Here is a 57671-nt window from a genome sequence, read left to right as displayed (position 1 = left end):
AAAGCGGTCGTGTCGACCAGCCAGGTTGATACCGCACAGAGATCAATCCAAGGAGGGGACCTTTTCCGAGGGGAGACCCGAAATGGTTGGACCGAGCGGAAACGATCGTCCGGCATCGGCATCCGATGGTGCCAAGGATCGACTGATTCGTCCTGGATCGGATGTGTTGGGGACGATGCGCGATCGAGTCAGCGAAGAGGGCCGGTCGGCGGCGAAACATTCGGCGCGTGGATTGTCCAGCTATCGCAATTGTCCGGCGTTCGGATTGTTGCAGCATGCGGCCGACCAGCTGCCCGATCGGTTGGCGCTCGTTTATGGCAGTTCGCGTTGGACGTATCGGGACTTGAATTCCGACGCGGTCCGCGCCGCAGCGATGTTACAACGTCTGGGCGTCCGCCCCGGCGACCGCGTCGGATTGTTGCTGCCCAACGTCCCTGAATACATCATCGCCGCCAACGCGATCTGGCGTGCCGGCGGGATTGTCTTGGCGATCAGCCCGCTGATGGTCCGCAGCGAAGTGGAGGCATTGTTGAGAAAAACCAAGTGTCGACACGTCGTCTGTTTGGATTTGTTGTCCAACCTGTTGCCCGACTCCAAGGGCGATGCATCGACGGGTCCATCACCGCTGCGGACGACGTTGTTGGTTTCGATTCGCAAACAATTGCCCGCCCATGAACAACTCGGGTACCTGATCAAACGCGGTTATCAGTGGTTACAGGCACGTCCGCAAGGTTCAAACAATCGCGTCGGATGGTTCTGGGAAGAGATCGCAACGATCGAACGTGCCTGGCAACCGATCACGATCGATCCGGCTTCGGACCCGGCCTACATTCTGCCGACCGGGGGAACGACCGGATCGCCCAAGGCGGTGACGTTAAGCCATCAGAACATGGTGGCTAACGCGTGGCAGCAGTATGTCTGGACACGACGTTCGTTCGGCGAAGAAACGATGTTGGGCGTGTTGCCGTTCTTCCACAGCTACGGCATGTCGGCGACCGTGATGGGCGGCGCGGCGATGGCCGCGACGTTGGTGTTGCATCATCGTTTCAACACCAACAAGACCATTCAATTGATCGAAACGCATCGGCCGAGTGTCTTTCATGCCGTCCCGGCGATGCTGGTGGCGATGAATGCACGGTTGCGCGAACACCCCAGCGACAAACTGGATTCGCTACGTTGGATCATTTCCGGTGGAGCGTCGCTGGAGGAATCGGTCGCTCGCGAGTTCACCGAACACTGTCGTTTCGGCCACGACGAAGACCAACATGCAGGGCCTCAAGTCGTCGAAGGCTTCGGGCTTAGCGAAGCTTCACCGGTGACCCACGTCGGTCATTTGTTCAAACAGCCGATTTACGGCCGGATCGGATTGCCATTGCCGATGACGGAATGTCGAATCATCGATCCCAACGCGGAGCCCGGCCAGGGGGAACGAATCCTTGCCGACGGCGAAGTCGGCGAGCTGTGCGTGCGTGGCCCACAAGTCATGTTGGGTTATTGGGGGGATCACGAAGCGACGCGGATGGCGATTCGCGACGGTTGGTTACACACCGGTGACTTGGCGATTCGTCATGAAGACGGTTGGTACAGCATCGTGGGCCGCAAAAAGGACTTGATCATCACCTCGGGATTCAACGTTTACCCGAGTGAGGTCGAGACGGTGTTGTGTGAAGCAGAGAACGTCAAAGACGCCGCCGTGGTCGCGATGCCGGATGAAGTCCGTGGCGAATCCGTCCATGCCTACATCGTCACCGTCGATGGCTCCCCACCGGACATCGAGGCGTTGGAAGAGCACTGCCGCAATCATCTTTCGGCGCACAAACGGCCGCGGGCCTACACGCATTGCCCCGACGATCTGCCCCGGAATTTCTTGGGCAAAGTCATTCGGCGTGAGTTGCGTGAGATGCAGGCGATTGACCAAGATAGGAGCACCTGATGAGTTCATCAAGATCTACAACCCAACCGATTGCCGTGATTGCCGGCGCACGCACACCGCTATCCAAGGCGTTCACCGATTTGGCCGCGATCAGTGCCGTCGATCTCGGCACGCACGTGGTCACCGACGTGGTCGCCCGCGCGGCCGCCAAATCGGAATCGATGGACATCAGCCAGATCGACGAACTGGTGATGGGGAACGTGGCCGGTCCGCCCGATGCGGCCAACCTGGCTCGCGTGATCGCGCTTTCGGCCGGGTTGCCCAAAGAGCGGATCGCACACACCGTCAACCGCAACTGTGCCTCCGGGATGGAGTCGATCATCGCGGCCTGGGACTCGATCCACGCCGGGCGAGCGTCGCTGGTGATCGGCGGCGGTACCGAGTCGATGTCGCAGATCCCGATGCTGTTTCGGCGTGATGCGGCAAAGAATTGGATGCGGTTGGCGCGCAGCAAAACGCTATGGCAAAAACTCCGGGCCCTCGCCGCGTTTCGACCACGACACTTTAAACCCGTCGCCGGAATCCAGCTCGGCCTGACCGACCCGGTTTCGGGAATGAACATGGGTGAAACGGCCGAGGTGTTGGCCCGCGAGTTCGGGATCTCACGCAGCGAGCAAGACGAGTTCGCGCTGTTGAGTCACGAGCGGGCGGCGGCGGCCCGCGAGAAGTGTTTCCTGTCGGGCGAAATTGCTCCGATCACCACCGAGCGCGGTCGCGTGGTGGAGAAAGACAACGGACCGCGAGACGGCCAGTCGTTAGAGCAATTGGCGCGGCTGAAACCGCTGTTCGATTCTGCCGGAAGCGTTACCGCGGGCAACAGTTGCCCCCTGACCGACGGCGCCGCGGCATTGGTACTCAGCGACGTGGCGACGGCGGAGCGTTTCGACCGACCGCTGGGCTACATCACCGACTATTGCGTCGCCGGTTGCGATCCCCATCGCATGGGACTCGGCCCCGTCTACGCAACCGCAAAGCTGTTGGAAAAGACCGGGATGTCGCTCCGCGATTTTGACCTGATCGAACTGAACGAAGCCTTCGCGGCACAAGTGATCGCCTGTGAGATCGCCGCCGCGTCAAAAACGTTTGCGTCAGAGGAACTGGGGCGTTCTCGACCTTTGGGGCAGCTCTCTCGCGATGTGATGAACATTCACGGCGGATCGATTGCATTGGGGCACCCCGTCGGAATGACAGGAACGCGACTTGTGTTGACGCTCCTGCGCGCCCTGGCCGAACGCGGCAAACGAATCGGCCTGGCGACGTTGTGCGTCGGTGGGGGCCAGGGTGTAGCTATGATCGTCCGAACCCAACTGGAGGATTGATACGATGACCCGTCAACAACTATCCAACCTCACGCTGTCCCTGGACGATTCCGGCATCTACCGCGTCGCACTGGACGTTCCCGGCCGACCGATGAACGTGTTGAACGCATCGGTGATGGCCGAACTGGAACAGGCCGTCAACGAGCTGGAAACCCGCAGCGACGTCAAAATGGTCGTGTTCAAAAGCACCAAAGAAAGTGGTTTTTTGGCCGGAGCCGACGTCGAGGCGATTGAGGCGATCGAATCGGCCGACCATGCCGATCGATTGATGAAGCAGGGGCAACAGCTGTTTGATCGCATTGAAAACCTGCCGATGCCCACCTTGGCGGTCTTGCACGGACCGTGCCTGGGTGGCGGATTGGAGCTGGCGCTGGCTTGCGATTATCGCGTCGCCCGCGACAACAGCAGCACCAAGATCGGTTTGCCGGAAATCAAGCTCGGCTTGATCCCCGGTTGGGGCGGCACGCAACGATTGCCCAAACTGATCGGATTGAAAGAAAGCCTTTCGATGATCCTGTCGGGCAAGCACCTCTCGGCGCGTGACGCGACGAAGATCGGCCTGGTCGACCTGGCGATCCAGCCGGATCTATGGCGCGACGAAATCGTGCGTGTCATCGACTCGCTTGCCGGGGGCGGTTCGTTGCGGCGAAAGCTGCCCGACGCCGCTTCCCTGTGGCGGTTGATCGAGCGGATCCCCGCGGTGCATCGCCGGATCCTTTCGCTGACCCAAAAACGATTGGCGGGCAAGTCGAAACACTATCCGGCACTCGCTGCGGCGATCCGTGCGATCATTGACGGATACGATCCTCGCGCGGACGGATTTGCAACCGAACGTCGGGAGTTCTGCGACTTGATCGAGACGCCGACCTGTCGCCAACTGTTGCGGTTGTTCTTTTCAAGAGAGCGCGCACGAAACCTGAAGACCTGGACGCCGCATTCATTGGAGATGATTCACGGCGATCCGATCCGCACACTGGGCGTGATCGGCGGTGGCGCGATGGGGGCAGGGATCGCACAGGCCGCCGCGATTCGCGGCTACGGCGTCCACGTCAAAGAAGTCGATGCCGACGCGGCGAGTCAGTGTTCGGCGCGAATCGATCGGTTGATTGACGACTACGGGCGACACAAAAAGCTCGATGCCGACCAGTTGCGTCAGCTGCGTGATCGCATCGACGTCGGGACCGATTTCAGTGCGTTGGAGGATGCGGATTGCATCGTCGAAGCCGTCGTCGAACGCATGGGGGTCAAACAAAGCGTGTTGGCCGAAGCCGAAAAAGCGGCCAGCAAGTCGGCAATTCTGGCGACCAACACGTCGTCGTTGTCCGTCACCGAGATGGCCGGGTCGCTCAGCCGGCCGGCTCATTTCGCAGGCTTGCACTTCTTCAATCCCGTGCACCGGATGGAATTGGTGGAAGTCGTCCGCGGCGACGAAACCAGCGATGCGACGATCGCCCAACTGGTCTCGTTCGTGCGGGCGCTCGGCAAGACGCCGATCGTGACAACCGATTCACCGGGATTCCTGGTCAATCGAATTCTGTTCCCGTACCTTGGCGAGGCCATCATGATGGTCCGCGAAGGCCAATCGATCGCGGCGATCGATCGCGAGATGCGAGAGTTCGGTATGCCGATGGGACCGCTGCAATTGCTCGACCATGTCGGGCTGGACGTCGCGCTGCATGTCGCGCGGTCGCTCGGGGCGGTGATGCGTGACGTCGATGACGTGATCGAAGTGCTGTCACCACTGGCGCGACGCAATCAAATCGGACTCAAGTCCAAACGCGGATTTTATGACTACCACGGCAAGAAACCGCAACCGCGCGAAACGGCTGAAGTCGTGGACTTCATCGTCCAGCCTGCGGCTTCGGAACGCTTTCTCGCCGACGGCCTGTCGGAGATTCAACGCAGACTGGTGTACCTGATGATGGCCGAAGCCATTCGATGTGAGGAACGTCGCGTCGTCGAGCACGCCTGGGCGATCGACCTGGCGATGGTGCTCGGCACCGGGTTCGCCCTCCATCGCGGCGGACCGCTGGCGGTGGTCGATCAAATCGGGACGCAGACCGTGCTGGAAAACATGGAACGTCTGCATTCGCAGTACGGCGACCGATTCACACCACCGGCATCACTTCAACTGGGAGCCAAACAATGAGTTTAGATACCGATCCGACCACAACCAATGCGACCGGTCCGGTGGTGACATCAACCCAGGCAGCCGGCAAAGCCACGTCGAGCCCCGCAGGACACTCGACAGACGCAGGACAAACGACTCCTTCATCGCCGTCGACGAAGGAATCGTTTGCCGAGATCGCGCTGCGGCTCGGAGGTGCGTCGGCGGACGAAGCCCAACGGACCGGCGTGATCGACACCGCCGACGATCAGGTCGAAGACCTGTTCGCCGAGCAGTACAAGACGTCCAACAGCCCGATCCACCGGGCGGTCTGGGATCGTCATGTACCGACCGAGTTGTTCGGCCCCGAATTGTCGTTGCCCACGGAAGAAGTCGCTCAGGTCGTCGATCGTTCGCTAAGCGTCGCCGCCCGGCACCGCAAACGCGGATCCCTGATCGATGAAGATGGCAAGATCAGTGATGAAGTGCTGCGAGATCTCGGTGACGCCGGCTATTGGGGGTTGCTGGTCGGACGCAACTACGGCGGTGCCGGTGCGAGCATGCGTGATTTCACACGGATGATCACGCAGATGGCGACGATCGACCCGACCGTCGCCGGATTGGCGTCGGTTCATGGCTGCATCGGCGCCGTCGACCCGCTGCGTGCGTTCGGCAGCGACGAACAGAAACGTCGCTTTTTACCGGGGCTGGCTGACGGAACCCGCCTGTCCGCATTCGCGCTGACCGAACCGGGAGCCGGCAGCGATTTGACCGCCTTGCGAACGACCGCGGTGAGAAACGGAGACGACTACGTGGTCAACGGCGAAAAGCTGTTCATCACCAACGCCACCTTCGGCCGAACGATCGGGTTGGTCTGCAAAATCGATGGGGCTGCGAGCGTCTTGATCGCAGAGCTGCCGAAGCAGGAAACCGAGTCGTTTCGAATCAACCGCTACGGCATCTTTGCGCTCAAAAGGGCGCAGAATAACGGGCTGGTGTTCAAGGATTTTCGTGTCCCGGCCGCCAACCGTTTGATTCCGCCCCACGGTGATGGATTGACGATCGCCTACCACGGTTTGAACCTGGGAAGGGTCTCGTTGTGCGCCAACGCGGCCGGAGCGATGCGTTGGATGCTGGCGGAGATGTTGCCGTGGTCGGGTTACCGGGAAACGTATGGACAGGCGATCGAGAAACGCGAATTGGTCCGACGTCGCGTCGGGCACTTGGCCGGCCTGATCGTCGCCTGCGATGCATTGACGCATTGGTGTGCCAACCTGTTGGACCAGGGGTACCGCGGCGAAATGGAATGCATCGTCGCCAAGATCTTCGGAAGCGAAGCGCAAAAGGAAGCGGCGATCGAATTGTTCATGAAGACCCACGGCGGGCGGTCGTTCTTACAGGGCCACTTGTTCGGCGACAACGTCCATGATTTCCTGGCCCCATGCATTTACGAAGGTGAAGGCGAGATGTTGGGGATGGCATTCTTCAAGTCGCTGGTCAAACAGCACGGAAAAGAACACTTCGAACCGATCGGCAAGACGCTTCACCAGCTGGGAATCAAAGCCCCCAACTTGGCCGACCCGCGGCATCTGTGGGCGTTGCGTCGTCCGATGTTGGGGTACGCCAAGTGGTACGCCGGACGAACGTTGCGTCCGGCGCGCTGGACCAAGCCATCCGCCCCGCGCATCTCACATGAACTCGCTCGTCACGTCCGCTTCGCACAGCGTTATCTGTCCGCGAGCGGCATGGTCATCAGCGGCACGATGCGCCGTCATCAATTGAAGCTGGCCGACCGTCAGTGTCGGATGTCGGCGTTATCGCTGCAGATCCAAAATGCGGTCACCATGCTGGTCACTGCGTTGTACGCGGCCGGCCAGAACGACGCGGTCACGCGGGCGGCCGCCGACACCGTCTGTAGCGAACTGCGGCGTCGCATCACCGGAGCGCACCCCAGCGATCTCGATTACCGCCAAGTCACTTCGTTGGGGGCAACGATCGCCGATAAAGGCTGGAATGAGCTGCGGGGCGTCGAATCGGGGGAAATCCTTCAGGGGTACAAGTAATGAAACTCGTGACAGTCCCGAGTCGGAGGACGCTTCATTGGACGATTCTGTGAATACCTTGCAAACGACCGAGGATCGCGAACCGTTGTCGCCGGAGATCGGCCGGCGGGGCGGAGGCAATCGGCGCGCCGTGATTGCACTCGGCGGCGGCGGGGCTCGTGGGCTTGCGCATTTAGGCGTCATGGAGGCGATCGGTGAATCGGGAGTTCGAACCGAGCGCATCGTTGGGGTCAGCATCGGCAGTTTGATGGGCGGCCTGTGTGCCGTCGATTCCGACATCAAACGGGTGCAGGCCAAAGCGATCGGACTCCTGCATTCGCCGGTCTTTTCCGAAAAATGCCGGCAGCTGATGGCAGCCGCTTCAAGGGTTTCGGCGCGCGACCGGCGGGAATCGCAACAGCTCGGGCCGGCCGATTGGTTCTCGTTGTGGTATCAACGCCTGGAACGGATCATGCGTCACGGACACCGGCTGACGAAAATCATCCGCAGCCCGTCGTTGCTGTCCGACCAGATCTTGCATGAAGCGATCGAGGCGCTCGTTCCCGACATCGATCTTGCCGAGACCAAAGTCCCGCTTAGCATCGTCGCGGCGGATCTGAAAAGCGGTCATCGCATCGTGTTGGAACGGGGATCACTGCGAAAAGCGATCCTGGCCTCCACCGCGATCCCCGGTTTTTTTCCACCGATCCAATGGGACGACATGTTGCTGTCGGACATCGGCGTGCTGGACGCGATCCCGCTGTCGATCGCGAAATCGTACGCTTCAGATCTAACCGTCGGCGTCGATGTCGGCAGCACCGTGCAGCGGATCGATACCTTTGGCACGGCAATCGATGTCGTGATGCGGATGGAAGAGATCGGCGAACGGCTTTGTCGACGCCATTCACTGCCACATGCCGATATTCTGATCCGTCCCGACGTCGGCTATCTGCCGTGGTACGACTTCACCGATCCATCGACGTTGATCGCATCCGGGTTGCGTGCAGCAAGAGCCGCCCTTCGGGGCCAAATCTCCCGTACAGCGGTCGTGGCGTGAGGCGTTCCGCAGTTTGGTTTTTGCCCAAAACGATAAATTCAGCATTTTTGTTGTAAGAATTCCTTTCCGAAACGGTTGTCTTTTAGAATCGGTTTCCTAGAAAGAACCGGCGTGATTGCGTCGGGACTTTGATTCGGAATGCGGAAGAAGGGATGACGACATGTCTGCAAATGCTGGTACAGACGGCGGCACCGACACGGTAGCGACTGGCGATCCGCAAGCCGTCGACCGGGTCGATGACGCGGCGGTTGCAGATCCGCACCACGACGTGTTGATGGAACGTTATGTTCGGACGCGGCGGTTTTCTGAACAGGTCGCACAGCCGCTGTCGGCTGAAGACTGCTCGATTCAATCGATGCAGGACGCCAGCCCGACGCGCTGGCATCTGGCACACACCACTTGGTTCTTCGAAACCTTTCTGCTGAAGCCGATCGGCGACTACCAGGTGTTCGATCCGAGTTTTGAGTATCTATTCAATTCCTATTACAACAGCGTGGGACAACAATACCCGCGCGGCAAACGTGGGCTGATCTCGCGTCCCGGTTTGGATCAGACGCTTCGCTATCGAGCGCATGTCGACCAGGCCATGCAGACGCACTTTGGCCGCGGCGAACTCACCGACGATCAACGCCAAGTATTGGAGATCGGAATCAATCACGAGCAACAGCATCAGGAATTGATGCTGACCGACTTGAAACACGCCCTGTCGTGCAACCCGCTCGATCCGGTTTACCGCGACGGAGAATGCGAGCAAGTCGACGCGATGGGGGCTCCGACGTGGATCGACGTCGACTCTTGTGTCGCCCGGATCGGTCATGACGGGGACTCGTTTTGCTTTGACAATGAATTGCCGCGACACCGAGTCTTTTTGGAGCCGTACCAAATCGCAAGTCGTTGTGTGACCAACCGCGAGTACCTGGAGTTTATGGAAGACGGCGGGTACCAGCGTCCGGAATTCTGGCTTTCGCTGGGATGGGCGACGGTCACGCAGAACCACTGGAAAGCGCCATTGTATTGGTCCAAACAGGGATCGCGATGGACCGAGTTCACGCTGTCCGGCCGCAAGGCGATTCGCTTGGATCAGCCCGTCTGTCATGTCAGCTACTTCGAAGCCGATGCCTACGCCCGCTGGGCAGGATGCCGATTGCCCACCGAAGCCGAATGGGAACATGCGGTCTGTCGCGGGCTCGACCGTCCGCTGGCGGCTAATCAACGCGGCAATTGGAGCGACGACCTGATCCGTTCCGGACGGTGCATTCATCCGTCGTCTTTCGGAGCGGCACAGCGTTTGGACACCACAGCAGGTGATGTCCCAAACGGTTCATGCGATCCGACCGAGACGCCGCTGGCCGATGCGATGGGGAACGTGTGGCAATGGACCAGCAGCCACTATTCGGCCTACCCGGGTTACCGTGCCCCCGCAGGCGCTCTTGGCGAATACAACGGAAAATTCATGTGCAACGTCTTTGTCCTGAAAGGCGGGTCCTGCGCGACGCCATCAGGGCATGTGCGTCCGACATACCGTAACTTCTTTGCTCCCGAGTCTCGTTGGCAATTCACCGGGATCCGACTGGCGAGGTCGTAAACGCTGCTCACTGATCGACAACTCCACCGGGCATTCACCTTGTTCAAAACTGCACGACCGCCAGCATCGTCACAGCGACGGGCCTTCAAGCACGACGTAATTGAGGGGCTGAGTGATTTCCCCAAACGTCTGCCATGCAAGTACTTCTACGACAAACGCGGTTCGGCGTTGTTCGACCAGATCTGTGAACTGGACGAGTATTATCTGACCCGCACCGAACAGGCGATCATGGATCGGTATGCAGCCGAAATGGGGGCACAGATCGGTGCCGGTGCGATGCTGGTGGAATACGGCAGCGGCAGCAGTGTGAAAACACGAATCTTGCTGGACCATTTAATCGACCCGGTGGCTTACGTTCCGGTCGACATCTCCCACCGTCACCTGCACCAGGTCGCCGATCAACTTCGCGACGACTACCCGCAGATCGAAATCCTACCGGTCACGGCCGATTTCACCCGCCCGTTTTCGTTGCCCCGCTCGCGCGTCGCCCCGACCCACAGTGCGGTTTATTTCCCCGGATCGACGATCGGCAATTTCGAGCCGCTCCACGCTGAGATTCTGTTGCAATCGATCACTGACTTGTGCGGCTGTGGCGGGGGGCTGCTGATCGGCATCGACTTGGTCAAAGACGTGCACGTCTTAGAACGAGCCTATGACGATGCCGCCGGCGTCACGGCGGCGTTCAACTTGAATTTGCTGCATCGAATCGCCAACGAACTGGATGCGGAAATCGACGTCGATGCGTTTGAACACGTCGCGTTTTTCAATCAAGACGCTTCACGGATCGAGATTTACATCCGATCGATGACCGAGCAAGTCATTCGGATCGATGGCGAGACGTTTCCGCTCCGGCGTGGCGAAATGATCCACACGGAATACTCGCACAAATACACGGTCGACGGATTTGCTCAACTGGCCGCCCGTGCGGGGTTGGAACTGCATCGCAGCTGGATCGACGACGATCGGTTGTTCGCCGTGCTGCACTTGGTGGTCGCTGAAGACGAGACTTTCGTCGCGCCTCAAGGTTCGGGTAAACGGTAGTGGACGACGCGAGGAGTCCGGGCGGCTGGCAATCCGTATGGACTCGTCGCCTCGTCCACGACCCGGAAACCAAGTTGACGTGGACTACTATTCTTGGGCATTCAAGTTGTCGGTTGCCCACAACACTCCGCGGCACAGCAGGTCCAGATAGCGGTCGTCGCCGACGGTTTCGTTATTGTGGCCGAGTGTGGTGCTGAAGATCTTCGTCTTGTTCGGCCCGTACAGATTAGTCCAAACCACGACCGCCATGGCGGACTTGGGTTTGGCATCCGGGTTCGCTTGCAAGTCTCGTTTTCGCGGGGCTTGCATTTGATCGCCGGTGGCCAACACTTCCGTGTTACCGAACACACGGATGTTGTTGTAAAGTTCCTCGTTGATCGTGGTCCAATCGACCAGCCCCTTGGTGATCGGGTGATTCGGTGCCGTGTAGTTGACCTCGATCGGTGATTGCGGACCATGGCCGGTGGATTGGACACCGATCATTTCGTACCAGCCGGCGTTTTCGGCCCCGATTTCGACGGGGTTGCGGAAATCGCCCCAGCGATAGCTATGCATCGCGCAGTGCAGGTTGACCGCGGGAACGCCGGCACGATGAGCCGCCAGGATCCGATTGACGTAGGGCCGCTCGGTGACCGAGGCCGAACACTCATCGTGCACGATCACGTCGTAACCTTCGGCCCAGTCGTCGGATTCATAGATCTCGAACCTCGTGCCGGTCGTCTTGCTGGGATTGAATTCCACCGTCACTTCGGCGTTGATCCGTTTCTCGATCCCTTCCTTCAGCAGCTTGGTTTGCGTCGCGTAATCGTGGCAACAGCCGCCGGCGACCAGCAGCACCTTCAGCGGCTTGTCTTGGCCTTGGACGTGGCTGGACGGAGCGGGGTTGAACAGGACGGCACAGGTCAGCAGGGCGCAGGCGGCGAGACGGTGGAGCGACTTCATGGTGCTGGTCTTCGGTGGAGGGCTGTCAGAGAGAGAACGAGCTTTAGAACTGATGGCCTTTGCGTGGGCCGTCATTGCATTGGGTCAGAATTTCCGGGCCGTCCTCGGTCATCAGCACGGTGTGTTCGAACTGAGCCGACGGACGCCCGTCTTTGGTGCGCACCGTCCAGCCGTCGGATTTGTCGCAGCGTGCGTAGCGTGTTCCGGCATTGATCATCGGTTCGACGGTGAAGCACATCCCCGGGAACAGTCGATCGATGCGGCTTTGTCGATTCGGGAAGTGCGGGATCGAGGGGTCCAGATGGAACTGTTTTCCCAGACCGTGTCCGACGTATTCGCGGACGACAGAGAACCCGCGACGGTGGGCTTCGGGGACGATCGTTTCCCCGATCTTGGAAACGGTGCAGCCGGGGGTCAACGCATCGATCGCCATGTGCATGCAATCGAACGCACATTGGGTGACCGCCCGGCGTTCCTCGGAAACTTCGCCGATCAAGAACGTTTCGCTTTGGTCCCCATGCCAGCCGTCGACGATGGTGGTCACGTCGATATTGACGATGTCGCCTTCTTGAAGTTCTTGCTCGTCAGGGATGCCATGGCAAATCACTTCGTTGATGCTCGTGCAACAGCTTTTGGGGTAGTTTTGATACCCCAGCGTCGCCGCGGTGTGACCGTTGTCCAGAGTCCACTGGGCGATCATCTCGTCGATTCGCCCCGTCGTGATTCCGGCCTTGATGTGGGGTCGGATGTAGTCCATCAAGCTGGCGTTGACGCGTCCGGCGTGACGCATCGCATCGCGTTGACGCTCGTTGAGGATCAGTTTTCGTTGCTTTTGCAGCATTCCTGTCATGTTCCCTTCGATTCGAGCGTTCGATCAGTTGCTCGTGGTGGTTTCCTGCGGCAAGCCGGCATCGCTTCCCTATCATGTAGTCGTTCGAATCCGCGTTCGATTCTCACGTCGGCCGAATGCGTATCGTACCAATAGAAAACTCGTGTTCGTAGAACCGAACGCAACGCTTGGTCAGTTTTTTTGACTCCCCGGTGCCTTTTTCAACCGCTGCGACGACCGGAATCGTTCCCCAGCCCCTACGACCGACATTTCAGCAGTCAAAAACCGCAGGACCTCCCTTTCGCAGGGCGAATCCGGCCCGACGCATCCATCAGGGCCTTTTGAGCAGGCCCCACTCGAACAGGCCCCACTCAAACAAGCCTCGATTGTCGCCCTCTTGCCATGAAAACCGCAGGAATCGAGCGAAATCGGCGATCGGGGGAGAAACCCTGACCGGGGCGCTTGGTTACAAAAGTAGACCGGTCGCGTGATTTCCAGCGCCGAATTCTGGCACGATTGGTGCCGGGAGATTCGATGGTGGGCGATTAGAATGGGCCGGTCCGCAGGCCCTTTCAGCCGGAATCTCTTCCACTTCTTCGAAAAACCGCCGCAATCAATGCATTTTCACCTTACATCGTGCTCGGACAGCCAAGCCCCCCGCGATGCGACCTCCTGCCGCCGGCCCCGGCAATCTGCCCGGCTGGCCGGATCGGTCCTCCGACTTCTGCTCGTTTCGATGCTGGCAGCGGCCGCGTCGATGTCCAGCGTTGCGGCACAGGAACAAAGACCATCAGGCGACGCATCAGGCGACGCCGAGCAGAACGCACGACCGACCGCCGCGGACCCCGATTCGGTTGATGCGGCCGGCGAACAGGCGGCCCCCTCGCCGTCGGATCAAACGGCCGGGCCCGGTTACACCTCCGACGCACGCGGGACGGACGTGACACCGGAAGAGGCCGCGCGGATCCTGCTGGAAGAGCTCGACCGTCCCCGCGAGAACCTGCTGCGATTCAATTTCACCGGAGCCAGTTGGAAAGATGTGCTGAACTGGATGGCGACCGAGGGCGATTTGTCGCTGCAGATCGATCGCTATCCCGAAGGTTCCATCTCCTTCATCGATCGCAACCGGATGTACACGGTCGCCGAATCGCTGGACCTGCTGAATCGATTGCTGTTGGACCGCGGATACGCGTTGGTGCGACGTGGACGGATGCTGTTCCTGGTCGATTTGGAAGTGGAAAACGCCGACAAGCTGATCAGCGAGTTGGCGGACCTGGTTCCGCTGGAGGAGCTGGAGTCGCGCGGCAAGAGCGACATCGTCACGGCGATCTTTCCGCTCGGCAGCATGACCCCCGACGAAGCGAAGACCCAGCTGCCCCAAATGGTCGGCCCGTGGGGGCGGGTGATCGTGTTGGACAGCGCCCGCCAAGCCAAGGTGACCGAACGGGCCGAGAAACTGGTCGCGATCCGCGAGGTCATCAAGCAGTCCGACCAGGAGGTGCATGAGATCAAGCTGCAGCACCGTAGCGCCGAGGAACTGTTGCAAACCGCTCGGCCGTTGTTGGGCTTGGAATCCGACGAAAATTCCAACGACGACATTCGAATCTCCGTCGGCCTTTACGGCGACCGCATCTACGCCACCGGACTGCGATCCAAAGTCAGCATCCTTGAAAACCTGATCGCCAAAGCCGACCAGCCGCTCGAAGGTGCCGCCGATGCGAGCGAAGCCGAAGTCGCTCGCCCCGTGTTCCAAACCCATTTCGTGCGAGTGGCGGATCCCGCGACCGTGTTTGAGGTGCTGCAAACGCTGCTGCAAGACGAACCGGGAACCCGCGTGGCGATCGATCCGGCCACCAACGCGATCATCGCCTTTGCCACCCCCAACACGCACAAACAGATCACCGAGGTGATCGCCAAGATGGAAGGCAGTGGCGAGAATTTCGAGGTGTTTCAACTCAAACGCATCGACCCCGCCCAAGCACTGCTGACGATCAACAAGTATTTCGGCGTCACCGAAGAAAACACCAACGGGCCGATCGTTGATGGCGATCCGGCCACCGGCAAGTTGTGGGTCCGTGGCTCCCAAGACGAAATCGAACAGGTCCGGCGGCTGCTCGAACAACTTGACGGCACCGGCAGTGACGGATTGCTAAGCGGAAAGGTCCGCCTGTTGCCGCTCAGCGGTCGACAAGCCGAAGACGCCTTGCGACAGCTGCAACTGTATTGGCGGATGACGGGACGCGACAACGCGATCCGTGTGCTTTCTCCCTCCGGCGGTATCGAATCCAACCGGATCCGCGAACGCAAGATCCAGCGGGCTCCCTCGGACTCGGACACGCAGACACCGCCATCAACACGCGAAGGAAGCAGCAACCTGGATGCCAGCCGATTCGATTCACGACGCTTCTATTACCTGACCCAAGCCCCGGCGGCAACGGCCGGAACTGAACCGGTCGGCGAGGATTCGGCCGCAAACACACAGCCGGTGGCGGTGTCACAGAGCCCGGACATCATGATCGAGTTGACGCCCAACGGAATTCGCATCGCATCGGACGACACCGAAGCGTTGGATGAACTCGAAGAGCTGTTGTCACAGCTGATCGGCCCGATGGGCGCCCAGAGCGAATTGCCGACGATCTATTGGCTGAAGTACCTCAAAGCCGATGTGGCGGCTGAAATGATCGCCAGCATTCTCGGCGGCGGCGATTCATCGAGCAGCCTGACCGACACGATCACCGGAGGACTCGGCGGCGGCATGCTGGGCGGATTGATGGGAATGGCCGGCGGCGGTGGCGGCGAGACATCCACGTCCAAGTCGATTTTGACATCGACCGGTTCGGTCAGCATCGTCCCCGACCTGCGACTGAACGCCTTGTTCGTCCAGGCCAACGAAGTCGATCTGCAGGTCATCGAAATGGTGCTCGAAAAACTGGACATCGAAGAGAGCCCCGAGGACATCGAATTGTCATCGACCCCACGGATGATTCCCGTGCTGTACCAGGATGCGACGGAAATCGCCAAGGTGGTCAAAGAGGTCTATGCCGATCGCATGGGCGGGGCCGATCAGGGCCGCAGCAACGGCGGTGGCGGCGGCGGTGGACGCGGCGGCGGCCAACCTTCGCCGGAAGATTTCATCGCGGCCCTGCGCGGTGGTCGCGGTGGTCGCGGCGGCGGCTCCGAAGCGGCCAAGAGCGAACGATCCAAAATCGTCGTGGCCGTCGACACACGAAGCAACTCCTTGGTGGTTACCGCGACGACGAAGGATTTCGAAGAGATTCAGATTCTGGTCGAGGCACTCGATCAAGGCGGTCGCGTCAACGAAGACGAAACCGTGGTCTACACGTTGCCCGGAACACTGAACGGAAACACGATCGTCCAAGCACTCGAAGCGATCCTGAGCGCGAAAGTGGAAACCAAGGAGAGCAGCTCCAGTTCATCGAGCACCCCGGGAACCCGCTCCGACGGTGACAACAACAACAGCTCCGATGCGGCCGACGCGATGCGACAACGGATCGAAGCGTTCCGAGCACGATTCGGTGGCGGAGGTGGCCGGCCCGGCGGATTCGGTGGATTCGGCGGCGGACGGCCCGGCGGCGGTGGGGGATCGCCGTTCGGCGGTGGCGGCGGTGGTCGACCCGGCGGCGGTGGCGGACGTCCCGGCGGCGGACGCTGATCCGGATCGCGAGAACGTTTCACGACGGCCGCGGGGACGGTTCATGATGCACCGTCCCCGGCCGACAACGTTTGCTCGCTTCACACGGTACAATCGAAGCATCATTCTTTGGAAGAACACCGGAAAAACCGATTCGATGATCATGCGAGCAGGTGAGATACTTCGACGACGCGGTCTGCTAAGCGACGCGCAGCTGGCCGATACACAAGCCAGCAACGCGCCCGATATCGTCCAGGCCGCTGTCGAAAAAGGATTCGTCGGCGAACGCGAGGCGCTGGAGGCACTTGCCGAAGAAGTCGGGCTGGATTTCGTCGACTTGCGGGACGCCGAGATCGACCTGTCCGCCTTGGAAGGTTTCCCCCAGCGGTTGATCTATCGACAGTCCCTGTTTCCGATCCGATTCCAAAACGGCTCGGTCGTCGTCGCAACGCCCAACCCGCTGGACTTGTACCCGCTGGATGAAGCCAGTGCGGCAACGGGCAAAAACATCATCCCGATCGTCGCCCAACGCGGCGAGATCGCACGGCTGATGAAGCGGCATTTGGGGGTCGGCAGCGAGACCGTCGAAGACTTGATGGCGGCCGTCTCGGATGATGAAGACGTCGAACTGCTGGAGGAACTGGAAACCGATGGCAGCGAACTGAGCGAGATGGCTCAGGAAGCGTCGGTCGTGCGTTTGGTCAACGAGATCTTGCTCGAAGCCATCGAAACGCGGGCCAGCGACATCCACATCGAATCCCAAGCCGATGGCTTATTGGTCCGCTATCGCATCGACGGGATCCTGCACCGCCAGCCCACGCCGCCGGAGATCAATCGGTTCCAGGCCGCCATCATCAGTCGTTTGAAAATCATGGCCCGGCTGAATATCGCCGAGAAACGATTGCCTCAAGACGGTCGCATCAAATTGCGTGTCCACGGCCGCGAGGTGGACATTCGTTTGAGTGTGATCCCGATGATCCACGGCGAAGGATTGGTCATGCGGGTGTTGGACAAATCCGCCATGGTCTTCGATCTGGGCAAGTTGGGGATGTCCAATGAAATCTATCAAACCTACAGCAAACTGATCGAGTTGCCGCACGGGATCATCCTGGTCACCGGTCCGACCGGTAGCGGTAAAACCACCACGCTGTACAGCAGTTTGCTGCAGATCCGCAGCGAAGAAACCAAGATCATCACCACCGAAGACCCGGTCGAATACCAGCTGGACGGAATCAATCAAATCCAAGTCCACTCTAAGATCGGATTCACCTTTGCCGCGTCGCTGCGAAGCATCTTGCGGCATGACCCCGACATCGTGCTGGTGGGGGAAATTCGCGACTTGGAAACCGCCGAAAACGCCATCCAGGCTTCGTTGACCGGGCACTTGGTGTTCAGCACCTTGCACACCAACGACGCCTCGGGGGCGTTCACCCGATTGGGCGACATGGGTGTCGAACCGTTCCTGGTCGCGGGAACCGTCGAAGGCGTGATGGCCCAGCGGCTGCTGCGTCGACTGTGTCCGCACTGTAAAGAAGCGTTCAAGCCGTCGCCGGACGAAGTGCCCCAGGATTTTCCTTGGGATCGCGCGGGAGACTTCACCTGGTACCGGCCCGTCGGTTGTCGTGAATGTCGCAACCTGGGCTATTCCGGGCGGATGGGTATTTACGAGTTGTTGGTCACAAACGACGAAATCCGTCAGCTGGCCCAAGATCGCGCCAGCAGCTGGGTGATTCGCAAAGCCGCGGTGGACGCCGGCATGCGGACGCTGCGGATGGATGCCTGGGACAAAGTGATCGCGGGCATGACCAGCATCGACGAAGTGCTCCGCGTTTCCAAGGGCGAGGCTCTCTAGAACCATGCCGACGTTTGCCTACACCGCTCGCGACATGGCGGGCAAGACTGTCAGTGGATCGATCGAAGCGGCCAATGAACGTGAGGTCGCGGCGCTGCTGAGCGAAAAGTCGCTGTTTCCGTCCAAGGTTGCCGCCACCGAGAACGCATCGGGCCGCTCCCTATTCGGCCGGCGGAAACACGTCAAAGGGCAGACGATGGCCACGTTCTACGGCCAGCTTGCTTCGTTGCTGCGCAGCGGTGTCCCGATGATGCGCTCGCTGACCGTGCTGGGCGAACAAGCCACCGACCCGGTGTTGGGCGAGATCGTCAAGGAGATCAAGTCGCGAGTGGAAGACGGCGAACCGATCGGCAATGCCATGGCCCGGTTCCCCAATGTGTTTTCCGACATGGCGATCAACATGGTGCGTGCCGGCACCGAGGGCGGATTCCTGGAAGACGCCCTGGAACGCGTCAGCACCTTCACCGAACTGCAGGAAGATTTGAAAGGGCGAACGATCAGCGCGCTGGCCTATCCGGTGTTCCTGTTCTCGGTCGGTTCTCTGGTGATCAGCGGTCTGCTGGTGTTCTTTGTGCCCAAGTTCGATGCGATGTTTGATCGCTTGCGGCAAAAGGACGAGATGCCGTGGTACACCGAGTCACTGCTCAGCTTCAGCACCGTGCTGCAACAATACGGCTGGGTGATCGTCCTGCTGGGAATCGTCTTGGTCGTGGTGATCAAAATTCAACTGGCCAGTGAAGCCGGCAAGCAGATGATGGACAAGATCAAGCTGCGGATCCCCGTGCTCGGCAACATCCTGATGAATCTGGCCGTTGCCCGCTTCTGCCGCGTGCTGGGAACGCTGTTGGGCAACGGCGTGCCGATCCTGAAGTCGCTGGAAATCAGCCGTTCCGCCGCCGCCAACCGGCTGCTCAGCCAATCCATCGCCGACGCGACCGAAAACATCCGTGGCGGTGAATCGTTGGCAACCCCGCTACGGGCCTCTGGCTATTTTCCGCCATCGGTCGTGGAAATGATCAGCGTGGGGGAAGAGAGTAACTCGCTCGAGAAAGTTCTTCCGGAAATCGCCGACTCACTGGAGAAGCGAACTTTTCGCCGACTGGACCTCTTTGTACGATTACTCGAACCGATGATGTTGCTGGTCATGGCGTTTTTGGTTCTGGCTGTTGTACTTGCGCTGCTCGTGCCGGTTCTCAAGAGTAGCACGAGTCTATAGTCGTCAATTTGGCTCCACTGTTAGACCGTTGAAGCCGATGGAACCGAAGGACCACGTTCCAGTCAGAACTTCTTTGGCCGTTTGCGTCACTCTGTCACTCGGAACCTTTGGTTCTCGCGTGGCGTAATCTAGTCTAGAGGCGGGCAAGTTCGGCGTACCAACCAGGGGCGGTGCGGAAATGAATTTCTTAATCATCTGGCTGATCATTTCAGTCGTCTGCACGGGCATCGTGCTGATCAGCATCCGGTACGCGCCGAGAATCGAAGATGAACCTTTGGACAGCTTCTACGAAGCCGAATCGCGGGACGAGCCGATCCGCGAATCGACCGATCGGCCGCTGAAATCGCCTGCCTGCGAGACGCGTGGCGAAATCCGCTCGATCCACCGCCCCACGCCGGGCAAGCGAGCCCCGCTGGCGCCGAAGCTGTCCCATTTCGTGATCAACCGCCCCGAAGAGACGCAGTCCTAGTGTGACGGCCGTCTCTCCTGACGTCGCGACGCTCGCCAGAGCGTGAAGCCGTTCGACGTCGCGCAACCTATCATTTTGCCCCGAATCGTTCGGCCCTCCTTTACCTGTTTTCCGGCGACGCGATCGATCACTGCCGCCGTGATGGAAAGGGTAAGAAGATTTTGGGGTAAGAAAATGTCGAAGTGCACAACCATTCGGATCAGCTAATTTTCCTACCTCCTTAATCTTCCTACCTCATTCCCGCAGCGGCGATCCGGTGACTGTCGGTCATGTTCGTCCGTTCAAACGAGCAGCTCGAAATCGATCCCTTTCAGACGGGTGCTTCCGTTGGAAATCAGCACGTCGATGACTTCTCCACTGTCGGCCAGTCGAATTTGGTAGTCACCGGTTTCTTCAAACGATCGGAACCGGTAGTTGCCACGGCTGTCGGTGACGGTCGTGTCGATCACTTCGCCGCTGTCGCCGAGTAGTTCCACGGTCGCCCCCTCGACGGCGGCCCGACCATCGGCAGACGTCCGCCCACGATCGGCGGCGCCGTCGCGTCCGGACGATCCTGCCGGTCGGTCACCGATGCTGGAGGCGACAGTGACTTGGCCGCGGACTTCAGCGAGCATAAAAAAGACGTTCTCCTGCAGCCCCTGGACCGTGGTGTTCCGCTCGATCACATCGGCGAGCGAGGTTCGCTGGATCGATCGCAGCTCTTGCCCCTGGAAGACGTTTTCATAGTAGAAGCGATCGCCGTCACGTAGCCGCTGGAATTGGTCGGTGATGATCGTACTGATCAGCTCGCCAACCGACGCACCGCGCAAGTGATCTTCAGCCATCAATCCGACCCACAGGTCGATGTTGTCGACATCACCGTAGAGTGTTTCCAGTTTTTCCTGCAATTCGATGTCGCTGGTGATGTCGGCAAAGGATTCGACCGCCTCCAGACCGTAGGCCTGGCGCGTGGTGTTGTAGTCGTTGAGCCCATGGTCGCGACCGCGTTGGATATTCAAAGCGACCAGATCGAAACCGCCGGCACCGGGCGCGCCGAACAAGAAGTTTCGCAAGCTATCGACGACTTCCAAGTCAATCTCTTGGGCTTGCGAAGAAGCGTCGTATTTGAGGACGGAGTCAATACCGGTTTCCTCCAGCAACGTCGGGTTGAAGAATACATCCCGCAGCTCGACCGCTTCATGAACCTCGCGGCCATCGTTGTCGAAGAATTCGATGTCGTCGTTCAATGTGCTGTGCCCGAACCGGAATGCGGCGGAGGAGAATTCGGTGGCGATGCCCGGGTCGACCGTTGAATCGTAGCCCTGATAGGCTGTGAGCGCTCGGTGACCGAGCAACGCCGGCAGGAACTCGTTGTAGGTGATCGATTGAATTTCAGCGATCACGATGGCGCGGGCACGTTGGTAAATCTGTTCATCGCTGAGAGTCGGGGCGGTTTCCGCGACCCGTGCGGCCAGCCGATTGTGTTCACGGACAAACAGCGTCTGAATGGCGGTCAACGAGATGTTTTCACTGGCCCGAATATCACCTGCGATCACACCGCCATCTTCTCCGATCGGCAACAGACCGTCCTCGGTCATCACCAGCATTCCCCCTTGAAAGGTCCGCAGCCGGTCGGCGGTTTGCTGATCACTTCCATAAACCTGGGAACCGTCCACAAACGCGGTGATCGAATTGACCTGTTGCCGTGGGTTGTCGACCGAGGTTCCGGTCGTCGGATCAAACTGCGATCTCGTCAGGGGAATCGTGACCTCGCCGGTGCCCGTCGGATCAAACAGCGGATCGCCGCTCGGCACCTCGATCGCAAACAACTCGCCATCGGTTTGCGTCTCGGTCAAGTCGATGTCGTGATCGAGAAACTGGCCCCAAACGTACAGGAACGCGGACAGCCCACGTTCGTTCGTGATCCCGTCGCCTTCGACGCCCGACAGCACGTTGCTGATTTCCCGGGCGCTCGGCCGATCGCCCCCGGCGGGGGTGGAGATTCCGTCTTCATAGTCCGCATCGGCGACGCGCAGCAGTGCTTGTCCTGTGCTTCCAAGCCCGGGGTTTTCAAGATTATTCCCTGTGCCGTCGACCGATCGAATTTCGTCGGGCAATTCGGGAATCACCGCCGACGCGTCGTCGCTTCGATCGCGGCGCGAGGAGTCGTCAACATTCCCGTCGCGATCCCCGCTTCGTTCTCGACCGATCCGGTTGATGACCCTCAGCGCGTCAAGCACGCTCCGACGGCCATCGTTATTGACGTCCGTGAAGCGCAGCGCGTCGTCACCGGCGTCGCGATTCATCGAATTGATAATGATCAACGCATCGACGGCGGAGACGACGCCATCGTCGTTGACGTCTTCGGCATCGAAGACGTTGTGGCGAAAACCACCGGCATCGGCCGCCAGAAGACGACGCCCTTCCAACGTTTCCGCCCGAAGTCGTCGCCGCTTGCGACGTGTCGTCGGTGCAGCGGCACGTCCAACCAGATGGCCTTGGACACGGGTTCTTAGTCGGGCGATCGAGTCAGCAGTCAGGTCGAAAAGACTCATGGGAATAGCGCTCACATTGGGGAAGAGAAGAGGGGGGCGTGTCGGAAACGTCGCCTGGATTCTTGGGGAACATCAGTCGCGATGATGTCACGCGCCCAAAACCATGTGTTGGGCCAAAGCAACCCAACACTCGTACCAGGCTCCGCCTGGGAACACGCATTCCCTTGATGAGCCGACGGCGCTAGCCGCGGGCCTTGGATTGGCCTTCAAGACTTGTACGGCCCGAGGCTAGCGCCTACGGCTCAGTTTGTGATCGAAAGAGCCTACGGCTTAGTTTGTGATCGAAAGTAGGTAGTATTGGCTGGCGCCAAACGGCTGATCCCAAGCGAGTTCAGCCGTCTGGTGTCTGCTTACGGGCATTTCATCATTCTGCCCCGAATCATTCTACCCTTCCCCTCTTGTTCGCCGTGGACGTATCAGCCGGAGAGGCAGGAAGATTTCCGAGACGGAATCGAGACTTACGAAATCCGCACCTCCGACACAGTGATTTGTTATAGTGATTGCTCCGCGTTTGCTTCCCGCCCTGCCGCAGTCCCACGCCACCGACGTCGTACTTTGATCGCCTGCTCGCGATTAGGGACGCCTTCAGACGCCCCACCTGCTGACGAACCCGCCCGCTGACGAAATCGATATGTTCCGCACGCTTGCCCTGCCGCTGCTTGCCACGATCGTCTCCACACTACCGGTCGGTCGCCTTCTTGCCGAACAAGTCCCCCCGGTTGGTGCCGTCCCGGAATTCACGACCGATGTCATGCCAGTGCTTTCCAAGGCCGGGTGCAACCTGGGAACCTGTCACGGCAACCTGAATGGCAAGGGCGGATTGAAGCTATCGCTGCGCGGCCAAGACCCCCAGTACGATTACCAGAGGTTGGTTCGCGCGGCCAAAGGGCGTCGCGTCAATGTCGCGGCACCGGAGCTGAGTTTGTTCTTGCAAAAGGCATCCGGCGGCGTACCCCACGGCGGTGGAACTCGCTTCACGACTGACTCCCCCGCGTACCAATTGCTTACGCGTTGGTTGCGCAGCGGTGCCAACGGTCCATCGTCTGAAGCGCCGACACTGGTGCGGTTGGAGGTGCAACCCGAACAAGCGATCGTTTCGGACCCCGAACGTGAGCTTCCGATTCACGTCAGCGCGACCTTTTCCGATGGCACGACGCGCGACGTCACCGACACGGCGTGTTACGAACTATCCAACCTACACGCGACCGTGGATGCCCACGGCGTGGTCTCCCGCCACCGTTATGGTGAAACGACGTTGATCGTGCGTTACTTGCAATTGCAACGTCCCGTTCCGATCGCGTTTATCGAGTCGCGGCCCGATTTCGTCTGGAGCGATCCGGATCCGCACAACGAAATTGATCGGCACGTCTTTGCGAAACTGCAGCGTTTGCGAATCAATCCGTCCGTGGTGTGTGACGACACGGTGTTTGTGCGTCGCGCCTATTTGGATGCCATCGGACGCATCCCGACGGCGGACGAAGCCCGGGCGTTCGTGGCCGATTCGACCGCCGACAAACGGGATCGACTGGTCGATCGGTTGCTCGCGCTACCGGAATTCGCCGACTTCTGGGCGTTGAAGTGGGCCGACGTGCTGCGTGCCGAAGAGAAGGTTCTTGATACCCAAGGCGTCAATGTCTTTCACAGTTGGATCCGGGACTCCATCGCCGCGGGACGTCCGCTGGATCAGTTTGTCCGCGAGCTGGTGACGGGAACCGGAAGCACATTTAATCAACCCTCGGCCAACTATTACCGTGCTAACCGAGATCCATCGACGCGCGGTGAAACCACCGCCAGATTGTTCCTGGGCACGCGTTTGCAATGCGCCAAATGCCACAATCATCCATTCGATCGCTGGACGCAAGACGATTATTACCAGTGGTCGGCGCTGTTTTCACAGATCGACTACGAGATCGGCGAAAACAAGCGGCAGGACAAGCTGGACAAAAACGAATTCGCCGGTGATCAAACTGTCCTGGTTGCCAAGATGGATGAAGTTCGCAACCCGACCACCGACCAGCTCGCTCCGCCAACCTTTCTCGGCGGCGACCGGCTTGGCGAGTCGGCGTTAAAAGACCGCTTGGCTGCAACAGCCGAGTGGTTAACCGCACGCGAGAACAAACTGTTTGTCCAATCCCAAACCAATTTCATTTGGTACCAGCTGATGGGGCTGGGGCTGGTGGACCCGATCGATGACTTTCGTCTGACCAACCCGCCCAGCAACCCACCGCTGATGCAGTGGCTGGCATCGCATTTCGCCGACAGCGGTTTTGACGTTCGCAGTTTGGTCGGCACGATCATGAAGTCCCGTACATATCAGCTCTCCTCGGAACCGAACGAAACGAACCGGAACGACAACACCTGTTACTCACGCGCCTACGTGCGGCGTTTGCCGGCGGAAGTCATCCTGGACATGCAAAGCGACGTGTTGGATTCGCCTGCCAGCTTCCTCGGCTATCCGGCGGGAATCCGGGCGGTGCAGATCCCGGGCGTGCAAAGCAAGTTGGCCCGCCGGAACTCGCCCGAAGCCGGAGACCGATTTTTGAAAACGTTCGGCAAACCCGATCGGATATTGGCGTGCGACTGTGAACGGTCCGATGAAACCACCCTCAAACAGGTCTTTGTTTTGATCGGCGAAGGGCTGAACGATCGCCTGGCGTCGCCGAATAATCGAATCGCCCGGCTGGCAATGTCCAAACGGACCGACGCGGAAGTCGTCGACGAACTTTATTGGGCAGCTTTGTCGCGGGCGCCGACCGAAGCCGAACAGGCGGCCGCACTCCGAATGATCAACGGTCCGAATCGCAATCCCGCGTCTTCTTGGAAAGATGTTGTGCGAGCGGTCGTGGCCAATCCGTCAGGTGACAAACGGGCCGACGCGTTGCAAGACATTGCCTGGGCGTTGATGAACGCGAAAGAGTTTTTGTTCCGTAAATAGAATCGGTGAACAGCATGGCAATTCCCCCACTCAATCGGCGTTCGGTCCTGCGTGTCGGCGGCGCAGGCATGCTCGGTTTGACAATGCCCAAACTGTTGCGGGCGGCCGAGCAAGCGACGTCGATCAAGCCGCGAGCCAAATCGGTGATCTTTCTGTTCCAGTGGGGCGGCCCCAGCCAGCTGGACACGTTCGACATGAAGCCCGATGCGCCCGAATCGGTCCGCAGCCCCTATCGACCGATCGCGTCGAGTGCCGACGGAATTCAGGTTTGTGAGTTGCTGCCCGAGACGGCCAAACGGATGCACCACGCGACGCTGATCCGCACGATGACGCACACGATGAAAAACCATGCATCGGCGGGCTACTATGCGCTCAGCGGTCACGAGCCCCCCAGCGACGACCAACGTTTGCGTGATTCGCTGGATTTGTATCCCGCCTACGGCAGTGTCGTCGACCATTTGAGCCCCAATCGAAACGGGATGCCGACCTCGGTGGCCTATCCCCATGTCATTCGCGACGGTTCGATCGTTCCTGCCCAACACGCCAGTTTTTTGGGAAAACGACATGACCCGCTATTGTTCTTGGAAGATCCGAATGATCGGAACTTCAAGCTTCCCGAGCTGAGTCTGCCACACGGGCTTTCCGTCGATCGACTGCAGCGGCGGCGTGAGATGCAGCGATTGGTCGACGCGCAAACGCGATTGCTGGAGTATTCCGACCAGGCGCGGGGATTCGACGACTATTACGAGCGCGCGATCTCGATGCTGACGTCCGACCGTGTTCGCAAGGCGTTCGACCTGTCGGCGGAGAAAGAATCGGTCCGCGACCGTTACGGCAGAACGACCTATGGGCAGAGCTGTTTGATGGCCCGGCGTTTGGTCGAGTCCGGCGTCAAGTTCGTGACCGTTTACTTTTCCGCCAGCATCGGCGGCCGCCGCGTCAACGACGGCGGTTGGGACACGCACGGATTCGACAACACGCGCATGTACAAGATCGTCGACAAATACCAGTTGCCGATCACCGATCAGACCTTACCGACATTGTTGGACGACCTTGAAGAACGCGGATTGCTTGACGAAACGCTGGTCGTTTGGATGGGCGAATTCGGACGCACGCCAAACATCAACAAGAACCTTAGCCGCGACCACTGGCCGCAGTGCTACACCACGCTGTTGGCCGGCGGCGGCGTCAAGGGCGGCTACGTGTACGGAAAATCCGACCAGCACGCCAGCCGACCTGCCGAGAACCCGGTCAAACCCGAGGACTTGGCCGCGACGATCTACTACCTGCTGGGCATCAACCCGACGACCGAAATCTACGACCGTAACAATCGGCCCTTGATCATCGGCGGCAACACCCTTCACGACGTGATCGCCTGAAGGGACCGTCTAGCTTGGGGCGATGCTTTTCTCGCGGTACGATGGCCCTTCCGGGCCGTCGCCCGTGGGGCTCAGCGCGACGACCTAGAAAGGACGTCGTACACCCATCCACCGACCACCTCTTGCCCAATCGGCCGGATCATTTGGGTTTTTCGCGTTTCGCCTCTGTCCTAAGCTGGACGGTCGCTAAAGGCTAGACACCCATCTGCGACGGTGGGGTAGACTGCTGGTTCCCACGTGCCCGCTTTCTTCCCCAGCCACTGAATCGGTCATGCCCACAAAACATTCCCGAAGAACCTTCGTCGCCGCCGGTGCGGCAGCGATCACCGCTCCGGCCATCCTGACGTCCAAACGATCTGCCGCCCAAGGCGTCATTGGCAACGGTGACTATCAGTTTCGATGCCAACACCATTGGCCGCAGCTGCCGGACCAGTATCACTGGCAAATCACGCACAACGTCACGATGGACGACGCGAATCGTTTGTATGTGATTCATGAGGGCGATGCGGGCAAACCCGATCACCCGTCGATCTTTGTTTTCGATGACGAAGGACGGTTCGTCAAAGCGTTCGGTCAACAGTTCCAGGGCGGTGGTCACGGACTGGACGTTCGGATCGAAGACGGCACTCCGTACTTGTACGTCAGCGGCTATCAACATCTGAAGACGATCGCAAAACTGACGCTCGATGGCGAAGTGGTTTGGCAAAAGTACGCGCCGATGAAATCAGACCGCTACGCCGAAGGTGAAGCCAGCGATCCCAAGAAAATCTGGGGCCGCGACCGGTTCATGCCGACGAACTTTGCCTTTCTGCCCGACGGAGACTTTCTGTTGGCCGACGGATACGGCGCGTACTGTATCCATCGCTACGATGCCGACGGGAATTGGAAAGGCCATTTCGGTGGCGCCGGTACAGGAGCAGGAACCTTCAACCTGCCGCACGGGATTTGGGTCGATGATCGCGAGGGAATCGATCCACGCATCGTCGTCGCCGACCGCGCCCATCACACGTTGCAGCTATTCGACATGGATCAGCAGTACACGCAAACCATCGAAGGGTTCGGCTTGCCCGCCAACGTGGACACGCACGGTGAATTGATGCTGGTTCCGGAGTTGGTCGCCAGGGTGTCGCTGTTGGACCAGAGTTACCGAACGGTGGCGACGCTGGGGGACGATCGACAGCGGGTGTCGGCTGATAAAAAGCGAACGATTCGCGCCGACGAGTCTCAATGGCAGGGCGGGAAATTCGTGCATCCGCACGACGCCTGTTTCGACCACAACGGCGACATCATCGTCGCCGAATGGGTCGCCACTGGACGTGTGACCAAGCTGACCCGCGTGTAGCCGGCAAGTAATCGGCGTCGGGGCCGTCAGCTTAGGACGATCGCCTCCCTGAGGACGATCGCTCTGGCGGGCCGTCGTCCTCGTCCAACTGTCGATCGTGAACGACGGGTCGTACCACCGTCTCGCACAGTCGCGCTGAATTCTTCGCCTATCTGTCGGAGCAGACACTCTCCCCCAGCCCGGCTGGCATCTTGCTCACATTGCTCAATGTGCGTGCAAGTGCTGCGCTGTTGGCGGCATTGCATTGGCGTTGCGGGGCTCGCCGAGACTCTCTAAAGGTGCTTCAATCGAAGCCCGTCCCGCGCGTCGCGGACAGAAGTTTCGAAAGTTATTTCCATGTCTTCCGGGGAAGCATGTGAGGCGAAGACTGGGTGCTAGTCAATTTGGTGGACGCCCCCAGAAGGAACGTGACGTAGAGTTTCCATCGGTTAGCCAATCGCTGCCGAATGCGCAACGCACGACGCGTTTCCTACACTTCTCCGCTCCTCCCCCCAACTGACCGGCACCTATCATGCGAACGCCTGACCGAAGCACCGCACGGAATCGACGAGTACGCGCATCTCTCCGACGCCGCCACGAGATTCAAGTGTTGGAGAAACGCATGGTGCTCAGTGCCATGTCGGTGGTCGAAAGCCACCACCACGAATCGGGCTATCACGAGGACGCCTTGGGAAACGCTTACCATGCGCTTCCGTTACCGGCTGGCGAGGTTGAAGCCGCGACGGGTGGTTCCGGCGAATCGCTGGGCGCTGCGGCGCCCCTGGAAGACACGTTCCGACTGCACAGCAACCCCGGTGCATCGCACACCATCTTTCTGGATTTTGATGGATACACGACCTCGGGGACTTCGTGGAACAGTTTCACCGGCGGCACGGACATTGTGACGCCCGCGTTTAGCTTTTCTGGCGACGCATCATTCGATGACACGGAACTGTCAAGGATCCACGCGATCTGGCAGCGCGTGGCGGAGGACTTTGTTCCGTTCGATGTCGACGTGACGACGGAAGAGCCTTCGATCGATCGTCTGATTCACAGCGGATCGGGCGATACGGCGTGGGGAGTCCGAGTCGTTGTCGGTGGCAACGGATCGTGGTACGGCAATGCAGGCGGCGTCGCCTATCTGGGTTCGTTCAATTGGAACAGCGACACACCCGTCTTCGCCTTTGAAGACGCCTTGGGCAACGGCAACGAGAAATACACCGCCGAAGCGATCACCCATGAAGCCGGTCACGCGCTCGGGTTGAACCATGACGGTCGCACGTCACCCTCGGAGGGCTATTACCAGGGACACGGAAGCGGTGCGACCGGATGGGCGCCGATCATGGGTGTTGGGTACTACAAGGAGTTGACCCAGTGGAGCCGAGGCGAATACGCGTACGCAAACAACACGCAAGACGACCTTGCGATCATCACGGGAAACAATGGCTTCGGTTATCGCGCCGATGACCATGGCGATACGCGGGCGACCGCATCGGTGCTGTCTTCCGATCAGGGCGCGGTGATTCAAGCGGGAATTGTCGAACGCAACGACGACGACGACCTGTTCACGTTTCTGACCGACGCGGGAACGGTCAGTTTTGACGTCACGCCTTTTGAACGTGGACCGAATTTGGATATCTATGCCGCGTTGCTCGATGCCACCGGGGCGTTGATCGTCGCATCGAATCCGGTCGGCTCGCTATCGGCCACCTTGTCGGCGACGTTGGCCGCCGGACAATACTACGTTCAGGTCACCGGCGCCGGGCAGGGCGACGCACTCACAACCGGCTACACCGATTACGGCAGCCTGGGTGCATACACCATCAGCGGTTCGATCGTGCAAACGAATGCGGGTTACGTCAGCATCAGTGCGACCGGCGCGGATCAATCCGAAGGCGATTCGGGGCCGAAGTCATTCACGTTTGAGGTGACGCGGAGCGGCGATACATCGTCCGCAGCCGATGTGGCCTGGTCGGTCAGCGGCAGCGGTTCGTCCGCCACCGACGCAGCGGACTTCATCGGCGGTGTGCTGCCCGGTGGAATCGTCGCGTTTGCTGCGGGCGAGACTCTGAAAACGGTTACCGTCGATGTTGCCGGAGACACGGACTTCGAGGCCGATGAGATGTTCATGGTCACGTTGTCCGATGCGACGGCGGGAACACTGATTGCCACATCGACTGCCGAGGGGACGATTCGCAACGACGACAGCGCCCCCGCGACGCCCGGCATCACCGTCACACCGACCTCGGGTTTGACGACCAGCGAAACCGGAGGCACGGCGGTGTTCAGCGTCGTGCTCGACTCGGCCCCCACGGCCGACGTCACGATTTCTCTCTCGTCGAGCGATTCCAGTGAAGGCATCGTCGATCAAACCACGTTGACGTTCACGCCGGACAACTGGGACAGCCCTCAAATCGTCACGGTCACAGGCGTTGATGATACCGTTCGTGATCGTAATGTTTCGTACGTGATTCAAACCGGAACCGCGCAAAGCAGCGACGCGACGTATGACGGTTTGGATGCCGATGACGTCCAGGTGACCAACCAGGACAACGAAAAAGGCAAAGGCGGCAGCGGCGGCGGTGATGACGGCGGCGGGGGCAAAGGCAATGGGAAAGGGAAGAGGAAAACACCTGCGGCCGCAGCCAAGGTTGAAGCCGTGGTTCACTTCGATTTTCTGAAGTCAACCGATGAATCGCATCAACAAACGGATTCCTCTGAACAACAGTTGATTCCCCACCTTGTTGGACACTTGAAGCCATCGGTGATCCACGTTGCGCATTTCGATGAATCGAGTCTGGCGCGGACCAGCGATGATTCAACCGAATCCGAAGCAAATGCGAAATCGAACCCTACGGAGACGAGCTTGTCAAAAAACGCGCTCGATGGGTTGTGGTCAGTCATCGGCCGCGATTTGAGCAGCCGATGACGTGAATTGGCGTAGTGCCTCGTGACGTCCTTCCTGCTGCGTCACGATTTCCAAGGTGAGTTCGCTCAAGCGAACGTGGTGTCAATCATCGAACTCTCATTCGGCGGCGGCGCGTAACCAATCCACAGATGCCCAATAAACCACAAACCATCATTGAGGTTGGTTCAGGTACCGGTCCTGGGATTGGCGGTGGAACAAGCGTCGTTGACTGCCCCCAGATTTGGAAGCCGGAGATACCTTTGGGATCCTTGGTAGGATCAGGATTACCGTTTTGGTCAATATGCGGAAAAACGACGTTCGAGAAATGGATGTCCATTTGCCCGTCCCAGCCGAGTGCCAAATTGCCGAAGGCATTTGACAAGTCCCAGACCACAAAACCAGCGGTCCCGTCTTTTAGAACGGCCCACAACGGCTGAGTCGGATCAGCGATCGGCGAGCCCCCGTTCCATCGAAGCGTACCGCTTATCCAGTCCCCCCCCGAAACGACCTTATTCACCACGTCGTAGTTACCGCTCAGAGAGCCAGATTCGGCACCGTCGTTCTTGTAAAGTAGCGACCCGATATCGTTTAACGCCGCGTTCAAGTAAGCGGAATCCTTTCCACTCGCCGGTGTCGTGTCATAGTTTATCGCGTCCAGGATAACCTGCTCTGCCCCAGAGCCAACCGGATTGCCCGGGACCAGATCGGGCTGCACTCCCGTGGCGCCCGGCGGATCGATCATGTTGCTGTTGTCGAGAGTGATGACTCCCGCCGACGCAGACGAGACGACTCCAAGAACGAGGAGCAATCCGGCCGCACACGATTTGTGCCAGACTCGCAATCGATGAGAACCACCGACTCTTCGTATCGTGGAACATTCAGTTCCAATGGCGATCACATTTCCCATTTTTGTTTCCCTGATTTACCCGTGTCGTTCAATTTGATTTAGGAACCAATCGTGGTAGTCATTGGATGGGGACCTTTGCCAACGTGTTCGGCATTGGCTGGGGAAGCCGGAGCCATTTGGGGCGTTTCACAGCACGCGTTACGTGGGGACGCAACGCGGTAAACTGCGCGGCTGTGACGGCCTGCGTCTGAGGAGCGTGATCGCGCACCTCCATCGACCACGTTACATCAAGAGATACATTCGTGTGAACGTTAGGGGATTGGCCTTCTTCCTCCGGCATCCACTCCGAGATCGTCATGGCGTCAGAATTTAAACCGATCTCGATCCTACTGTTTGATACGACCACACCTGCCAATGCTTGGTGTGAGCAAAGCAAAAGAATGCTTAGTGTCGGTAGGTAAAGAAGTGATCGCACAGTTCACCGCAAACGTTGACGGTTTACTCGATCGTGCCCCTACATCATTTGTGGAGGCGAGCGGACCAGGGTTCTTCAGGGGCGTCCAACCACTGCTCTCCAGGAGGAGAAGGCTAACAGCAAAACACCATTGTAGAGGTCCCGTGCACTGAAACAACTGTCGACATGAATATTTTTGTACAGTTTTTGTCAATCACTCGGCTACGCATAGCACCCGATGCGCCTGCATTTTACCCCGCCCCCCTGCTCTTCCCTGCTTGCCATTCAACGCCGGCAATGTTGCTGCAATTTTTTAAGTCAGCGATTCCTCTCCAGGCATTTCATACGTGGCCGCGGCGATGATCCCATCATTCAATTCCGGCCGGTTTCGGATTCGATCATGGTCAGCAATTGTTCGACGTCGATGGGTTTGGCGCAGACGGCGTTGACGATTTGGTCGCCCAGTTCTTCGTAGGCGTCGGCGGCGGTTTTCTGGTCGCCGCTGACGATGATGGTGCGGGCTTCCGGGATCGCGCGGTGGATCCGGCGGATCACCTTGCGGCCGTCTCCGCTGCCGAGTTTCAGGTCGACGATCGCGACCTGATACTTTGAATCGGCGGCTCGGGAGATCCCTTCGGCTTCACTGTGGGCCAGTGCGACGCGAAAGTGCTTGAGGTTCAAGATCTGCCACAGCGATTGGCAGAATTCTTCGTCATCATCGACCACCAACACGATCGGCGCGGTGGCGGCGCGGGAGAGTTTCTCCAACAGATCGGGAATGTCGACGGGTTTGCGAAGCACGTCCCAGGTGCCGGCGTTCTTTGCTTGTTGGGCGCCGTCGCTGCCGGCCCAGGCGGTGATCATGATGGCGGCGATGGAGGGCTGTAGCTTTTTGATCTCGCGATAGAGCGAGGCGCCGTCCATGCCGGGCATTTGATAGTCCAGCAGGACCACGTCGAAGCGGCTTTCGCGGATGCAGCGCAGCGCCGCTACACCGTCTTCGGCCGTTGTGGTTTGGTACCCGAGGTCGCTGAGGATGTCGGAAAAATTGGCGCGGATATCGGCGTCGTCATCGACGATCAATACCCGCGATCCCCGCTCGTTCATGCTGTGTGTTCCGCTAAAAATGGTTTCAGGTGAACCGAAAAGGTGGTGCCTTTGCCGGGTTCACTTTTGACGTCGAGCCGCCCGTGGTTTTTCTTGAGGATGGCGACGGAAATTGCCAATCCCAGTCCCATCCCGCGCGCTTTGGTGGAGAAAAGTGGTTCGGTCACACGCGCCAAGTCGTCCGGCTGGATCCCGACACCGTTGTCGGTCACGTGGACCACGACGTTCTCCGAATCGGCCTGTCCGGTCAACGTAATCACTCCCCCATCGGGCATCGCGTCACGTGCATTGCGGAGCAGGTTACGAAAGACGATGGAAACTTGGTTGGGATCGATGCCGGCTTGTAAACCGGTGTCGGGCAGATCCAATTCGACCTGGATGTTTCGAGGCATCGAAATCGAGCAGACGATCTTGCGGAGCAAATCGTTGACATCACAGGGGATCACCGCCGGTTCCGGCATCCGCGCGATATCCGAGAGCGCCGTGATCACATTGTCGATCAACGAGACCTGCCGATCAATCCTCTCCAGATGTTCAGCGACTTTTTCTGGTGACGGATTTTGGACATTGCGCAGATAATAGACCGACGTGCGGACGGCATTGAGCGGATTGCGGATTTCGTGCGCGATGCCTCCGGAAACCTGGCCCAGCGTGGCCATTCGCTCGGACTTCAGCAGGTCCGCCTGCGCCGCTCGCAATTCCCTCGTTCGTTCCTGGACGCGTTGTTCCAATTGTTCGTTGGCTTGGGCCAATTGGTTCTGGACGTTCTTCAGATCGGTGATGTCACGCACGATTCCGGCGAACAAGATCTGGTCGCCGATCGACATCCGACTGACGGCCAAGTGCATCGGAAAGGTCGAACCGTCTTTGCGTTTGCCGACCACCTCGCGGCCGATTCCGATGATCTTTGCCTCGCCGGTCTTGAGGTAATTGCTCAGGTAGCCGTCATGTTGCTCCCGAAACGGGCTGGGCATCAGCATGTTGACGTTTTGCCCCAGCATTTCCTCCTTGGAAAAACCGAAAAGCGTGCTGGTTGCCGGATTGACCGTTTGGATGGTTCCTCGGCTATCGATGACGATGATGGCATCGACCGCCGCTTCCAGAATCGCCAACAGCACGGCTTTGTCTTGACTTTGCATCCGGCCTCCTTGGTTCATCGCTGCGACGACGTGTAGATCTCAACGCCGCAAGGTTTTTCGCGTGGCAGCTGAATCTCGAAGACGGCGCCGGTGGTTGAGGTGCGGGCCGAAATGGTGCCGCGATGGGCTTCGACAATCCGCTGACAGATCGACAGTCCCAGTCCGGTGCCGCTTTGCTTGGTGGTGAAGAACGGTTCAAACAGCTTCTCGAGTTGCTCGGCGGACATCCCCGGTCCATTGTCCTGGACCGTCAGCGTGATGTGTCCGTCCTCATGGGCACATTCCAATTCGATTCGGACCGGATCGTGACAGGCCGCCAGCGCGTTCTCGAACAGGTTTCGAAAGACTTGTTCCATCCGCAGCATATCGACTTCGACTTCGACGTCACAGGTTTCAATTTTTTCGACCAGTTGGACGTCACGGCTGGCATGGGACGCGGCGAGGTCGTCCCAGACCCGCCGCCAGATTTCGCACAAACGAATCCGGGTGGGACGCATCTGGATGGGCGCGGCGAACGACCGCACCTCTTCCAGCAAGCACTTGAGGTCCTCGGTGGCACGCTGGATCGCTTTGAGGTCATGCAGGGCATGTTGATTGCCGGCGAGTTCCAGCCCCAACATTTCTCCGGCCGCCTGAATCCGTTGCAGCGCGTTGCGACTTTCGTGCGCCAGAGCGGTCATCGTTTGTCCGATCGCGGCGAGTCGTTCGGCCTGCAGGGCCCGCGTTTGGGCGGCGGTCAGGTCGCTGATATCAACGCCGACGGCAAGTACCGACGTCACTTCGCCGCGGTGGTCCTTGAGCGTCGTGTTGGACCATCGCACGGGAAAGCGTCTGCCGTCTTTGCCGACGACCGCGTTGACCACGCCACGGGTGCGGACGTCATGGGCAGTCCGGAAGAAAACGTCTTTGACCCGCTCTCGTTCTTCCTGGGCAATGCAGGCGTCGAACCAGTCCTTTCCACGCAGGTCGTCCGGTCTCCAACCGGTCAGCTGTTCCAAATAGGGATTCAGTTGAACGACCTTGCCGTCCAGGTCCAAGACCAGCACGATCGCCTCGGCCGTGTCGAGCACCAATTCGGCAAACGCATGCTCTTTGGCCAACTCGGCTTCCAGCCGTTTTTTGTCCGCGATCCGCCGCACCGTGCTGCGCAGGTCATCCGGGATGATGGGTTTGATCACGTAATCGGTCACCCCCATCCGAAACGCCGTGATCGTGCTCTGCATGTCGGCGAACCCGGTGATCACGATGATGTCCGAGCCCCTGACCGTTTGGATCAGTTCGGGCAGCAAGTCCTCGATCAGCCCATCGGGCAATTTGCGGTCCGAAATCACGATTTGGAATGAGGCCCGGACGGCTTCGACCTTCGCCTCGGCCAGCGAACAGGCGCCGACAACGTGATGTCCGTCCAGTTCCAGAATATCGCAGAGGTTGTTGAGCGTATCAGCATCGTCTTCGATGATTAGAATGCTGAGCGGTTCGTTCATGGGCGCCGGCGACGGAAAAGAAGCGACATCATCTGGATTCTTGTGACGCTGCATCCTACACCGAAGCAAGGCCCCATTTCCAGGGTGTGCCCGACCCGTTCGCTACCTTGTCCCTAATCCCGGCAAGGGTCGTATGTGGTAGCGGAATCTGCCAAGAATTCCGGCTATTCCCGTGTAGACTGCTGCGAGTCGAAAGCCTTGGCGGCTTCCGCTACGCGTTTAAGGCCAAAGCCTAGCGATCGACCTCCAGCCGGTTGCAAATCTGCATCCCGATGGCGACCGGCAGCAGAGATTCTTGTGCCAGTTGTTTCTGGTAGAAACTGGAAACACGACCGCACAGAACGATCCGCCCGTCTTGGACGTCCACATCAACCTGTCGCAGCTCGGCCGATCCGGATTGTGCCAGTATCTCGCGATAGTACGTGTTCTTCCCTTGGGGATCAGCAGAATCCGGGGGATCGACTTGCGCCGAATCGGCGCCGCCGTTCGTCCCGCCAACCCGATCGTCTTGACGGCCCTTCGGGAGAACGTCCGCTGAATGCCCGCTCAAATTCAGATGGGTATTGGGTAGGGTCGCCATCACTGTTCACTCCTTCGACATGCTTGCACCGTTTTTGGCATGCCTTTAAGAAACCACAATTCGCCACAAATGTCAAAATCCCCCCTCTGCGAACCGCGTGCCCACTTGACAAAATCGCAACTTTTCCTCCGACCCGGACGCGCTGAAAAATTCTACTCTACGGGCGTTCGGCACTCCGCGTGCGGGGTGGGGGTCCGTTCACAAGACCTCCAACGCGGCATTTCCGATCATGAATGCGATCGCAAAACTCTTCTCCGACTCGTCGCTCACGCGTCAAGTGATGGAATTTTCCCCGACGGCGGTCGTGGTGGCGAATGATTCGGGCACGATTCTGTATGCCAACGAGAATGTGCAAAACTGGTTCGGATATGCGCGTTCCGAACTCACCGGGTCGACCCTGGACGGGTTGCTCCCGGAGATCGGGGAACGTGACGGACACGCACACCCGGCGCCCCCAGTGTCACATTCGGTTGCAGTTCAGCGACGGGGGGAAAGACAGCGGGTCGTCTGTAAAGACGGGTCCGAGGTCTTTGTGGATGTCACGCTGGTCCCGGTGGAGGAGCAATCCGAACCGCTGCTTTTGGCCAATCTGTCCAAGAGTGAATCAACAGCGATCGATGGGGAGCGATTGGAGTCCGAACGGCTGGACGCGATCGCGAAAATGATCAGCGGCCTGGCGCATGAAAGCCGCAACGCATTGCAGCGCGCCGTCGCCTGTCTGGACCTGTTGGAATTGGATTTCGCCGGCGAGGATCGTCAGCTGGAACTTTCAAGAAAGATTCGCCGATCGCTGTCGGACCTGCTGAGAAACTATGACGAAGTCAAGCGGTTCGCCGAACCGATCACGTTGAGCCGCACCGAGACCTATCTGGCACCGCTCTGCCGGGACGTCTTTATCGACTTGCAAAAACAATACAAAGCATGGGCCAACCAGATTGAATTCGTGTTTGAGCACGAAGGCGACGACGCCGCGCTGGTCGACCGCGGAAAGCTGGATGAAGTCTTTTGCTGTGTCCTGGACAACGCCTTTGACCAGCCACAGGATCCGGTCAGAATCCGCGTCGGATTTGAGCAGACCACGCTCGCGAATCAGCAGGCGGTGCGGATTTCCATCGGTAATGACGGGCGGCCGTTTCACGCCGAAGCGTTGGTTCGCGCCTTCGAACCGTTCTACACCACCAAACAGCACGGAACGGGATTGGGGCTTTCGATCAGTCGCCGAATCGTCGAGGCACACGGCGGACAGATTCAAGTCGGTAATCCGGACGCCGGGGGGGCGGAGATTGAAATCGTCTTGCCCCGTAACCTGACTCTGTCAGCTCGGTGCCAGCAAGGCTCGGTTTCTAAACCCGGCAAGCGTCGTATGTGGTAGCGGAATTCGCCAAGAATCTCGGCTTCTCTCGTGTGAGCTGCTGCCAGTCGAAAGCCTTGGCGGCTTCCGCTACAGATAGTGAGAGAAAGCCTAGTTGGCCTTGTCCACGAATCCATTGATGGTGATTTCGGTCGTCCCAAGGCCGTGTTGGTAGCGCGGGTACAACAGTTCTTCGGGCAGCTTTAAATCCTCGAACATGTCGTAGGAAGCACGCGATGACTTCTGCAACTCCGCACCGAGTGACCCGCCTTCCTTAAATGTCACAAAGGATGGCACGCCGCCTTGTTGGGTCCCCCAAGCGTATTGATCTCGATATCGGATTTCAGCTTTCTGGATCCAGGGCGTTACGCTGTGTTCTTCGGTCCCACCGCCGCCGGCGCGTCCGAAAGAGGTCAACTGGTAGGTGCGTTTGACCGGCTCGCCCGGGCCCGCCGAACCGGAAAGGATGACTTCCGAACTGGGGTCTTCGCGAAAGCCTCGCGTCGCCGCGGCGCGTCGAAGGCCTTGGGCGATCCGCGCGTCGCCGCTGGCTTCGATCCGCACGGCCAAGCCGGGTTTGAGCATCACCAGCGAGTTGGGATCGACCTTCTTCATCAATTCGATCGCATCGTCGTGGGGAACCGTCGCGACGCCGACAAGCCCGTGCGATTGCCCGGAGACATTGGTGGTTGCCGCGACCAACATTTGGCGGCCCAGCATTTGTCGCTCGGCGATCGTGACGCCTTTCCCGACGTAATTCCAAACGACCAACTTCAGTCCCGTGCTGTAGATCTGGCTGCCGGCAGAAATCCATCCGCCGGCCAATAAACTGATCGGAGTCCCCGGTCCGACGGCCAGTCCGCCTTGGCGAAGCGTCTTGGGCTGGCCGCCTTCCAGCAAGTCCCAGATTGAGATCTCGCCGCCGCTGATCGTCAACAGGAATCGGCCATCTTGGCTGAACCCGACGCCGCTGCCATAGGTTCGCCCGCCGCCCAGGTAAGCCAATTGCTGTCCGCTGTCGAGTTCGAACAGCCCGACGCCGCCGCTGTTGTCCATCACGGCAAAGTACCGCTCGCTGGGGTGAAGGTAGAAACGGTTCTCGTGCGCGCCGGAAATCGAATAGACGATCTCTCGCGTCGCAAAATCGTACAACGACACCGAGGCGTCGTTGCCCAACAGCAATCGACTTCCGCCGATCAGCTTGGCCATGTACTGCGAGCGTCCACCAAAGGACCCCTTGGATTCCGGGATCTCCCAACTCGCCTCGGCCCGTGCGCTCGTTTCGCCCACACCGACGCGATAGGTGCAAAACCGAATCGGCTGGCCCCAATACCCGCCGACCTGAACGCTCAAGAGCCTGGACTGCTGAGGCGAATAGTCGACGATCCGCTCGTCATCCAAAAAGACGGGGCCGTCGACCGCCGATTTTGACTTGGGGCTGGCCCAGTAGAGTCGCGTTTCGCCGCCATAGCGACTGCTGTTCTTGGAGTACGCGCCGACGGCAACCCATTGTGATTCGCCGCCGATCGGGATCGCCGCGGAAATCGAATCACTTTTGGAGATTGCAAAACCGGTTCCGCCGGTCCCAAAGACGGGTCGTTCGATTGCTGATGCCGAGATCGTCACCTGATCCAATCCCGGTGCCGAAGCGGCCAGCTGCAACTCCTGGCGGGGCGATTTGAAATCGAAGTTTCTCGGCCGCGGTGTGATGATCGGCGTTTCGGCTAGCAACCGTCGCAAGGTCGGATTCAGTTTCGAAATCTCGACCCGCGTGTCCGTCCCATCCTCCTTTCGAATCGTCACATGGGTTTCGTCGCGGCTGATGAAACGAGCGATCACGGTGAAGGAACCCGAGGCATCGGACCATTCCCGCCAACGCCCTTCGCCGTTGGGAAACCGAATGTCGGCCAGTTTGATGCGTTCGGTCAACTCGCGGCCATACCGCTTGAACTGCGCTTCGACTTCGCCGATCAAGACTTTGGTGACAACTGCGTCGTACCACTGGAACCAATACTTGACCTGGATTTGGTCGCCGACACGAACCGGATTGGCGCCATCCATTTTGTTTTCTTCGCCGGTGATGGGCGTCTTGGCCAGCAAGCTGCGCAGATTGGGCGCCAACAGTTCGATGGGAATGGTGACATCCGAGCCGTCCTCTTTGCGGATCGTGACCTTGTCCTGCGTCCGCGAGATGTAGCGTGCGACGACCTTGAATTTTTCCGACGCGTCGGTCCACAGACGCCAGTGTCCCTCGCCGCCCGGGAATCGGATTTCATTCAGCGGAAAGGTGCCTTCGCGTTTGAACGAACCGTAGTCGTAGGCGACTTCGACCTGCCCCGGCAGGACACGGTTGATCACGCCGGGGTACCACTTCGAAAAATACTGAACTTCGATTTGGTCTCCGACGCGCACCGGATTCGCGCCGTCGATCATGTTTTCGTTGCCGGTGACGGGGACCTTCAACACTTGCTTTCGCAAGTCGGACGCGAGCTTGTCGATCGGGATCTCCAGTTCCGACCCATCGGCCTTGCGGATTTTGACGTGTGATTCGGTGCGGGAGAGGTAGCGCGCTTGGACACTGAACTTTCCCGAACTGTCTTTCCAAATCAACCATGCTCCTTCCCCGTTGGGAAAACGCGTGTCCTCCAACGTGAATTCGCCCGTCGTCTTCGACCCGCTGCGTTCATACTCGGCCGTCACCTTGCCAGCGGCGTAGGACAGCACCGTCGCCGGATACCACGTTCGCAGCCAACGAACCTCGACCTGATCCCCCTCGCGGACCGGAGCGATCGTGTCGGCGGAGCGTTGAGCGAAGACGACGCCGGGCAGCAATGCCAGCAGGAGCACACAATAGATTGCTCGCAGAGCAACCGTGGAACACATCGGTTTCATCGAATTCAGCGGACAGCCGGAGAGACGAGATCAGGGAGAATCGCTCCAAGATAACCCACCCTGGACACGCGTTCCATTGGCAATTCGTTCCCTAGGCTCCGCCAGCTCAACACAGAACCTGTCGGCTCAAGCGTGTTTCGTTGATGAATTGCCAACGGCTTCGTTCCCGATTGAGTCAATTGGGAGCATCCGTTTGTCACCAGCTCAGGCGCACCTCATGATTCTGCCCCGAATCATTCTGCCCTCCCTCTCCGACGCGACAGAACGCCGTGGCGGGATGGAAATTTTGGAGGCAGGAAAATTGGCGGCACCAATCGCAAGGTGCAGTTGATCATTTTCTTGCCGCCGAAATCTTCTTACCTGCTATCCGCAAGCGGCGGATCAACGGATCACTTCGTCTTACCAGTCCGCCAGTGGGCCGGTGCTGCCGTCGGTGGCGTACTTGTACTGAGTGTTACAAAACGCATCGGTCATGCCGGCCAGGTATTCACCGACGACGGTTTCGATCGGGTGGGATTCACATCGGCGACGAAACCGCAGCGGCAGTCGCGAAGGATCGTGACGCAGCACCTCGAACATGTCTTGCAGCCGGTGATAGGCCGCCCGTCGGACGGGGATCAGCCGCGGATGACGATAAACGGCCTCGAACAAAAACGATTCCAGTTCGGCCCGCTCGCGGGACAGCTGATCGCTGTGCCCGAGTCTCAACCCGGCATCGCGGACGTCGGAAACCGACTGGCCCTGAAACTCGATGACCCGTTCGGTCGCTTCACTCAGAAAGTCGGTGACTTGAAGATCGATCAATTCGTGGACCAGCAGTTGACGCTCTTCACGAACCCGCTCCCTGCCGTGCTTCTCCTGGACCATATCCATCGCGCGTCGAACGATCGACAGTTCCAGCAATTCCTGCATCGACAACAAACCCATTTGCAAGGCATCGTCGACATCGTGTGCGTCATAGGCCATCGAATCGGCGGCGTCGACGATCTGAACTTCCAGCAGCGGGCTGCGACCGACGGCGGCTTCTGCCTTGTGCGCCCGGACGTCTTGCCCGTCCAGGATTTCCAATGACAGGTTCAGCCCTGGGAATCTGGCGTACCGCTGTTCAAGTTGCTCGACGATGACCAGGGCGAACCCGTTGTGCGAAAACCCGCCGACCGGCTGCATGCACTCGCTCAACGCATCCTCGCCACAATGCCCGAACGGCGGGTGGCCGATGTCATGAACCAGCGCCAGGGCTTCGGTCAAATCTTCATTCAGCCGCAACACACGCGAGATCGTGCGGGCGATCGAGGCGACTTCGAAGGTGTGCGTCAACCGAGTTCGATGGTAAATGCCCATGTCACCGGTGAAAACTTGCATTTTCCCTGACAGCCGCCGAAACGCGCTGCTGTGCAGGATCCGATCTCGGTCGCGAGCGAACGGACCACGGTAGGCGTGGTCGGGTTCAGGGTATCGACGCCCCCGACTGTCACGGCTGCGCATCGCGAAACTGGCAAGCAACAGGTGCTCGCGGTCATCATATCGCCGTGTGTCCAGCATCGGAGTGATCAAGAAATCCCGGTCCTGTGGAAGTCGTGTCGCGTCTGGTTTTCCAGGAGGTTAACGGAGTGTAGGTCATCGTTAGCGCATCAATCCTAGTGTTCCGGACCGATCAAGCCCACACCAATGTGCCCCCACCAATTCGGCAGGGCTCCCAAATCCGCAATCGATCCAATCCGCATGGTAACATAGAGGGTCTTAAATCGAATCCCACTGTCCCCAACGGGCCTGCCGCTTGGATTTCCAGCCATTTTCCGTCACTTGTGTCACGTGTTCGAGCCGCTTGCGTGTCAGCCGCAAGGAGTTGGTCGGCAATATCGTGGCCTGCCCCAAGTGCCAGTCGATGGTCCAGTTGACGCCGCCCAAAGCAGGCCCGACCGCTGCTGCCGCGATCGCGATGGGGAACCATCAAGTCGACAGTCAGGCGTTGACCGAAGATTCGATCGGCGAGGCCGACGCGCCCGATGCGGCCCAGCAGCAGCCGCAGTTTGAAGGAGCGCAACCGCAGGACGCGGTTCCTCCGGGCCCGTCCGGCCATGGTTCGCATCCCCGAGTCGCCCGCGCCGAACCGCCGCCGGTTTTTTCCGACCAGCCCGCACACGCCGCCCAAATCGGCGAAGCGCCCGAAACACCGGAATCCGCCGCCCCCGACGCAACGCCGTCGGCCGCTCCGCCGCCGAATTGGCACAGTCAAAAAAACGCCGCGTCGCGACGGATCGCCATGTGGGTGGCCGTCGTCTTGGCCAGCATCGTGTCCGCATCCGTCTTGTTCGCTGTACTCCGCCGATCCCGCTTGGGCGAAACGCAACAGGTATCCGCGGAATCAAGTGCCGATGCCGAAACCGCCTCCGCCCAATCGATCGAAGACTCAACTGAGGAAGCGGGCACTCGCTCCGACGACGTCCCCACCGATGCCACGCCGGCCGGCGCCCCTGATTCTGACAACCAGACCGGCCAGCCCGACGAAACCGGCCAGCCCGACGAAACCGGCCAGCCCGACGAAACCGGCCAGCCCGACGAAACAAATTCGGCGCAAGAATCCACTGCAGCCGACGACCCGCAAACGAACGTTCCCGGCGACAACGATCCACCGGTCGACGATCCGATCCAACCGCCGGCAGACCTGCTCGGCGACAGCCCGTTGCTCTCGGGAAGCCCGCTGGACAGCATGACACCGGTGGGATCATCGCCGATGGAGACGTCACCGTTAGGAGGAAACACCGATCCGGCGGACGAGACCGGGACGTTGACCGAATTGCCGAAGGAGCTCCAAAGCCTGCTCAACGGCCTGACCGCCATCGATCGACCGCAGTTCACCGAAACCCAGCCGGCGCCGCAAACGATTGACGAAATCCAGCTGGATCGCGCGACCGAGGTGGACGTGGATTTGGAGGTCGCAATCGAAACCCCCGACGCGGCCAACATGCGTCAAGCGCTGGGGCTGAACATCGCTCTGCAGACATCCGATCCGAACGGTTATCCGCTCAATGACCTGATGCTGTTCCTCAGCCAGCTTAGTGGCGTGCCGATCGAAGTCGAATGGGTGTCCTACGACATCGTCGGTCTGCCGATCCATTCACGCGTCAAATTACCCAACGGCTGGCCGACGTTGGAGGATCTGTTGACCGCCATTTGCACGGCGACCGATTCGACGTTCGACAAGAATGCCCGCACGATCACGCTGCGGCCGACCGACCAGCGATTCGATCAAGCGGTCGCCGAGATTTTGGACCTGAGCGACTTGGCGCCCGAAGCAGCTTCCGCGGTCACGCTCGCACGCACGTTGTTGGGACAAACCGAAGGCGACCCGTCCCAAGTCTCGATTCCGACCGAGGGCGGGCCGGCCCAATTGGCCGTGTTTGTCTGTGAGGCGATCCGACGCTCCCGCGGTGCCCCGGGGAGGTTGCCCGATCCGTCGTTCGCCCGCTGGGGAGGAGCGTACAAGGACCAGGTGTCGGCATGGCCGGAACTAAACGGCGGCGTGTCGGGACCGCCACGCGTCCAGGCCGCCACGATCGCGTCACTGATCCGGCAGCTCGCGAAGATCAACGGCGTTACGTGTTATGTCAATTGGCAGGATGCGGCGAGACGAGATTTGCAACCGACCGACCAGCAGATGCCGCGTACCGGTGAAGGTGTCTCCGCGGCCGATGCCCTGAACCAAGTCCTCAATCCCGCCGGCATGTTGGTGCGTGTTGTCGATTCCCAGCATTGGTGGGTCGGTTCGGATGCGTCGCACGACCGGTTTCCCGTCGTCGTCTGGTTTGACGATGCCGACGGCGAAGCCACACAGCAGCGTGTGGAATTAATCCTGCAAGGGGCCGCCGTCAACGAGCAGGTCGTCGGCGCCGCCGCGGTCGATCCGGAAAGTCAAAAATGCGTCGCAATCCTGCCACGTTTTCTGTTGCGGCAACTGCCCCGAATGTTGAACGACGTACCGTAGCGCAAAGTTTGGCCACACCCAGCGTCCATTCGCGACAAGCCTCGCATTGCGTCTTGCTTGAATGATTGGGTTAGCGGTAGTGGACGACGCGAGGAGTCCCCGCAGTTCGAGGGTCCTTCTCCACCGTTCTGTTCTGGCGGGGCTGACCGACAACCGGTCATTTCTCCTGTGCGGCACGTTGAAACGTGGACTAGATTCCCGCAACGGCCTGATGATGGCTGGAGGTTCTGAAATCAACGCGACCAGACGCGTTCACATCAACAGGCCGGTAAAACCGTTCGGAACGATTGTCGTCGCCGTAGAATTGCCGATGCACGCTCCCATTTGATTGTGGCTTAAGATGAAACAGCTTGTTCCCCTGGCGATCCTGTCCGTCGGATGCTTGATTTATCTGGTGTCGTCATCGGATCTGCAGTTGACCGATTGGGCGGATCCGTCGGCATCGGCGGGTCTCAGCGACGACGATTCGGACCGGGGAACGAACGAAGCGTCTGCGGCGTCGCGCGACGAGTTTTTTGATTCCGATCCCATCTCGGGGGAGAGCCCCAAGTTAGTGCTGATGAAATTTGGTGCTCCGTGGTGCCCACCCTGTCGGATGATCGACAAGGAACTTCGCAAGCTGGGGCGAACCAATCTGCCGGTCGAAATCCGCAAGATCGATGTCGACGAACGCCCGCAGATGGCCGAGCGTTATGGCGTGAGTAGTATTCCGCGTTTAATCTTGCTGCAGGACGGACGCAAGATCGGCGATGCGGTGGGCTACCAGTCGGCTGAGGATTTGTCCCAGTGGATCAGGGAGAACGCCTCCGCCGAAGCACTGGCGGGCGAAAAACGCTCGGCAGGACCCGCGGCCGTCCAGGCCAACCCGTTCTTCAAGTGATCTTCACGCGATTCCTCGTGCCACCTTTTCGGATTGTGTGGATCGGCGACACGCAGCAGCCTGAATGCCGGTCGTTTCAGACCGGTGGGCATCGAATCGAGTAGACAGACTCGGATCTGACGTGGAAAATGGCTATCATAGGGTGCCCGATTTCCGACGTCACGTTTTTGCGTTCATTGCCTCCATGCCGATTCAAATCAAATGTCAGTGCGGGAAAGCTCTCGCGGTGAAAGACCAGTTCGCGGGAAAAGCGGTTAAATGCCCCGCTTGTGGGCAAGGGATCAAGGTCCCGACGGCGGCCGGCGGCAAGGTCGCGGCAGCCACCGGTCAGGCAGCCCCCCCGGCACAGGCGATCGGTGCAGCAGCGGCCGGAAACCCGATGAACGATTTGTTCGACGAAGAAGGTTTCGGCACGAACATCGCAGCGGTGTGTCCATCCTGTGGCTCGGCGATGGGGGCCGACGCAATCTTGTGCACCAAATGTGGTTTCAACAAAACCACCGGCCAATCGGTCAAGGGGCATTTGACGCCCGGCGTCGACATCTCCTCGGGCACGCTGGCGCTGCAAAAGGCGGCCGAAGACATGCGCCGCGCCGACAAGATGCAAAAGGACATGACCGAGCGGGCCGGCATGCCGTGGTGGATGTTGGGGTTGATTCTGTTCATCCTGGGTAGCGCGACTGCGTTGGCAGTCATGGCCGTCATGTCGGCCAATCGCACGACCGGAACAGACAACTTCAACGCCATGCAAGTCTTTTTGCAATTGGCCGGATCCGCTTGTGCCCTGGTGTCCTTCGGCGCGCTGATGAAATTGGTCGTCGAAGGATTCAAAGAAGACAAGAAGGTCGGATTCCTTTGTTGCACGATCCTGTACCTGTTCTACTTCGTGTTCCAAAAGCCGAAGTCGCGGATCGGTGCCTTTCTGGTCATGATCATCCTTGGCGGAATCGCCGGAGCCCTGTTTGCCAAAAGCCAACAGGTGTAGCGGTTGAAGATCCTGATCACCGGCATTTGCGGTTTTGCCGGCAGCCAAATCGCCCGTCGGATCAAAGCGATCCGCGACGATGTCCAGCTGATCGGACTGGACAACTTTATCCGCGCCGGCAGCGAACTCAATCGCCGTGCCGCCGAACAACTTTGCGAAACGTTTCTGCACGCAGACATCCGCCGCGACGACGATTGGGATTCCGTCCCCGATGTGGACTGGGTGATCGACTGTGCGGCATTGCCCAGCGTCTTGGCCGGGACCGATGGACACGGTTCGCCGCGTCAATTGATCGGGCACAACCTGATCGGCACACTGAACCTGCTGGAATACTGCCGCCGATCTGACGCGGGCGTGATTCTGCTGAGTACTTCGAGGGTGTATTCGATTCGACCGCTCGCTGCGTTGCCATTGATCGAATCAACCGATCGATATCAACTCGATGCGTCACAGACGCTACCGGCGGGGATCAGCCCGGAAGGGATCGCCGAATCCTTTTCAACGTCTCCGCCGGTATCGCTGTATGGCGCGACAAAGGTTGCGTCGGAGACACTGGCACTGGAATACGGCCAATCGTTCGGATTTCCGGTTCGCGTCAATCGCTGTGGCGTGCTGGCCGGTGCCGGCCAATTCGGTCGCGCCGACCAGGGGATCTTCAGTTTCTGGATTCACTCCCATCGGGCCAAACGTCCGCTGCGATACATCGGATGCCGGGGAACCGGTTTTCAAGTCCGTGATTGTTTGCACCCGATCGACGTCGCGGATCTTTTGCTCAAGCAGATCGACGCCGGATCGGATCCCAACAAGCCGCTGATCAACAACGTCAGCGGAGGTTTGGAATCCTCGCGATCGCTGTGCCAATTGACGCATTGGTGTGACCGGCGATTCGGAGAACGTTCCGTCGCCGGCAGTGATGAAGTACGGCCCTTCGACCTGCCGTGGATCGTCTTAGACAGTTCGTTGGCGCGATCCTGCTGGAATTGGTCGCCAAAGCGAACGACGGACATGATTCTGGAGGAGATTGCCGAATTCGCTTCGCGGTCGCCCGACTGGTTGGAGATTTCATCGTGAACGCGCGGCGCCGCTGGTTGTTGATGGTGGTGTGTTTGGTCGCTCCTATGCTGTTGTTCGCGCTGCTGCGACTGCCCACGCTGATCCATCAGCCCGGTGTGCAAGACGAGCAATGGTTCGCGGTCCCGGGATTCACCGTTTGGCGCGAAGGCATTCCACGGATCCCGTATGTACCGACGCGAAATCGGGAGACGCTGTTCGAAAATGCCGACGTTTGTCTGATGGCACTTCCGCCCGGATTGTTCTATGTCCAGGCGCCGTTCTTTGGACTCTTTCCGCCCGGATACGCGACGGCGCGGTTGCCCTTGTTTTTGGCAGGCTTGGCGACGATCGGGATCGTGTTTTGGATCGTCAAACGACTCGGCGGTAGCACACCAGCGGCCGGAGCGGCGGCCTTGATCGTTTCGCTGTCGCGGCCGCTGATGTTCACCGCCCTGACCACACGTCCCGATCTGCTGAGCGCGCTGGCGGGCTGGTTGTCCATCCTGGCTGCCTGGCAAATGCTGCGCAGCGGCCGTTCCCCCGGCGGCAGAGGAGGCTCCATCGGGGCAATGCGTTGGGCATGGATCAGCGGCGCGTTGTCAGGGTTGGCGGGTTTGTTTCACCCGTTCGCGCTCGTGTTTGCGATGCAGGGCGGCGTCGCGATGCTGCTCGGCACGACCGGTGTGTTGGAAAAAGCCAAACGTGCGGCGTGCTTTGTCGCCGGAAACGCGTTGGTCATTTCCTTGTGGATCCCGCTGATCGTGTCGTATCCGTATGAGTTTCGCAGCCAGTTCTTTGCCAACGTGCTCGATCGCGCCGGACCGGGGTTGCCGGCTCGAATCGTCTGGCCGATCCCGTCGTTGATGCATCACGCCGGATTGTTGTACGAGTTTGCAGGCCCGTTTCAATGTCTGCTGATGGCATTCGGGTTGCTCGCGGGAACCGCGTTGTTCTGGCGTCACTGTGCACTACCGGTCGCGGAGCGGAAGGGATTGATCGCGCTTGTCTGGTCGAGTGTTTTCTTGACGGCCACGGTGGCCGGGCTTCACCCGACCAAGGGATACTGGGTCTATCCGTTCGTTTGGATCGTGGCGATGGCCGTCATCGGATTGGACGGCTTCCTGGTGGGTTTGGGGCAAGACCTTCGCACTCGATTGACACAGCGAAACGCGTTGTTCATTCGTTTCGTCCTGTTGTCTTTGGCGGTCTTGATGTTGCTTCCCGGGGCTGGACTTCGCACAACATGGGTTTATTTGACGCATTGGAAAGACCCGTCGGTGTACGCTCCGGCGTTCATCCACGGTGTCCTCAACGACCTACCGCAGCAGGGCGTGTTTTACGCGGATCTGTCTTATGTTTTCGACGTCTACTTGAGCGGTCGTGAAACGCGGTTGTGCCAGGAACGTCAGCATTATTGGGGCGACCAGCCGCTCGCGTACACCTTTCTGTTGCTGTCGTGGGAAGGCGAAGACGCGGGCTGGGCAAACCAGTACGGCGGATCGCACGTACGACGCATTGGAAACCGCCAGAGACCACAAAACTGCTTTGTGGATCTTTACCGCCCCGGCACCGACCACACGGAACCCTCCGAGATTGCAACCCAGCGTGGTGACGACGACGTATGACCAACGAGGATCAAGACGATGGGACGCACAGGCACCAGTTGTCGATTGTCATCCCCGCCTACAACGAACAGGAAAACATCGGTCCTTGTTTGGAGGAACTGATGACGTTGTTGGTGGACGAATCGGGCATCGACACCGAAGTCATCGTGGTCAACGACAACAGCAGCGATGCGACCGAGGCGGAAGTTCTGAAACGTCGTGAGCGTTGGCCGACAATCCGCCTGGTGCGCCGCCAGCCTCCCGGCGGTTTCGGCCGAGCGATCCGTTCCGGGTTGCAATTCGTTCGCGGCAAAGTCGTGATCATCTACATGGCGGACCGGTCGGATCACCCCGAGGATGCACGGCGTTACTATGACACGATCCAAGAGGGCTACGATTGCGTGTTCGGGTCGCGGTTCATCCAAGGGGCCGAGGTCAAACGCTATCCGACGGTCAAGTTGTGGGTCAATCGTTGTGTCAACAAGGCGATCCAGTGGATGTTCTGGACGCCGATGAACGACTTGACCAATGCGTTCAAAGCCTACCGGGCCGATGTCGTCGATCATTGCGGTCCGTACCGGGCCTGCCATTTCAACATCACCTTGGAAATGTCGCTCAGCGCCCTGATCAGCGGGCACAGAATCAAGGAAATCCCTATCCGCTGGGAAGGCCGAACCTGGGGATCGACGAATCTGCGGATGCGAGAAATGGGGCGGCGTTATCTGTGCACGTTGCTGATGCTGTTCTTTCAACGCGTGCTGATGTCCGACGACGTCGTCGCCGAACGCCAGCGACAAACGGACATGGCGTTCGAGGTCACGCCGGACATGCCATGAAAACCGTGAGACATGGTTCCAACCTGTTTCACCAGTCCAGCGACAAATCGACTAAACTGCGTCCATCCGGTGAGCATTGCTCGCCTGCACCTCCTGAATGCCCCTCCACGACAGAGATTGATCGAAAATGCATTTGCAAATCCGGATCCGGACCGTTGCAGCCTGGATGGTCGCCGTTTCCCTTTCGGTGACACTCTTTTCCGGCGGACCGGCTTCAGCGCAACAAACACGCCCCAACGTTGTGATCGTGATCACGGACGATCAAGGCTATGGCGATTTGTCCTGCCACGGGAACCCGATCCTGCAAACGCCCAACCTGGATCAACTGCATCGCGATTCGGTGCGGTTGACCGATTACCACGTCGCGCCGACCTGTTCCCCCACCCGCTGTGCCTTCCTGACCGGCCACTGGACCAACCGCACCGGCGTGTGGCACACGATCATGGGCCGATCGATGCTGCGGGAGAACGAGGTCACGATGGGCGACGTGTTCTCGTCAGCCGGATATGAGACCGGCATGTTCGGCAAGTGGCACTTGGGCGACAACTACCCCTACCGGCCCGAGGATCGCGGGTTCACCGAAGTGATGCGGCACGGCGGCGGAGGTGTCGGCCAGACCCCGGATCACTGGGACAACGCCTACTTCGACGGATCCTACTGGCACAACAGCAAGGTGACTCCGGTCAAGGGGTTTTGCACGGATGTGTTTTTCGATTACGCGGAACAATTCATTCGTGATTCGCACGCCTCCGGAAAACCGTTTCTGGCTTACATCGCAACCAACGCGCCACACGGACCGATGCACTCTCCCGAAAAGTACAGCGAACCGTACGCCAACCTGGGCACCGGCCTGGCGAATTTTTACGGCATGATCGCCAACATCGACGAAAACGTCGGGCAACTGCTCGGGCTGTTGGAAGACATGAAGATCGTTGACAACACGATCTTTATCTACACCACCGACAACGGCACCTCGTCAGGCGACAAGGTCTTCAACGCCGGGATGCGTGGCAAGAAAGGCAGCCACTATGACGGGGGACATCGCGTGCCGTTGTTCATCCGATGGCCCGACGCCAAACTGGTCGGAGGACGCGACGTCGATACATTGACCGGCTACGTCGACGTGTTGCCGACCTTGATTTCGATGTGCCGCGTCGCACCGCCCGAAGGCGTTCGCTTTGATGGTGTCGACATTTCGCCGTTGATCTTTGATCAAGCGACCGATTGGCCCGATCGAATCCTGGTCACCGACTCGCAACGCGTCAAAGACCCGATCAAATGGAAAAGCTCCGCCGTGATGACCGACCGTTGGCGGTTGTGCAACGGAAAGGAGTTATTCGACATCGATGCCGACCCCGGACAGCAGAATGACGTGTCGACCCAGCATCCGAATGTCGTCGAACGATTGCGAAACTTCTATGAAGATTGGTGGGCGGAATTGGAGCCGACCTTTGACCAATCGACCGCGATCCATCTGGGACACCCCGCCGACAACCCGGCACGATTGACCAGCCACGACTGGATCACCACGCGGATGACCCCGTGGAATCAAAGTCAGGTCCGAGCCGCGATGAACGGTGACGCCAACACCGGATTCTGGAACGTCAAAATCACCGAAGGCGGCAAGTACGTCGTCCGCTTGCGTCGCTGGCCCCAGGAAGTCGATCACCCGATCGCAAGCCCGCTGGATCCCGGCGCACCGGTACCAGGACAGCAAGCGTTCCGAGAAACGCCGGGCAAGGCGGTGGCGGCCGCAAAAGCGACATTAAAAATCGGCCAGATCGAAAAGTCGGCCGCGGTTCCCGCAGGGGCCAAGGAAGTCGTCTTTGAGTTGGACCTGGAGCCCGAAACGACGACGATGAGTGCGACCTTCCAAACCGACTCGGGAGAAGTCTTCGGCGCCTACTTCGCGTACGTCGAAAAGCTTTGAAGGTAAACTCGAATCGAAATGGCATCCGCCCCGAGGCGGTGAGCGGTGGGTTGGATCCGGAGGAAACGAAATCAACCCACGGATGGCAGGGCGTACCCACGGATGGAGAGCGGCCTGGAAACAAACGCACGGGCAGGTCATCATTCTGCCCCGAATCATTCTGCCCTCCCTCCTCTGATTTGCACCGACCTGTCAGGACCCGGTGCCGGGGTGCAGAGGTCGGAAAATTTTGGCGTTAAGAAGATTTTCCGCGTCATGGGGATGGTGCATCGCAGTATTTTCCTACCCCCGAAATCTTCTTGCCCGAATCTGACATTGGGTGCATGACGCGCACAAAAAAATCGACAGCCGCAGACGGCTGCCGATCGTTGCGATCCATTCAGATGGCCCGTGAATCCCCGACGCCTGCCTGACGCAGCCGACGGCCCTCGCTGGCCAACCGCACCCTAGCGGCGGGTCTTTTTGACCTTCGCGCCACCTTGGCGGACTTTGAACTTCGGATTGCTCTTGCAAATCACGTAGACTCGGCCACGTCGTTTGACGACTTGGCAATCGGGGTGGCGGTATTTCAATGCGCCAATGCTGCTGACAACTTTCATCGGAATCTCTCACCGGGTGGCGCTCTGGAACGAACGCTGGTACTCTGTGTCTGTGCCCCGAGGCCTCTCCCCGGGTTCTCGCGATCCATGGTCGCTTGGAGGGTCGCGGAGTATAACGGCACCGGATCACTGTGTACAGCGACCTTATCAGGTGACCTTCACGAACCGGTCGTGCGGGATGCATATTCCTAGTTCCCAGGTTATGGGAACCTCCTCCCTCCGACGAAACCCTCCTTTCAGGGAGGGGCGAACGAAGCGAGGGGAGGGGCGATGGGTGATCCGGCGCGCCCGTCCAATTCCCTGGGAACCGATTGCTCCCTCTTCCCCCTCGATCGACCATCCATGACCAAATTTGCCTATTTTGATTGTTTCAGCGGCATCAGCGGCGACATGACGCTGGGAGCCCTCTTCGACCTGGGGGCGGATCCGGCGGCCATCGAAGCGGCGGTGCGATCGATGGGGTTGCCGGAATTGTCGATCGTGACCGGTGACGTCAAAAAATGCGGTTTTCGTGCCGTTTCGGTGAAAATCGAGCACCCGCCCGAGCATGCCCATCGGCACTTGCATCACATCACCGACATGATCGATTCGGCCGGCGAGATCGAGCCGTCGGCCAAAACGCTGGCGAAACGAATCTTCGGCCATGTCGCGGTCGCCGAAGCCAAGGTGCACGGGACCACGCTGGAAAAAGTCCACTTTCACGAGGTCGGAGCCATCGATTCGATCGCCGACATCGTGGGGGCTGCGGTGGCAATCAACAATCTGGGGATCACCGCGGCGATGGCATCGCCCGTCCCGACCGGCACCGGTTCGGTCAAAATCGACCACGGCTTGGTGGCGGTTCCGGCACCGGCGACGGCCGAAATCCTGCGGGGCATCCCGATCGCGCCCTGCTCGATCGCCAAGGAGCTGACCACGCCGACGGGTGCGGCGATCCTGAAGGAATTGTGCGGCGATTTCGGGCCGATCCCCTCGATGATCGTCGACGCGATCGGATATGGCGCCGGGACGATGGATTTACCCGACCAGGCCAACATACTCCGCGTGTTGCTCGGTCACCGCGCCGACAGCGCATCAGCCTCACAAAATACTCACGTCCACCATGACAAGGTCGTCGTACTGGAAACGAACTTGGATGACGCGACCGGCGAACAGATCGCCGATTGTGTCAACCGATTGATGGACGCCGGGGCACTCGATGTCACCCAAACGCCGTGCACCATGAAGAAAGGTCGCAGCGGGGTGGTGCTGTCGGTGATCACGCGCGTCGATCAAATCGCGGCGCTGGAGGAGTTGATCTTTGTTCACACGCCGTCGATCGGGATTCGACGCTACCCGGTCGACCGCGAAACTTTGGAGCGTGAATCGATCACGATCGAGACTTCGTTGGGGCCGGTCAAGGCAAAGTCGGTGACGTTGCCCAGCGGCAAAAAACGGGTCAAGGTGGAGGACGACGACGCACGTCGCTTGGCGAATGAATGTTCACTGTCGACGCTGGAAATCCGCCGCCTTGCCGAAGCCGCACTGCCTGGTGCTTGACCGCCACGTCTAACCTCTGTGGCGTAATGCCGCGGGCTCGATTTGGCCCCCGAGTTATACTTTTGCGACCAGATGACAACGACCTTCTTCGCTTCTCACACTCAAATGATTGGATGGGCCGCTCGCCAATGCCACTGACGACAGAAACCGAACGAGCAGAATCCGAACGAGCCCAGGACGCCGATTCGTCCGCCCACGAGACGGGCGGTGCGGGAACCCCACCCAAACCTGCCAAAACCGGCGGTCAAAGCGGTTACGACGTCATCAACTCGGCGGCTTCCCCCCATCATTTTTCCGTTCCACGCCGCTGGGATCTGTTCCTGCTGTTCAACGTCGCCATCCCGGTCCTGTTGGTGCTCGGCGGAGTGCTGATCGTACGCTCGCTCGGTGTGGCCGAAGCCAAGCCGGTGCCCCCGCCGGACACGTCGGCGACCGCCATCATGAAGTCGCTGCCGGCAACCCGTGTCATCAAGGTCCGCTCGCTTGCCGAAACCGGCCAACAACTCGAACTGGTGATCGATGGTACGGTCGTCCCCTTTCGCGAAGCCCGCGTGGCATCCGAAGTGGCAGGAACGGTGATCGAAAAATCGGCCAATTGCGAAGCCGGTTCGATCGTGACCGAGGGCGAGGTTCTGATGAAAATCGATCCGGAGGACTACCAATGGGAAGTCGAACGGCTGAAGAACCAACGCGATCGCGAGTACCGCGCGATCAGTGAAAACGACCAGGAGATCGCGAACACCCAGCGGTCCATCGAAATCGCTCGCCAAGATGTCACACTGCAACAGAAGGAGGTGGATCGCCAGACGGCACTGAAGACGTTTGCCAGTCAAGCCGAAGTCGACAAGGCACGAAGCGCGCTGCTGCAAGCCAATCAACAACTCGTGACGCTAGAAAATCAGCTGGACCTGTTGCGCTCTCGCCGACTGCGTTTGGAAGCGGCCGAACAGCTCGCCGCGACCCAGTTGCGTGTCGCCGAAGTCAACTTAAAACGTTGCGTCATCGCGGCCCCGATCAGCGGCGTGATCGTCAGTGAAGAAGCCGATGTGAACTCGTTTGTCAATCGCGGCACGACGTTGGTCACAATTGAAGATACGGGGAAAGTCGAAGTCGCCGCCAGCATGCGGATGGACCAACTGCATTGGGTGTTGGACCAAGACGGCTCGACGCAGGCCGCCGCCTATGACCTGCCCAAAACCGACGCGATCATCGAGTACGAAGTCGCCGGCCGCCCCGGAACCGTTCACCGCTGGAAAGGAACCCTGGTTTCCTATGACGGCATCGGCATCGATCCCAACACGCGTACCGTGCCGGTGCGGTTGCTGGTCGACGCCCCGACACACTACATCGACCAAAAAGGTGACCAACAAGTCGCCGATCGCACCAACGCCTTGTTGCGCGGCATGTTCGTCCGAGTCCGATTGCAGTTGCAACCGAAGTCCGAACTGGTCGTGATTCCCGCCAAAGCGCTCCGCCCGGGTAATCGGGTGTGGAAGTTTCATGAAGACGAATCGGTGTTAGCCGAGCGGATCGCCGCGGCCAAAAAGACGGCGGAGTCGGCACCATCGGCTGCTGCGGCACCGTCGGCTGCTGCGGCGACAACGCCGGCGGCCGATGACGCCCCCACGGCCAACGACGCTCCTTCCGGTGACGACACGCCCGATGCCGGGGACCTCGCCAACGAGCCGCCCTTTGACCCCGCCGACTGGAAAGCCGGTATCGTCAAGTACTCACGATCCGTCTTCCCGATCGACTCGCTCAGGCTTCAGGACGCCGAAGCGCTCGACAGCAACTTGGCTCCGTCGCTACAGTCGCCCGACCGCGTTTGGGTCTGCGAATCGGACACGTCCGACTTGGCCAGCGGCGACTATGTCGTCGTGTCGCCCCTCGATTCGATTCCGCCCGAAGGGCTGCCGGCGCGAGCAGAGATTCAAGAATGAGACGATTGATCACGTGGGCCATCACCAACGGGCCCGGCATGAACGTGTTGATGATGGCGTTGATGACCATCGGCGGGCTCTCGTTGATGCAAATGCGCCGGGAAGTGTTCCCGGAATTTGAACTCGAAGTCGTGATGGTGACCGTCCCTTATCCGGGTGCGACACCGAAGGATTGCGAAGAAGCGATCTGTCAAAAGGTGGAAGAATCGATTCGGTCGATCAACGGCATCAAAAAGGTCACCTCGATCGCCCGCGAAGGCGGCGCGTACGTCTTGGCCGAGCTTCGGTCGGACGTCAAAAATGTTCAAAAGGTGATGGCGGAAATCGATCGCGAAGTCGATCGCATCCCCAGCTTTCCCGAATTGGCCGAAGACCCCCAGATCCAACAGATCACGTTTCGCGACGCCGCCATCCGAATCGGGATCATCGGCCCGCAAGACCGCTCCCAAGAGGCGGAACTGAAGCTGCGAGAGATCGCCGAGGGGATTCGCGACGATGTGCTGATGCTGCCGACCGTCTCGTCGGCGTCCATCATGGGCACCCGGCCCTACCAGATCGATGTCGAGATTCCCGAAGCGACACTCCGCAGCCATGATCTGACCCTGACGCAGGTGGCCGAGATCTTGCGGACCCACAACGTGGAACTGCCCGGCGGGCAACTCAAGACCGAAGGCCAGGAGATCCTGTTGCGGGCCAAAAACAAGGGCCGCGTCGGCGAGGAAATCGAACGGTTGCCGATCGTCACACGGGCCGACGGCGTGGTGCTGACCGTCGGCGACCTGGGCAGCGTGAAAGATGAATTCGAAGATTCCACCATGGTCGGTGAAATCAATGGCGAACCGGCGATGGTGGTCAACGTCGAACGCTCCAAAAGCGAAGACTTGCTGGCGATGGTCGGCGACGTCCGAGCCTACGTCGCCGACAAATCGCTTCCGGCGGGGTATCGATTCGAAATCTGGAGCGACACCAGCACCGAGGTCCGCGGGCGGTTGGATCTGCTACGACGCAATGGGCTTCAAGGTTTATTGTTGGTGTTCCTGGTGCTGACATTGTTCCTGGAAATGCGGCTCGCGTTCTGGGTCGCGTTGGGAATCCCCGTCTCGATTTTGGGCGCCGGTGCGGCGCTGGCCTTAGGGGACCAGACGCTCAACATGCTTTCGCTGTTCAGCTTCCTGGTCGCGCTCGGGATCGTTGTCGACGATGCGATCGTGATCGGCGAAAACATCTACGCGCATCGCCAGATGGGCAAAACGCGTAAACAGGCGGCCATTGATGGCACGATGGAGGTATTCCCCTCCGTGACCGCATCCATCATGACGACAATCATCGCGTTTGCACCGATGTT

The 57671-nt window shown here is 59.5% G+C and carries 37 protein-coding genes (1 of these 37 cut by a window edge); 26 read left to right on the top strand and 11 right to left on the bottom strand.

Annotated features, from left to right (window positions below; all coding sequences use genetic code 11):
* The first annotated feature begins 82 nt into the window (after positions 1–82).
* The 7 genes from Mal15_RS13920 to egtD all read left to right on the top strand — a co-directional run bounded on the left by Mal15_RS13920 (position 83) and on the right by egtD (position 11084).
* Positions 83–1933 carry an AMP-binding protein gene (locus Mal15_RS13920; RefSeq protein ID WP_147868324.1) on the top strand — a complete coding sequence of 617 codons (1851 nt, stop codon included), beginning with the start codon at positions 83–85 and terminating at the stop codon, positions 1931–1933.
* The gene (locus Mal15_RS13915) at positions 1933–3252 is read left to right on the top strand and encodes a thiolase family protein (RefSeq protein WP_147868323.1); all 1320 of its coding nucleotides are present in this window, start codon (positions 1933–1935) and stop codon (positions 3250–3252) included. Before Mal15_RS13920 ends, Mal15_RS13915 begins: the two co-directional genes overlap by 1 nt.
* Positions 3253–3256: 4 nt before the next feature.
* Positions 3257–5401 (top strand): 3-hydroxyacyl-CoA dehydrogenase NAD-binding domain-containing protein, encoded by a 2145-nt coding sequence (locus Mal15_RS13910; protein ID WP_147868322.1) that lies wholly within the window; start codon positions 3257–3259, stop codon positions 5399–5401.
* Complete coding sequence (locus tag Mal15_RS13905; protein ID WP_147868321.1) at positions 5398–7422, top strand: acyl-CoA dehydrogenase family protein; 2025 nt, start codon at positions 5398–5400, stop codon at positions 7420–7422. Before Mal15_RS13910 ends, Mal15_RS13905 begins: the two co-directional genes overlap by 4 nt.
* A gap of 49 nt (positions 7423–7471) precedes the next feature.
* Complete coding sequence (locus Mal15_RS13900; protein ID WP_167546807.1) at positions 7472–8458, top strand: patatin-like phospholipase family protein; 987 nt, start codon at positions 7472–7474, stop codon at positions 8456–8458.
* 160 nt (positions 8459–8618) lie between these two features.
* Positions 8619–10043: an ergothioneine biosynthesis protein EgtB gene (egtB, locus tag Mal15_RS13895; protein WP_233903438.1), complete on the top strand. Its 1425-nt coding sequence runs from the start codon at positions 8619–8621 to the stop codon at positions 10041–10043.
* Positions 10044–10082: 39 nt separating this feature from the next.
* Positions 10083–11084: an L-histidine N(alpha)-methyltransferase gene (gene egtD / locus Mal15_RS13890; RefSeq protein ID WP_147868319.1), complete on the top strand. Its 1002-nt coding sequence runs from the start codon at positions 10083–10085 to the stop codon at positions 11082–11084.
* 87 nt (positions 11085–11171) lie between these two features.
* Here the strand turns inward: egtD and Mal15_RS13885 are convergent, their stop codons facing one another.
* Positions 11172–12026 carry a ThuA domain-containing protein gene (locus Mal15_RS13885; RefSeq protein ID WP_147868318.1) on the bottom strand — a complete coding sequence of 285 codons (855 nt, stop codon included), beginning with the start codon at positions 12024–12026 and terminating at the stop codon, positions 11172–11174.
* Between the two features lie 43 nt (positions 12027–12069).
* The gene (gene map / locus Mal15_RS13880; RefSeq protein ID WP_147871998.1) at positions 12070–12867 is read right to left on the bottom strand and encodes a type I methionyl aminopeptidase; all 798 of its coding nucleotides are present in this window, start codon (positions 12865–12867) and stop codon (positions 12070–12072) included.
* A gap of 604 nt (positions 12868–13471) precedes the next feature.
* On the opposite strand from map, the gene Mal15_RS13875 reads away from it, so the two are divergent.
* From Mal15_RS13875 to Mal15_RS13860, 4 genes are all read left to right on the top strand, one after another.
* Positions 13472–16528, top strand: a complete 3057-nt coding sequence (locus Mal15_RS13875; RefSeq protein WP_167546806.1) for a secretin N-terminal domain-containing protein — start codon at positions 13472–13474, stop codon at positions 16526–16528.
* A gap of 136 nt (positions 16529–16664) precedes the next feature.
* Positions 16665–18359 carry a GspE/PulE family protein gene (locus Mal15_RS13870; RefSeq protein WP_147871996.1) on the top strand — a complete coding sequence of 565 codons (1695 nt, stop codon included), beginning with the start codon at positions 16665–16667 and terminating at the stop codon, positions 18357–18359.
* Positions 18360–18363: 4 nt separating this feature from the next.
* Positions 18364–19575 (top strand): type II secretion system F family protein, encoded by a 1212-nt coding sequence (locus Mal15_RS13865; protein ID WP_147868316.1) that lies wholly within the window; start codon positions 18364–18366, stop codon positions 19573–19575.
* A 178-nt stretch (positions 19576–19753) separates the two neighbouring features.
* The gene (locus tag Mal15_RS13860; RefSeq protein WP_147868315.1) at positions 19754–20044 is read left to right on the top strand and encodes a hypothetical protein; all 291 of its coding nucleotides are present in this window, start codon (positions 19754–19756) and stop codon (positions 20042–20044) included.
* A gap of 281 nt (positions 20045–20325) precedes the next feature.
* Here the strand turns inward: Mal15_RS13860 and Mal15_RS13855 are convergent, their stop codons facing one another.
* Positions 20326–22578: a peroxidase family protein gene (locus tag Mal15_RS13855; RefSeq protein ID WP_147868314.1), complete on the bottom strand. Its 2253-nt coding sequence runs from the start codon at positions 22576–22578 to the stop codon at positions 20326–20328.
* 631 nt (positions 22579–23209) lie between these two features.
* Between Mal15_RS13855 and Mal15_RS13850 the strand changes: the two genes are divergently transcribed.
* The 4 genes from Mal15_RS13850 to Mal15_RS13835 all read left to right on the top strand — a co-directional run bounded on the left by Mal15_RS13850 (position 23210) and on the right by Mal15_RS13835 (position 31142).
* Positions 23210–25513 (top strand): DUF1549 and DUF1553 domain-containing protein, encoded by a 2304-nt coding sequence (locus tag Mal15_RS13850; protein WP_147868313.1) that lies wholly within the window; start codon positions 23210–23212, stop codon positions 25511–25513.
* A gap of 14 nt (positions 25514–25527) precedes the next feature.
* Positions 25528–26892 carry a DUF1501 domain-containing protein gene (locus Mal15_RS13845; RefSeq protein ID WP_147868312.1) on the top strand — a complete coding sequence of 455 codons (1365 nt, stop codon included), beginning with the start codon at positions 25528–25530 and terminating at the stop codon, positions 26890–26892.
* A 271-nt stretch (positions 26893–27163) separates the two neighbouring features.
* Positions 27164–28234 carry an NHL repeat-containing protein gene (locus tag Mal15_RS13840; RefSeq protein ID WP_147868311.1) on the top strand — a complete coding sequence of 357 codons (1071 nt, stop codon included), beginning with the start codon at positions 27164–27166 and terminating at the stop codon, positions 28232–28234.
* A gap of 601 nt (positions 28235–28835) precedes the next feature.
* Positions 28836–31142 carry a Calx-beta domain-containing protein gene (locus tag Mal15_RS13835; protein ID WP_147868310.1) on the top strand — a complete coding sequence of 769 codons (2307 nt, stop codon included), beginning with the start codon at positions 28836–28838 and terminating at the stop codon, positions 31140–31142.
* A gap of 85 nt (positions 31143–31227) precedes the next feature.
* On the opposite strand, the gene Mal15_RS13830 is transcribed toward Mal15_RS13835, so the two are convergent.
* The 5 genes from Mal15_RS13830 to Mal15_RS34660 all read right to left on the bottom strand — a co-directional run bounded on the left by Mal15_RS13830 (position 31228) and on the right by Mal15_RS34660 (position 36732).
* Positions 31228–31863: a PEP-CTERM sorting domain-containing protein gene (locus Mal15_RS13830; protein WP_167546805.1), complete on the bottom strand. Its 636-nt coding sequence runs from the start codon at positions 31861–31863 to the stop codon at positions 31228–31230.
* Between the two features lie 931 nt (positions 31864–32794).
* On the bottom strand, positions 32795–33529 hold the full coding sequence (locus tag Mal15_RS13825) for a response regulator (RefSeq protein ID WP_147868308.1): 735 nt from the start codon (positions 33527–33529) through the stop codon (positions 32795–32797).
* Entirely contained in the window at positions 33526–34668 is a 1143-nt protein-coding gene (locus Mal15_RS13820; protein ID WP_147868307.1) for a two-component system sensor histidine kinase NtrB, read from the bottom strand. Before Mal15_RS13820 ends, Mal15_RS13825 begins: the two co-directional genes overlap by 4 nt.
* A gap of 14 nt (positions 34669–34682) precedes the next feature.
* Positions 34683–36152, bottom strand: a complete 1470-nt coding sequence (locus Mal15_RS13815) for an ATP-binding protein (RefSeq protein ID WP_147868306.1) — start codon at positions 36150–36152, stop codon at positions 34683–34685.
* Positions 36153–36384: 232 nt separating this feature from the next.
* The gene (locus Mal15_RS34660) at positions 36385–36732 is read right to left on the bottom strand and encodes a BON domain-containing protein (protein ID WP_233903437.1); all 348 of its coding nucleotides are present in this window, start codon (positions 36730–36732) and stop codon (positions 36385–36387) included.
* Between the two features lie 229 nt (positions 36733–36961).
* Between Mal15_RS34660 and Mal15_RS13805 the strand changes: the two genes are divergently transcribed.
* Positions 36962–38104: a sensor histidine kinase gene (locus Mal15_RS13805; protein WP_147868305.1), complete on the top strand. Its 1143-nt coding sequence runs from the start codon at positions 36962–36964 to the stop codon at positions 38102–38104.
* A gap of 90 nt (positions 38105–38194) precedes the next feature.
* Here Mal15_RS13805 and Mal15_RS13800 read toward each other — a convergent pair whose 3' ends face one another.
* Positions 38195–40966: an SHD1 domain-containing protein gene (locus Mal15_RS13800; RefSeq protein WP_167546804.1), complete on the bottom strand. Its 2772-nt coding sequence runs from the start codon at positions 40964–40966 to the stop codon at positions 38195–38197.
* Between the two features lie 408 nt (positions 40967–41374).
* Entirely contained in the window at positions 41375–42517 is a 1143-nt protein-coding gene (gene dgt, locus Mal15_RS13795) for a dGTP triphosphohydrolase (RefSeq protein WP_147868303.1), read from the bottom strand.
* 283 nt (positions 42518–42800) lie between these two features.
* Here dgt and Mal15_RS13790 point away from each other — a divergent pair, with 283 nt between their 5' ends.
* The 7 genes from Mal15_RS13790 (at position 42801) to Mal15_RS13760 (ending at position 52248) form a co-directional block, all read left to right on the top strand.
* Positions 42801–44960 carry a hypothetical protein gene (locus tag Mal15_RS13790; RefSeq protein WP_147868302.1) on the top strand — a complete coding sequence of 720 codons (2160 nt, stop codon included), beginning with the start codon at positions 42801–42803 and terminating at the stop codon, positions 44958–44960.
* 340 nt (positions 44961–45300) lie between these two features.
* Positions 45301–45840: a thioredoxin family protein gene (locus tag Mal15_RS13785; RefSeq protein WP_147868301.1), complete on the top strand. Its 540-nt coding sequence runs from the start codon at positions 45301–45303 to the stop codon at positions 45838–45840.
* 184 nt (positions 45841–46024) lie between these two features.
* Entirely contained in the window at positions 46025–46825 is an 801-nt protein-coding gene (locus Mal15_RS13780) for a hypothetical protein (protein ID WP_147868300.1), read from the top strand.
* A gap of 3 nt (positions 46826–46828) precedes the next feature.
* The gene (locus Mal15_RS13775; protein ID WP_147868299.1) at positions 46829–47896 is read left to right on the top strand and encodes an NAD-dependent epimerase/dehydratase family protein; all 1068 of its coding nucleotides are present in this window, start codon (positions 46829–46831) and stop codon (positions 47894–47896) included.
* Entirely contained in the window at positions 47893–49503 is a 1611-nt protein-coding gene (locus Mal15_RS13770; protein WP_147868298.1) for an ArnT family glycosyltransferase, read from the top strand. The genes Mal15_RS13775 and Mal15_RS13770 overlap by 4 nt, the downstream gene beginning before the upstream one ends.
* Positions 49500–50318, top strand: coding sequence for a glycosyltransferase family 2 protein (locus Mal15_RS13765; RefSeq protein ID WP_147868297.1), 819 nt, complete (start codon positions 49500–49502; stop codon positions 50316–50318). The genes Mal15_RS13770 and Mal15_RS13765 overlap by 4 nt, the downstream gene beginning before the upstream one ends.
* 127 nt (positions 50319–50445) lie before the next feature.
* Complete coding sequence (locus Mal15_RS13760; RefSeq protein ID WP_147868296.1) at positions 50446–52248, top strand: arylsulfatase; 1803 nt, start codon at positions 50446–50448, stop codon at positions 52246–52248.
* A gap of 446 nt (positions 52249–52694) precedes the next feature.
* Here the strand turns inward: Mal15_RS13760 and ykgO are convergent, their stop codons facing one another.
* Complete coding sequence (gene ykgO / locus Mal15_RS13755; protein WP_094417406.1) at positions 52695–52847, bottom strand: type B 50S ribosomal protein L36; 153 nt, start codon at positions 52845–52847, stop codon at positions 52695–52697.
* Positions 52848–53189: 342 nt separating this feature from the next.
* Here ykgO and larC point away from each other — a divergent pair, with 342 nt between their 5' ends.
* The 3 genes from larC to Mal15_RS13740 all read left to right on the top strand — a co-directional run.
* Positions 53190–54386 (top strand): nickel pincer cofactor biosynthesis protein LarC, encoded by a 1197-nt coding sequence (gene larC / locus Mal15_RS13750; RefSeq protein ID WP_147868295.1) that lies wholly within the window; start codon positions 53190–53192, stop codon positions 54384–54386.
* Positions 54387–54514: 128 nt separating this feature from the next.
* Complete coding sequence (locus Mal15_RS13745; RefSeq protein WP_167546803.1) at positions 54515–56326, top strand: efflux RND transporter periplasmic adaptor subunit; 1812 nt, start codon at positions 54515–54517, stop codon at positions 56324–56326.
* Positions 56323–57671: the 5' portion of an efflux RND transporter permease subunit gene (locus tag Mal15_RS13740; protein WP_147868293.1), read on the top strand. The gene runs 1969 nt beyond the window's last position; 1349 of the gene's 3318 nt are visible here — the first part of the coding sequence; its start codon is at positions 56323–56325; its stop codon lies off the right edge, out of view. The genes Mal15_RS13745 and Mal15_RS13740 overlap by 4 nt, the downstream gene beginning before the upstream one ends.

The organism is Stieleria maiorica (assembly GCF_008035925.1).
GTDB lineage: Bacteria > Planctomycetota > Planctomycetia > Pirellulales > Pirellulaceae > Stieleria > Stieleria maiorica.
The sequence above is the reverse complement of the archived record's forward strand: the minus strand, read 5'-3'. Positions and strand labels throughout refer to the sequence as shown.

What these genes read in the sequence shown, in the direction of transcription:
- map (WP_147871998.1), bottom strand. Translation starts at nt 12,867, where the DNA reads ATGCTGCAAAAGCAACGAAAACTGATCCTCAACGAGCGTCAACGCGAT.
- Mal15_RS13885 (WP_147868318.1), bottom strand. Translation starts at nt 12,026, where the DNA reads ATGAAGTCGCTCCACCGTCTCGCCGCCTGCGCCCTGCTGACCTGTGCC.
- Mal15_RS13820 (WP_147868307.1), bottom strand. Translation starts at nt 34,668, where the DNA reads ATGCAAAGTCAAGACAAAGCCGTGCTGTTGGCGATTCTGGAAGCGGCG.
- Mal15_RS13905 (WP_147868321.1), top strand. Translation starts at nt 5,398, where the DNA reads ATGAGTTTAGATACCGATCCGACCACAACCAATGCGACCGGTCCGGTG.
- Mal15_RS13815 (WP_147868306.1), bottom strand. Translation starts at nt 36,152, where the DNA reads ATGAACGAACCGCTCAGCATTCTAATCATCGAAGACGATGCTGATACG.
- Mal15_RS13760 (WP_147868296.1), top strand. Translation starts at nt 50,446, where the DNA reads ATGCATTTGCAAATCCGGATCCGGACCGTTGCAGCCTGGATGGTCGCC.
- Mal15_RS13870 (WP_147871996.1), top strand. Translation starts at nt 16,665, where the DNA reads ATGATCATGCGAGCAGGTGAGATACTTCGACGACGCGGTCTGCTAAGC.
- Mal15_RS13920 (WP_147868324.1), top strand. Translation starts at nt 83, where the DNA reads ATGGTTGGACCGAGCGGAAACGATCGTCCGGCATCGGCATCCGATGGT.
- Mal15_RS13865 (WP_147868316.1), top strand. Translation starts at nt 18,364, where the DNA reads ATGCCGACGTTTGCCTACACCGCTCGCGACATGGCGGGCAAGACTGTC.
- larC (WP_147868295.1), top strand. Translation starts at nt 53,190, where the DNA reads ATGACCAAATTTGCCTATTTTGATTGTTTCAGCGGCATCAGCGGCGAC.
- ykgO (WP_094417406.1), bottom strand. Translation starts at nt 52,847, where the DNA reads ATGAAAGTTGTCAGCAGCATTGGCGCATTGAAATACCGCCACCCCGAT.
- Mal15_RS13860 (WP_147868315.1), top strand. Translation starts at nt 19,754, where the DNA reads ATGAATTTCTTAATCATCTGGCTGATCATTTCAGTCGTCTGCACGGGC.
- Mal15_RS13840 (WP_147868311.1), top strand. Translation starts at nt 27,164, where the DNA reads ATGCCCACAAAACATTCCCGAAGAACCTTCGTCGCCGCCGGTGCGGCA.
- Mal15_RS13765 (WP_147868297.1), top strand. Translation starts at nt 49,500, where the DNA reads ATGACCAACGAGGATCAAGACGATGGGACGCACAGGCACCAGTTGTCG.
- Mal15_RS13875 (WP_167546806.1), top strand. Translation starts at nt 13,472, where the DNA reads ATGCATTTTCACCTTACATCGTGCTCGGACAGCCAAGCCCCCCGCGAT.
- dgt (WP_147868303.1), bottom strand. Translation starts at nt 42,517, where the DNA reads ATGCTGGACACACGGCGATATGATGACCGCGAGCACCTGTTGCTTGCC.
- Mal15_RS13835 (WP_147868310.1), top strand. Translation starts at nt 28,836, where the DNA reads ATGGTGCTCAGTGCCATGTCGGTGGTCGAAAGCCACCACCACGAATCG.
- egtB (WP_233903438.1), top strand. Translation starts at nt 8,619, where the DNA reads ATGTCTGCAAATGCTGGTACAGACGGCGGCACCGACACGGTAGCGACT.
- Mal15_RS13825 (WP_147868308.1), bottom strand. Translation starts at nt 33,529, where the DNA reads ATGAACGAGCGGGGATCGCGGGTATTGATCGTCGATGACGACGCCGAT.
- Mal15_RS13850 (WP_147868313.1), top strand. Translation starts at nt 23,210, where the DNA reads ATGTTCCGCACGCTTGCCCTGCCGCTGCTTGCCACGATCGTCTCCACA.
- Mal15_RS13800 (WP_167546804.1), bottom strand. Translation starts at nt 40,966, where the DNA reads ATGTGTTCCACGGTTGCTCTGCGAGCAATCTATTGTGTGCTCCTGCTG.
- Mal15_RS13845 (WP_147868312.1), top strand. Translation starts at nt 25,528, where the DNA reads ATGGCAATTCCCCCACTCAATCGGCGTTCGGTCCTGCGTGTCGGCGGC.
- Mal15_RS34660 (WP_233903437.1), bottom strand. Translation starts at nt 36,732, where the DNA reads ATGGCGACCCTACCCAATACCCATCTGAATTTGAGCGGGCATTCAGCG.
- Mal15_RS13785 (WP_147868301.1), top strand. Translation starts at nt 45,301, where the DNA reads ATGAAACAGCTTGTTCCCCTGGCGATCCTGTCCGTCGGATGCTTGATT.
- Mal15_RS13830 (WP_167546805.1), bottom strand. Translation starts at nt 31,863, where the DNA reads ATGATCGATCCGCCGGGCGCCACGGGAGTGCAGCCCGATCTGGTCCCG.
- Mal15_RS13915 (WP_147868323.1), top strand. Translation starts at nt 1,933, where the DNA reads ATGAGTTCATCAAGATCTACAACCCAACCGATTGCCGTGATTGCCGGC.
- Mal15_RS13805 (WP_147868305.1), top strand. Translation starts at nt 36,962, where the DNA reads ATGAATGCGATCGCAAAACTCTTCTCCGACTCGTCGCTCACGCGTCAA.
- Mal15_RS13910 (WP_147868322.1), top strand. Translation starts at nt 3,257, where the DNA reads ATGACCCGTCAACAACTATCCAACCTCACGCTGTCCCTGGACGATTCC.
- Mal15_RS13780 (WP_147868300.1), top strand. Translation starts at nt 46,025, where the DNA reads ATGCCGATTCAAATCAAATGTCAGTGCGGGAAAGCTCTCGCGGTGAAA.
- Mal15_RS13745 (WP_167546803.1), top strand. Translation starts at nt 54,515, where the DNA reads ATGCCACTGACGACAGAAACCGAACGAGCAGAATCCGAACGAGCCCAG.
- Mal15_RS13855 (WP_147868314.1), bottom strand. Translation starts at nt 22,578, where the DNA reads ATGAGTCTTTTCGACCTGACTGCTGACTCGATCGCCCGACTAAGAACC.